47 protein-coding genes and 1 pseudogene (1 of these 48 running past the window's edge) are annotated in these 57443 nt (G+C 70.3%); 31 read left to right on the plus strand and 17 right to left on the minus strand.

The window, feature by feature from the left end; genetic code table 11:
- The coding region (locus ACEZDG_RS21070) for a DNRLRE domain-containing protein (RefSeq protein ID WP_380511894.1) at positions 1–1943 on the minus strand (1943 nt) is incomplete at its 3' end.
- Between the two features lie 682 nt (positions 1944–2625).
- On the opposite strand from ACEZDG_RS21070, the gene ACEZDG_RS21075 reads away from it, so the two are divergent.
- Both ACEZDG_RS21075 and ACEZDG_RS21080 read left to right on the plus strand, forming a co-directional pair.
- Positions 2626–9174, plus strand: coding sequence for an RHS repeat domain-containing protein (locus tag ACEZDG_RS21075; RefSeq protein ID WP_380511896.1), 6549 nt, complete (start codon positions 2626–2628; stop codon positions 9172–9174).
- Positions 9175–9183: 9 nt separating this feature from the next.
- Positions 9184–9573 carry a hypothetical protein gene (locus ACEZDG_RS21080; protein WP_380511898.1) on the plus strand — a complete coding sequence of 130 codons (390 nt, stop codon included), beginning with the start codon at positions 9184–9186 and terminating at the stop codon, positions 9571–9573.
- 23 nt (positions 9574–9596) lie between these two features.
- Here ACEZDG_RS21080 and ACEZDG_RS21085 read toward each other — a convergent pair whose 3' ends face one another.
- Positions 9597–10577 (minus strand): hypothetical protein, encoded by a 981-nt coding sequence (locus ACEZDG_RS21085; protein WP_380511900.1) that lies wholly within the window; start codon positions 10575–10577, stop codon positions 9597–9599.
- Between the two features lie 118 nt (positions 10578–10695).
- Entirely contained in the window at positions 10696–11547 is an 852-nt protein-coding gene (locus ACEZDG_RS21090; RefSeq protein WP_380511902.1) for a MerR family transcriptional regulator, read from the minus strand.
- Between the two features lie 181 nt (positions 11548–11728).
- On the opposite strand from ACEZDG_RS21090, the gene ACEZDG_RS21095 reads away from it, so the two are divergent.
- Positions 11729–12274 (plus strand): hypothetical protein, encoded by a 546-nt coding sequence (locus tag ACEZDG_RS21095; protein ID WP_380511904.1) that lies wholly within the window; start codon positions 11729–11731, stop codon positions 12272–12274.
- 12 nt (positions 12275–12286) lie between these two features.
- Here ACEZDG_RS21095 and ACEZDG_RS21100 read toward each other — a convergent pair whose 3' ends face one another.
- Positions 12287–12649 (minus strand): DoxX family protein, encoded by a 363-nt coding sequence (locus ACEZDG_RS21100; RefSeq protein WP_380511906.1) that lies wholly within the window; start codon positions 12647–12649, stop codon positions 12287–12289.
- A gap of 80 nt (positions 12650–12729) precedes the next feature.
- Between ACEZDG_RS21100 and ACEZDG_RS21105 the strand changes: the two genes are divergently transcribed.
- On the plus strand, positions 12730–13581 hold the full coding sequence (locus ACEZDG_RS21105; RefSeq protein WP_380511908.1) for a LysR family transcriptional regulator: 852 nt from the start codon (positions 12730–12732) through the stop codon (positions 13579–13581).
- On the opposite strand, the gene ACEZDG_RS21110 is transcribed toward ACEZDG_RS21105, so the two are convergent.
- On the minus strand, positions 13569–14042 hold the full coding sequence (locus ACEZDG_RS21110; RefSeq protein WP_380511910.1) for a nuclear transport factor 2 family protein: 474 nt from the start codon (positions 14040–14042) through the stop codon (positions 13569–13571). The two genes, ACEZDG_RS21105 and ACEZDG_RS21110, sit on opposite strands and share 13 nt — an antisense overlap.
- A gap of 65 nt (positions 14043–14107) precedes the next feature.
- Between ACEZDG_RS21110 and ACEZDG_RS21115 the strand changes: the two genes are divergently transcribed.
- The 5 genes from ACEZDG_RS21115 (at position 14108) to ACEZDG_RS37890 (ending at position 21290) form a co-directional block, all read left to right on the plus strand.
- Positions 14108–14995: an NAD(P)-dependent oxidoreductase gene (locus tag ACEZDG_RS21115; protein ID WP_380511912.1), complete on the plus strand. Its 888-nt coding sequence runs from the start codon at positions 14108–14110 to the stop codon at positions 14993–14995.
- Between the two features lie 34 nt (positions 14996–15029).
- Positions 15030–15662 (plus strand): AAA family ATPase, encoded by a 633-nt coding sequence (locus ACEZDG_RS21120; protein WP_380511914.1) that lies wholly within the window; start codon positions 15030–15032, stop codon positions 15660–15662.
- 166 nt (positions 15663–15828) lie between these two features.
- Positions 15829–17367 carry a hypothetical protein gene (locus ACEZDG_RS21125; RefSeq protein ID WP_380511915.1) on the plus strand — a complete coding sequence of 513 codons (1539 nt, stop codon included), beginning with the start codon at positions 15829–15831 and terminating at the stop codon, positions 17365–17367.
- A 27-nt stretch (positions 17368–17394) separates the two neighbouring features.
- On the plus strand, positions 17395–19410 hold the full coding sequence (locus tag ACEZDG_RS21130) for a phosphocholine-specific phospholipase C (RefSeq protein WP_380511917.1): 2016 nt from the start codon (positions 17395–17397) through the stop codon (positions 19408–19410).
- A 209-nt stretch (positions 19411–19619) separates the two neighbouring features.
- A complete protein-coding gene (locus tag ACEZDG_RS37890) occupies positions 19620–21290 on the plus strand; it encodes a carbohydrate binding domain-containing protein (protein ID WP_415860282.1) in 1671 nt (556 codons plus the stop codon).
- 18 nt (positions 21291–21308) lie between these two features.
- On the opposite strand, the gene ACEZDG_RS21145 is transcribed toward ACEZDG_RS37890, so the two are convergent.
- Entirely contained in the window at positions 21309–22850 is a 1542-nt protein-coding gene (locus ACEZDG_RS21145; RefSeq protein WP_380511919.1) for an FAD-dependent monooxygenase, read from the minus strand.
- Between the two features lie 101 nt (positions 22851–22951).
- Here ACEZDG_RS21145 and ACEZDG_RS21150 point away from each other — a divergent pair, with 101 nt between their 5' ends.
- The 3 genes from ACEZDG_RS21150 to ACEZDG_RS21160 all read left to right on the plus strand — a co-directional run bounded on the left by ACEZDG_RS21150 (position 22952) and on the right by ACEZDG_RS21160 (position 25800).
- Entirely contained in the window at positions 22952–23608 is a 657-nt protein-coding gene (locus tag ACEZDG_RS21150; RefSeq protein ID WP_380511921.1) for a TetR/AcrR family transcriptional regulator, read from the plus strand.
- Positions 23609–23700: 92 nt separating this feature from the next.
- Positions 23701–24267 (plus strand): hypothetical protein, encoded by a 567-nt coding sequence (locus tag ACEZDG_RS21155; RefSeq protein WP_380511923.1) that lies wholly within the window; start codon positions 23701–23703, stop codon positions 24265–24267.
- Positions 24268–24402: 135 nt separating this feature from the next.
- Positions 24403–25800, plus strand: coding sequence for a nucleobase:cation symporter-2 family protein (locus ACEZDG_RS21160; protein WP_380511924.1), 1398 nt, complete (start codon positions 24403–24405; stop codon positions 25798–25800).
- Positions 25801–25842: 42 nt separating this feature from the next.
- On the opposite strand, the gene ACEZDG_RS21165 is transcribed toward ACEZDG_RS21160, so the two are convergent.
- The gene (locus ACEZDG_RS21165; protein WP_380511926.1) at positions 25843–26229 is read right to left on the minus strand and encodes a hypothetical protein; all 387 of its coding nucleotides are present in this window, start codon (positions 26227–26229) and stop codon (positions 25843–25845) included.
- A gap of 219 nt (positions 26230–26448) precedes the next feature.
- On the opposite strand from ACEZDG_RS21165, the gene ACEZDG_RS21170 reads away from it, so the two are divergent.
- A complete protein-coding gene (locus ACEZDG_RS21170; RefSeq protein WP_380511927.1) occupies positions 26449–27711 on the plus strand; it encodes a 2-isopropylmalate synthase in 1263 nt (420 codons plus the stop codon).
- Positions 27712–27721: 10 nt separating this feature from the next.
- A complete protein-coding gene (locus ACEZDG_RS21175; protein WP_380511929.1) occupies positions 27722–28384 on the plus strand; it encodes a hypothetical protein in 663 nt (220 codons plus the stop codon).
- An 8-nt stretch (positions 28385–28392) separates the two neighbouring features.
- Here ACEZDG_RS21175 and ACEZDG_RS21180 read toward each other — a convergent pair whose 3' ends face one another.
- Together ACEZDG_RS21180 and ACEZDG_RS21185 are read right to left on the minus strand one after the other, a co-directional pair.
- Complete coding sequence (locus ACEZDG_RS21180; RefSeq protein ID WP_380511931.1) at positions 28393–29145, minus strand: SDR family NAD(P)-dependent oxidoreductase; 753 nt, start codon at positions 29143–29145, stop codon at positions 28393–28395.
- Positions 29146–29515: 370 nt separating this feature from the next.
- Positions 29516–30289, minus strand: a complete 774-nt coding sequence (locus ACEZDG_RS21185) for a class I SAM-dependent methyltransferase (RefSeq protein WP_380511933.1) — start codon at positions 30287–30289, stop codon at positions 29516–29518.
- Between the two features lie 65 nt (positions 30290–30354).
- On the opposite strand from ACEZDG_RS21185, the pseudogene ACEZDG_RS21190 reads away from it, so the two are divergent.
- Positions 30355–31345: pseudogene (locus ACEZDG_RS21190) on the plus strand (transposase family protein).
- A 611-nt stretch (positions 31346–31956) separates the two neighbouring features.
- On the opposite strand, the gene ACEZDG_RS21195 reads toward ACEZDG_RS21190, so the two are convergent.
- The gene (locus ACEZDG_RS21195; protein ID WP_380511935.1) at positions 31957–32532 is read right to left on the minus strand and encodes a hypothetical protein; all 576 of its coding nucleotides are present in this window, start codon (positions 32530–32532) and stop codon (positions 31957–31959) included.
- Positions 32533–32674: 142 nt separating this feature from the next.
- On the opposite strand from ACEZDG_RS21195, the gene ypfJ reads away from it, so the two are divergent.
- Entirely contained in the window at positions 32675–33586 is a 912-nt protein-coding gene (ypfJ, locus tag ACEZDG_RS21200) for a KPN_02809 family neutral zinc metallopeptidase (RefSeq protein WP_380511937.1), read from the plus strand.
- 16 nt (positions 33587–33602) lie between these two features.
- Here ypfJ and ACEZDG_RS21205 read toward each other — a convergent pair whose 3' ends face one another.
- Positions 33603–33977 (minus strand): hypothetical protein, encoded by a 375-nt coding sequence (locus ACEZDG_RS21205; protein WP_380511939.1) that lies wholly within the window; start codon positions 33975–33977, stop codon positions 33603–33605.
- 415 nt (positions 33978–34392) lie between these two features.
- Here ACEZDG_RS21205 and ACEZDG_RS21210 point away from each other — a divergent pair, with 415 nt between their 5' ends.
- The 3 genes from ACEZDG_RS21210 to ACEZDG_RS21220 all read left to right on the plus strand — a co-directional run bounded on the left by ACEZDG_RS21210 (position 34393) and on the right by ACEZDG_RS21220 (position 37160).
- Complete coding sequence (locus ACEZDG_RS21210) at positions 34393–35106, plus strand: hypothetical protein (protein WP_380511941.1); 714 nt, start codon at positions 34393–34395, stop codon at positions 35104–35106.
- An 81-nt stretch (positions 35107–35187) separates the two neighbouring features.
- Positions 35188–35700, plus strand: a complete 513-nt coding sequence (locus tag ACEZDG_RS21215; RefSeq protein WP_380511942.1) for a hypothetical protein — start codon at positions 35188–35190, stop codon at positions 35698–35700.
- The gene (locus ACEZDG_RS21220; protein WP_380511944.1) at positions 35691–37160 is read left to right on the plus strand and encodes a copper resistance CopC/CopD family protein; all 1470 of its coding nucleotides are present in this window, start codon (positions 35691–35693) and stop codon (positions 37158–37160) included. Before ACEZDG_RS21215 ends, ACEZDG_RS21220 begins: the two co-directional genes overlap by 10 nt.
- 32 nt (positions 37161–37192) lie before the next feature.
- Here the strand turns inward: ACEZDG_RS21220 and ACEZDG_RS21225 are convergent, their stop codons facing one another.
- Complete coding sequence (locus ACEZDG_RS21225; RefSeq protein ID WP_380511946.1) at positions 37193–37756, minus strand: winged helix-turn-helix transcriptional regulator; 564 nt, start codon at positions 37754–37756, stop codon at positions 37193–37195.
- Between the two features lie 108 nt (positions 37757–37864).
- Between ACEZDG_RS21225 and ACEZDG_RS21230 the strand changes: the two genes are divergently transcribed.
- Positions 37865–38170 carry a putative quinol monooxygenase gene (locus ACEZDG_RS21230; protein ID WP_380511948.1) on the plus strand — a complete coding sequence of 102 codons (306 nt, stop codon included), beginning with the start codon at positions 37865–37867 and terminating at the stop codon, positions 38168–38170.
- 109 nt (positions 38171–38279) lie between these two features.
- Here ACEZDG_RS21230 and ACEZDG_RS21235 read toward each other — a convergent pair whose 3' ends face one another.
- Entirely contained in the window at positions 38280–40016 is a 1737-nt protein-coding gene (locus ACEZDG_RS21235) for an MDR family MFS transporter (RefSeq protein ID WP_380511950.1), read from the minus strand.
- Entirely contained in the window at positions 40013–40570 is a 558-nt protein-coding gene (locus ACEZDG_RS21240) for a MarR family winged helix-turn-helix transcriptional regulator (RefSeq protein ID WP_380511952.1), read from the minus strand. Before ACEZDG_RS21240 ends, ACEZDG_RS21235 begins: the two co-directional genes overlap by 4 nt.
- Positions 40571–40818: 248 nt before the next feature.
- Here ACEZDG_RS21240 and upp point away from each other — a divergent pair, with 248 nt between their 5' ends.
- From upp to ACEZDG_RS21275, 7 genes are all read left to right on the plus strand, one after another.
- Positions 40819–41466: a uracil phosphoribosyltransferase gene (gene upp, locus ACEZDG_RS21245; RefSeq protein ID WP_380512355.1), complete on the plus strand. Its 648-nt coding sequence runs from the start codon at positions 40819–40821 to the stop codon at positions 41464–41466.
- On the plus strand, positions 41463–42428 hold the full coding sequence (locus tag ACEZDG_RS21250; protein WP_380511953.1) for an EamA family transporter: 966 nt from the start codon (positions 41463–41465) through the stop codon (positions 42426–42428). Before upp ends, ACEZDG_RS21250 begins: the two co-directional genes overlap by 4 nt.
- On the plus strand, positions 42425–43381 hold the full coding sequence (locus tag ACEZDG_RS21255; RefSeq protein WP_380511955.1) for a pseudouridine-5'-phosphate glycosidase: 957 nt from the start codon (positions 42425–42427) through the stop codon (positions 43379–43381). The genes ACEZDG_RS21250 and ACEZDG_RS21255 overlap by 4 nt, the downstream gene beginning before the upstream one ends.
- Positions 43378–44058 (plus strand): HAD family hydrolase, encoded by a 681-nt coding sequence (locus tag ACEZDG_RS21260; protein WP_380511957.1) that lies wholly within the window; start codon positions 43378–43380, stop codon positions 44056–44058. The genes ACEZDG_RS21255 and ACEZDG_RS21260 overlap by 4 nt, the downstream gene beginning before the upstream one ends.
- Before the next feature lie 96 nt (positions 44059–44154).
- Positions 44155–44325 (plus strand): hypothetical protein, encoded by a 171-nt coding sequence (locus tag ACEZDG_RS21265; protein ID WP_380511959.1) that lies wholly within the window; start codon positions 44155–44157, stop codon positions 44323–44325.
- Entirely contained in the window at positions 44322–46127 is a 1806-nt protein-coding gene (locus ACEZDG_RS21270; protein ID WP_380511961.1) for an HEXXH motif domain-containing protein, read from the plus strand. The genes ACEZDG_RS21265 and ACEZDG_RS21270 overlap by 4 nt, the downstream gene beginning before the upstream one ends.
- Positions 46124–47254: an FxsB family cyclophane-forming radical SAM/SPASM peptide maturase gene (locus tag ACEZDG_RS21275; RefSeq protein WP_380511963.1), complete on the plus strand. Its 1131-nt coding sequence runs from the start codon at positions 46124–46126 to the stop codon at positions 47252–47254. The genes ACEZDG_RS21270 and ACEZDG_RS21275 overlap by 4 nt, the downstream gene beginning before the upstream one ends.
- An 11-nt stretch (positions 47255–47265) precedes the next feature.
- On the opposite strand, the gene fxsT is transcribed toward ACEZDG_RS21275, so the two are convergent.
- Positions 47266–49830: an FxSxx-COOH system tetratricopeptide repeat protein gene (fxsT, locus tag ACEZDG_RS21280; RefSeq protein WP_380511965.1), complete on the minus strand. Its 2565-nt coding sequence runs from the start codon at positions 49828–49830 to the stop codon at positions 47266–47268.
- Positions 49831–50271: 441 nt separating this feature from the next.
- Between fxsT and ACEZDG_RS21285 the strand changes: the two genes are divergently transcribed.
- Together ACEZDG_RS21285 and ACEZDG_RS21290 are read left to right on the plus strand one after the other, a co-directional pair.
- Positions 50272–51246, plus strand: a complete 975-nt coding sequence (locus ACEZDG_RS21285; protein ID WP_380511967.1) for a tetratricopeptide repeat protein — start codon at positions 50272–50274, stop codon at positions 51244–51246.
- 38 nt (positions 51247–51284) lie between these two features.
- Positions 51285–55214: a hypothetical protein gene (locus tag ACEZDG_RS21290; RefSeq protein ID WP_380511969.1), complete on the plus strand. Its 3930-nt coding sequence runs from the start codon at positions 51285–51287 to the stop codon at positions 55212–55214.
- On the opposite strand, the gene ACEZDG_RS21295 is transcribed toward ACEZDG_RS21290, so the two are convergent.
- Entirely contained in the window at positions 55195–56082 is an 888-nt protein-coding gene (locus ACEZDG_RS21295) for a hypothetical protein (RefSeq protein ID WP_380511971.1), read from the minus strand. The two genes, ACEZDG_RS21290 and ACEZDG_RS21295, sit on opposite strands and share 20 nt — an antisense overlap.
- 190 nt (positions 56083–56272) lie before the next feature.
- On the opposite strand from ACEZDG_RS21295, the gene ACEZDG_RS21300 reads away from it, so the two are divergent.
- On the plus strand, positions 56273–56605 hold the full coding sequence (locus ACEZDG_RS21300; protein WP_380511972.1) for an ArsR/SmtB family transcription factor: 333 nt from the start codon (positions 56273–56275) through the stop codon (positions 56603–56605).
- Between the two features lie 59 nt (positions 56606–56664).
- On the plus strand, positions 56665–57345 hold the full coding sequence (locus ACEZDG_RS21305; RefSeq protein WP_380511974.1) for an NAD(P)H-dependent oxidoreductase: 681 nt from the start codon (positions 56665–56667) through the stop codon (positions 57343–57345).
- 20 nt (positions 57346–57365) lie between these two features.
- Here the strand turns inward: ACEZDG_RS21305 and ACEZDG_RS21310 are convergent, their stop codons facing one another.
- Positions 57366–57443: the final stretch of a hypothetical protein gene (locus tag ACEZDG_RS21310; protein ID WP_380511976.1), read on the minus strand. 201 nt of this gene lie beyond the right edge of the window; the window shows 78 of its 279 coding nt (coding positions 202–279); its start codon lies off the right edge, out of view — the gene reads right to left on this strand; the stop codon is at positions 57366–57368.

Genomic DNA, 57443 nt, shown 5'->3' on the forward strand with positions numbered 1-57443 from the left:
TGTGCGCCGGCGGTGGGTGCGGGGTCGGGGGACACGCTGGGGGCGCCGGGCTTGGTCGGGTCCCAGGTGAAGGTGCACGCGGTGGACCAGCTCTTGGAGGCCAGGGTGCCGTCGCTGCTTCTGGCGATGAAGGAGAAGGTGGTGGCCGCGCCGCCGGCCCGGGCCTTGTAGAAGGACTCGGGCACGGTCAGGACGGCCGACTGCCCGGAGCCGCCGGTCCAGGTGTTGGAGGCGATGCCGTTGGCGGGGGTGAGCAGGTTGGTCTTGGTGCTGTCCGAAGTCTTGTAGAGGCTGAAGGTGGTGGTCAGCGAGCTCTTCATGACGGTGGACTGGACGGCGTACAGGGTGACGCTGGTGTCGCCCAGCACCGTGCTGGTGCAGTTGGTGGCCGGTGAGGTCTTCAGCCCGGTGGGGGTGTTGGGGTACTGGTCGTAGGTGACGGTCAGCTGGGCGGTCTTGGGGTCGAACTGCTTGAAGGCGTAGTTGTCGCTGTGGTCGTCCGCCCGCAGGACCAGGGTCTGGGTGGATTTGGGGGTGGTGCCGTTGATGTCGTTGTTGATCTGGGTTTTGACGTTGAAGGGCGGGGTGGAGTTGGCGGGGCAGCTGGAGTTGTAGCCCAGGGCGAAGGAGTGCGAGGCAACGGAGCTGCCGAGGGCGCCGACCCAGGCGTTCCAGGTGGCATTCGAGGAGGTGAGGACCTGGCTGGGGGCGTAGAGGTCGACGGTCTGGTTGTGGCCGGAGGTCGGGCAGGCCCAGGAGTAGTCCTCCTTGATGCCGAACTCCGCGTCAGTGATCTGGGCGCCGCGCAGGGTCGTGAGGTCGATGGGGAAGTCGAAGATGCTCATTGCCTCCCCCTGCACGTCGCCGCTGTTGCCGACTTCGGTGTCGCCGGTGTAGGAGACGCTCTTCTTCCAGTAGCTGTCGCCGGCGACTCCCGCACCGGGGCTGGACCAGCCGGTGTTGCCGTACTCCGGTGACAGGGTGGGGTCCAGGTAGACCGGCCAGGTGGTGTCCGGACCGGTCAGCAGCGCGCTGGGCGCGTCCAGCACGATCGCGCCCGAACCGGTGTGGACCTTCAGCTGTGCGACGTGCGCACTGCGACCGGGGGCGTGGAAGGTGGAGGTGGGGGCCTGTGTGGCGGCGTTGGCGCGGGGGGCTGCGATGATCGGCTGATGAGTCGTCAGGCTGCCGCTGGTGGAGTTGAATTCGGCTGCGGCCGGTGGCGTGCTGGAGTCCCAGGCGCGGGGGGTGGGTGCGGTGTAGAGGGGGTGGCCGGCGGTGTCGGTGACGGCGAGGTTGCCGGTGGTGTCGGAGTGGATTTTGAGTCCGGGGGTGGTGGTGGTGCGGGTGGTGAGGAGGGTGGTGAGTTGGGGGTTGCGGGCGGCTGTGGGGGTGCGGACGGTGAAGACGTCGCTGACGGCGCCGTCGGTCTGGACGGTGACGGTCAGGTCGATGCCGGGCAGGACGTCGGTGTAGAGGGCGCTGGGTCCGGACAGGGTGGGGTGGGGGAGGGTGACGGGCAGGGTCAGGGAGATGCCCTGGCCGCCGATGTAGAGGGAGGCGAGGGGGGTGGTGCCGCCTCCGGACAGGACGACCTGGTTCAGGGAGGCGGCGGGGGACAGGGTGCCGTCGGGGTTGGTCCTGAGGGTGGCGTCCAGGTTCGTCCACTTGCCGTGCTGGCGCACGCGGGTGGGGACGGCCGACTCGGTCAGGGTCAGGGTGCCGTTCGGGTTCGCCTGGGTCAGTGAGGTCTGCGAGGTCAGTGAGGTGACCTCGACCGGCTTGCCGGTGGACTTCGCGCGCGCGGCGGCCTGCTGCGCGGACAGCAGCCCTGCGGGCGCTGCTGCGGGGGCCGTGGCCTTGTCGGCGGCTGCGGCCACAGCTGTGGGCGCGGTGGCGGTGAGCGTAGCCGCGGCGAGAGCGGCGGCGAGCAGCGCCGTCACCCCTCTACCGTGCGCGTGCAAACGTCGTTGTATCGTCATTGCCCTTTTTGTTCCTATCGGCCCGAGCCGGGGCGCAGGTCGCCCTCGTGTTCGCGAGTATCGCCGGGTGTGGACTTTCCGTGCCGCTGTTGAAGAAGTAGCAAAGGCCCAATAGTCGGATTCACGACTTTCGTCGTCGAATCTTGGGTAAATCTTTACCATTGAATGTGATGCAGCTCACGGGAGCTATTTGCCCAATGGATTCAAGTTATGGGCGAATTGCGCATGAATTCCTCCCCGGAGTTTTCGAATCGCTGCTCGGCGCGACTGCTAGCGTCCACGTGATCAACGCTGACCCGGCATCTGTATGCGGCTGTGGCCCCAGCGTTCGCTGATCGGCGACATGGTCATCGGAACGCAGGGGGCAGTGGTGAAGGCCAGGCTTTGGTGGAGTGGGCACCGGTTGGTGTGGGTGCGGGTCGCGTTGCTTGTTGCGGCGGCGTTGATTGCCCAACTCGGGATCTCCTCCACTGCGTTGGCTGCTCCTGCGGTGGCGGTGGCGGGTGTGGCGCCGAAGCCGGCGTTGGGTCATCCGGTTCCGGTGACGGAGGTCAAATCCAAGGCGGCGGTTGCGCCGAAGCGGCCCAAGAATTACACCGCGACCGCGGCTGCGACGCGTTTTCCGGCGTCTTCGGCCGGGACGGTGCCGTTGAAGCAGGCGGCGGTGAAGGGCGGGTCGGCTGGTAGCCCGGTGTGGGGGCAGGCGGTCCCGGACAAGAAGGGCGCCTACAGCGGTCCGTCCTCACTGGGCGTCAAGGTGCTGGCCCATAGCGCGGCGCAGGCTGTGGGTGTCAGCGGGGTGTTGGCGCAGGTGACGCCGTCGGGTGCGGGGCGTGGTGCGGTGCGGGTGGGGGTGGACTACTCCTCCTTCGCCCAGGCCTACGGCGGTGACTACGTCTCGCGTCTGCACCTGGTCAGCCTCCCGGCCTGTTCCCTGACGACTCCTCAGCTGGCGGCGTGCCGGGTGCAGACGCCGCTGGTGACGTCCAACGACGCGTCGGCGAAGTCCCTGTCCGCCACCGTGACCCTCGGAACTGCTGCCGGGACGGTGAAGCCGCTGTCCGCGACGGTGGCCCCCGCTGCGCAGAGTGGTGCGATGGTGATCGCGGCGACGGCGTCGGTGTCCTCGGGTGACGGTGGCGGTGCGGGTGGCCAGTACGGTGCGACGTCGCTCAAGCCGTCCGGTTCGTGGACGTCGGGGGGTTCGTCGGGTTCCTTCGACTACTCGTACCCGATCACGGTCCCGCCGGCGGTCTCGGCCCTGGCTCCCAGCCTGGGGTTGTCGTACGACTCGGGCAGTGTGGACGGGCAGACCGCTTCCACCCAGTCGCAGTCCTCGTGGATCGGGGACGGGTGGTCGATGGGTGACTCCTTCATCGAGCAGTCGTTCGTGACCTGCGGTGACGATCCGGAGGGGGTGACGCTGCCGGCGGCGGACAAGACCGGTGACATGTGCTACGACGGGCCGTTGCTGACGCTGTCGCTGAACGGGTCCAGCACCCAGCTGATCTGGGACGCGACCAAGGGCACCGGGGGTACGTGGAAGCCGGCGAGCGACAACGGCGACGTGGTCAAGCACGTGACCGGCAGCAACAACGGCTCCGGCACGTACAACACGGACTACTGGACCGTGACCGACCGCTCCGGCACCGTCTACTCCTTCGGCCGCAACGAGCTGCCGGGTTGGACGTCGGGCAAGGCGACGACGAAGTCGGTGGACTACGAGCCGGTGTACTCCGCCAACCCGGGTGACCCGTGCTACTCCGCCTCGGGGTTCACCTCCTCGGTGTGCACGATGGCCTACCGGTGGCACCTGGACTACGTCACGGATCTGCGTGGTGGTGCGATGTCGTACTACTACGGGCAGGACACCAACTACTACGCCGAGGACAACGGCGCGCACACCAACGTCCCCTACATCCGGGACTCGCACCTGGACCACATCGACTACGGCTTCACGGCCGGCAGCGCCTACGGGACGGTGCCGGAGAAGGTGGTCCTGACCGCCGGTGAGCGGTGTGTGTCGGGCACCTGCGACCCGTTGAACGCGACCAACGCCCCGAACTGGCCCGATGTGCCGTTCGACCTGGTCTGCGCGCAGGGTGCGACCTGCAGCAGTTACGGGCCTGCGTTCTTCTCGACGTTGCGGTTGACGAAGATCGAGACGGAGCAGTGGAACGGGACGAAGTACAACACGGTCGACTCGTGGGCGCTGGGTCAGTTGATTCCGACGACGGGGACGTTCAACACCTCGACGCTGTGGCTGAACACGATCACCCACACCGGTGACGACACCACCGCGGGCGGCCCGGCCGTCACGCTGCCGCAGGTCTCGTTCACTCCCACCATGCTGGCGAACCGGGTGAACTTCACCACCGGGGTGGGGGCGGGGCTGGGGCCGTTGAACCGGTACCGGATCGGGGCGGTGACCACCGAGACCGGCAGTGTGATCAGCGTCAAGTACGAGCTGAACAACCCCTGCACCGCGGCCGGTGTCGCCTCGCTGGTGCCGTCGACGAATACGCTGTCGTGTTTCCCGGTGGTGTGGGCGACCAATGGGGCGCCGTACACGGACTGGTTCAACAAGTACGTGGTGCAGTCGGTGTCGCAGTCCGATCCTTCGGGCGGGTCGGCGGGGCTGTTCACCGGGTACAAGTACGTCGGTGGGGGTGCGTGGCACTACGACGACAACGAGTTGGTGCAGGCGAAGTACCGTACCTACGGGCAGTGGCGCGGTTTCGGGGATGTGCAGACCCGGACCGGTCAGGGCACGGATCCGCTCACGGAGTCGGAGAGCTGGTACTACCGAGGCATGGACGGGGACTGGCTCTCCTCCACCTCCAACAGGTCGGTCTCCCTGACGGACTCGCAGGGCGGCAAGCACACCGACAGCGACCAACTCGCCGGGAATCCGCTGGAGTCGGCGACCTACACCTACGACGGTGGGCCGGTCGACCATTCGAGTATCAACTCGTACTGGGTCTCTCCGGCGACGTTGAGTCGCACCCGGAGCGGGCTGCCACCCTTGACGGCGAACGCGGTGGGGCAGGTGGAGACCTGGAGCCGGCAGGCGCTGACGGACACCTCGCCGACGACGTGGCGCACCACGGAGTCCGACAGCAGCTTCGACACCGACCCCAACTCGACGACGTTCGGGATGGAGTTGTACTCCTTCTCCCACGGTGACCTGGGCCTGGTCGGTACCGGGTCCTCGCAGGCGACCTGCACTCGGACGGTGTACGCCCCGGCGAACACGGCGTTGAACCTGGTCGGGCTGGTGGCTGAGACGGAGACCGACGACAAGCCCTGCGGCGGCACCTCCCCGGCCGGCGCCAGCGTGCCGACCGCGGCGCAGACCAACGCGCTGACCGCGCCGGCGGGTCTGAACAAGGCCACTGACGTGGTGTCGGACACCCGCACCTTCTACGACAACCCGACCCTGGCGGCCACCTGGCCCCAGCCCGCCTCGTTCACCTGGCCGCAGGCCGCGCCGACCCTCGGTGACGATTCGGTGGAGCAGGACGCGACCGGGTACAGCGGCGGCGCGTTCACCTACAAGACCAAGTCCGCCACCGTCTACGACGCCTACGGGCGCCCTACCGCGGCGTTCGACGCGAACGGGAACGAGACCGACACCGCCTACACCACCACCGCGTGGCTGACCACGGTCGGGATCCAGGCCACCAACGCCCTGCACCAGAGCGCCACTACCGTCCTCGACCCTGAACGCTCCCTGACCCTCTCGTCGACCGACATCAACAACATCACCACCACGGTGCACTCGGACGGCCTCGGCCGCACCCTCGCGGTGTGGAAGAGCTCGCGCGCCACCAGCCTGCCCGCCAACCAGCTCTACAGCTACTCTTACCCGGCCTCCGGGGTGATCGCCCCGGTCGTGGTGACCAGTCAGCAGATGAACGACGAGTCGGGTTACTCGACCTCCACCATCCTGTACGACGCGCTGCTGCGGGTGCGTCAGACTCAGGAGCAGGCGGTCACCGCCAGCGCTACCGGGCGCATCATCAGCGACACCTTCTACGACACCCACGGCTGGACCTATAAGACCAACGACAGCTACTGGGACCCCACCGCGAATCCGGGTTCCAGCCTGGTGACGGTGGCGGACAACAAGGCCGACCAGCAGACCCTGACCTCCTACGACGGCCAGGGCCGGCCCACCGTGGTCACCTCGCTGGACGACTCGCAGGTCAAGGAGCAGGCCTACACCCAGTACTTCGGTGACCGCACCGTCTCCGTGCCCCCGACCGGTGCCCCGGCCGGAGCCACTGTCGTGGACGCCTTGGGCCGCACTACCGAGAAGGACCAGTACGCGACCGCACCCACCGTCAGTACGGCGGTGCTGGGCGGGTTCACCACGGCGAGCATCACCGGTGGCACCACCCAGGCCACCCACTACACCTTCAACGCCCAGGGCCTGGCCTACCAGACCATCGACCCGGCCGGCGACACCTGGAGCACCGGGTACGACTTCCTCGGAAACCCGGTCACAAAGACCGACCCCGACGCAGGCTCCACCCCGGCCAACTCGCCCACGCTCTACGACCCGGTCGGCAACACCCTGCAGTCCACCGACTCGGCCGGACACACCCTGTCGTTCACCTACGACAAACTGAACCGCAAGACCGCCGAGTACGACGCCACCGTCGCGAACCAGTCCAGCAGCAACCAGATCGGCTCCTGGACCTACGACAACAGCAACAACGCCGTGCCCGGGATGACCTACCCGATCGGGCAGATCACAACCCAGACCTCCACCACCCCCGACGGTACGTTCACCACCCAGGCCCTGGGCTTCAACATCTTCGGCGAGTCCACCGGCGAGGCCTACACCGTCCCTGGCAGTACCGCTCTGGCCGGCACGTACACCTATAAGCACTCCTACACCCCGACCACCGGCCTGCCCAAGTCGACCCTGGTCCCGGCCGCAGGCGGCATGGCTCAGGAGATCCTGACCACCGGGTACTCGGCCTACCGCGGCCTGGACGAGCCCTCCGGCCTGGGCGGGGCCAACGGCTACGTCCAGAACATCTCCTACACCGCACTGGGGCAGGTCGCCCAGGAGGTCATCGGATCGGCCACCAACAAGGCCTCCGTCTCCGATACTTACGATCCGCACACCGGGCGGCTGACCGACCAGAACGTGGTCAACACGGCCGTCTCCTCGACCCCGCTGGACGACACCAGCGACACCTACGACCCCTCCGGCAACATCACCTCCCAGACCGACGTCCGCAACGGCACCACCACCGAGACCCAGTGCTACGGCTACGACGGCCTGGACCGCCTCACCTCCGCCTGGACCACCTCCAGCACCGCCACCAGCTGCAGCACCCAGCCCACCAGCGCCAACGTCACCACCACCGTCGGCGACGGGGTCACCGGCAGCGCCTACTGGACCAGCTGGACCTACGACAAGCTGGGCCAGACCAAGACCCAGGTCCAGCACTCGCTGACCGGCGCCACCGACACCACCACCACCGACACCTACGGCGGCAGCGCCACCGGCTGCCCCACCAGCACCGCCCCGCACACCCTGGCCACCTCCACCGTCACCGGCGCCACCAGTGCCAGCAACACCTACTGCTACGACGCACTCGGCAACACCACCTCCCGCACCACCCCCTCCGGCCAGCAGTCACTGACCTGGAACGACGAAGGCGAACTGAGGAGCGCCACCACCGGAACCAACACCACCACCTACGACTACGACGCCACCGGCGCCGTGATCGAGCGCAGTGATCCGGGCAGCACGACCCTGTTCCTTCCCAGCCAGCAGATCACCCTCAACACCACCACGAACATCCTGACCAACCTGCGCGCCTACGCCCTGCCCGGCGGTGGCCAGGCCGTGGCCTCGAACGTCGGCTACGGCTTCACCCTGTCCGACCAGCACGGCACCGCCACGGTCAGCCTCGACAGCACCGCGAAGAACCCGTCCTGGCAGCAGTACACCCCCTACGGCGCACCCCGCGGCCCGACCCCGGGCAGCACCTGGCTCGATCCCAACGGCTTCCTCGACAAACCCCAGGACGCCAGCGACGGGCTGACCACCGTCGGCGCCCGCCAGTACGACCCCACCCTGGGCAGGTTCATCAGCCTGGACCCGGTCTTCGAGGAGGACCCCCAGCAGGCCAACGGCTACACCTACGCCTCCAGCAACCCCGTCACCTTCAGCGACCCCACCGGGCTGGACAACTGGTGGGCCGATCCCACCATGAACAAGCCCGTCGTCAAGGGCGCACCCCCGATCTCGCAGAGCCTGGCCGACGACCAGGGCTTCGGCGCCCTGTGTACTGCCGAGAACTGCAGCCACTACGACCCGCAGAAAGCCGCAGCCGAACGCGCCAAGGCCGCCGCCGCAGCCGCCGCAGCCAGGGCCGAAGCCAAGGCGCGCGCCGCAGCCGAAGCCAAGGAGAAAGCCGCAGCCGCCGCAGCCCACCGGCACTGCTCCTGGTACAACGTCACCTGCCAGGTCGAGGTCCATGCTGCGGCAATCCTTGAAGCGGCACTGATCGTCGCGGCCGTCGCCGCAGTCATCGTGATCTGCGTCGTCGCCCCTGAAGTTGCCATCGCCGCGGCCAGTGCCTTCGGTGAAGCCGCTCTGGGTGGAGCCACGCTGGAAATGGCCGCCGTGGCCGGCGTCGCCGCAGGCGTGAGCACAGCCGCAACCGGCGCCGGCCTGACGACACTTGCCGTGGGAGCAGCAGTCGTCGCCAACCTCGCGGGAGCGGAAAGCTACGCTGTCGGAGAAGAAGGCGGGGTGACGATGGGTAAATCAGCCCACGTCACCAAGGGCAGGTATCCCATCAGGGGTGGCCAGTACAGTCCGTTTGCTAAGATCAAGACCCCAGAAGGCACGTGGGACACCGCTATCCATGGCGACAACGAAAATGGATTCATGAGGGACCCCGATCTCGATTCATCTGCGGTTTCTGTGCCTGATTTGGCCAAAGAGATGAAGGAAGCCGGCTGGAACGGTGAGCCAGTGCGCCTGCTCGCGTGCAGGGCAGCTTGCGGAACTGGCCCGCAGGATCTTGCCAATGAACTCGGTGTCACTGTCACGGCGCCGCGGGAGGACGTCAGGATCACAAACAGCGGCAAGGTGTTGCTCTGGGACGAGAACGGTAAAACCGTGGAAGGAACCTGGGACACATTTGAGCCGCAGAAGTAGGGAGTTGATTTGAACCTCAAGGCGTTGGGGTACTGGAAGTCCGATGAGATGTCGGACTTTCCAGATCCCCTTGAACTGGTCGATTCCACTTGGGATTCAGGTGAACGGGAGATCATTTCCGACTACCTCTGCCAGGGGCAGACTGCGCGTACTTTCATGGGATCTTCTCGCTGTCGGCTATGCGGAAAATCAAATGGGAGCAGTGAGCTGACCGATGGGGAGTACATTTGGCCGAGTGGCCTCGGCCACTATGTGATGGACCACTCGGTGAGACTCCCTGCTGAATTTGTTCAGCACGTCTTCCGGTCGCGTCAGGTGCTCGATGAAGCAGAGGTCGAGCTCACCTGGTGGATGGAGGAGTCTGCACGGTTCCAGGTGCGAATCAAGCATGATGGATAAGTTCATGAGTGCCCGAGGGGTGGTCAGGACGGCGTCTGCAGGGACCAGGTGCCGCCCTGGGGGAATTGCACCAGGATCCAGCCGGCGGCGGGCACCGGGAGCTCCTTGGCGCCGTCGCCGAGGCCGTGGATCCAGTCGGTGCCGCTGTCACGGGTCGGCGAGCGGTAGTCCACCCGCCAGGTGCCGGTGGTCCTTGCCTGGACGGTGACGGTGGTACGACCGCCGCTGTGCGCCAGCACCTCGTGCGGGGCGCTGCCGTGGGCCAGTCCGTCGAGCGGCAGCGCCTCGCTGATCGGCAGGAACCGCACCGACCAGCGGCAGGCGCCCTCGATGCGCTGCAGTTCCACCTTGAGGTGGGTGGTCGAGTCGTCGATCAAGTGCCGCCCGCGGTAGGCCTTCTGGTAGTTCACCAGGGTCTGCCCGGTCTCGAACCGCGCGTCGGTCCTGATCACCGGCCGGACGAAGAAGTTGCCGTTGCCCTTGAAGCTGATCTCCGCGATGGTGGGCCGCCCCGGCTCGGGCCGGTCCACCAGCACCTCGAAGGTGCCGGGGGCGGTGCCCGAGTGCAGGAAGCGGTCGGCGTCGGCCCGTACGGCCGGGGCCGGGTCGAGCGACCCCTCCAGCGCCTCGATCGGGATCGGGCGGTGCTCGACCCGGGCCGAGAGCCGCACCAGCGCGGCCCGGCCCCGGTCCAGAGTGCGGGCGATCCGCGCCTCGTCGCCGACCGGCAGCAGCTTGGCCCGGTCGTAGGCGTCCAGCGCGGCCTGGTAGTCGGCGAGCATGGCCTCGGTGACCGTGGCCGCGGCGGGGTCGAAGTCCAGGTGCTCCAACTGCTCGCCGAAGGCGGTGACGGCCTCGTCCACACGCGTGGTCCGCCGGTCCGCGCCGCGGGGCCGCCCGCCGCCGGGACCCAGCGCGGGGTGCGCGGCTCGCCGGTCCAGCAGCCGGGTCAGGGCGAACGTCACCGCGCAGCCCGCGAGGAACGCCGCCACCAAGCCGATCATGCGAGGCCTCCGAAGCCGTACGGATGTGCGAGAACGCCTGAACGGCCGAACGCTATCGCGTCCCCGGGCCGGCCGTCCCGGGGAACGGTGAGGTCGTGTCAGATGGGGTCTGGCCAGGTCACCAGAAGCGTGGTTGTGCGGGGATGGACTCCAGGTCGGCGAGGACCAGTTCGCGGTCCTCGTCCTCGGCGATGTCCTCGGCCGCGGCCAGGGCCTGCTCGGTCCAGGCGCGGGCCTGCTCCTTGTCACCGGCCACCGCGTGGGCGCGGGCCAGGGACTCGTAGGCGAAGGCCAGGTCCCAGTCGGCGATGTTGTTGGCCTGGCAGATCTCCAGGCCGCGTCGGGCGTGGTGCAGGGCGGGTTCGGCCCGTCCCAGCACGGCGTAGACCCGGGAGCACTGCCACTCGCCGCGGCTCAGGTTCACCGCGGTGCCGACCTGGCCCCAGTGGTGGCGCGAGGCGTGCGCCATGTGCAGCATCCGGTCCTCCTCCTCGACGCTGCGGGACTCCTTCTCCATCAGCCGCCACACCCCGTTGAACAGGTCCGCGGCCATCCGCCGTTCGTCGCCCGCCGCGGTGGCGGGCGTGTGCTGTGTGTCCTGGTCGGTCATCTGTGCTGTGACTCCGTCCTCGATGAGATGGTCGGTCCGGTGGAGCTCGCCCCGGACCCGGTCCAGCCGGGCCTGGAGCCGACGCCGGTGCGCCGTGAGCAGTTGTTGGACCCCGGCCCGGTCGTCCGGCATCGCCAGACAGGCGCGGACCTGCTCCAACGGCAGGTCGACCGAGCGGAGGGCCTGCACCAGCCGCGCGTGGGCGACCTGCTCGGGCCCGTAGAAGCGGTAGCCCGTATCGGGGTCGACCAGCGTCGGCACCAGCAGCCCGACCCGGTCGTAGTGCCGCAGCGCCTTCGCGGTCAGGCCGACACGGCGTGCCAGCTGACCGACCGTGAGCAGTTCGGGTCCGTCCGCCATGTCCCCAACCTAGGACCTTGCCCCGGGGCAACCTCAAACGCAGCACCAGCGGCAACGCCGAATCACCCGCCCACCGGCCCGGATCCTCCTCCGGGATGACATCCGGGCCCATTTTTGTGGGTGCCCGGGTTCCCCCTCGGGCCGGATGTCCGGGCCCGAATTGCTTGCGATCGTTGCCGGTATGAAGCCCTTACCGGAGGCGAAGCGGGCGAACCGTGCGAAGCGGGCGAACCGTGCGAGCCTGACGACCGCGCGGGCCGCGCTGGGCTGGGTCGTGGTCTTCCTCGCCTGGCATGTCGTCTGGTACGCCACCGGTCTGAGCGCTCCCACGGCCGCGGTGCACCACGGGGCGGCCCGGGTGCTCTTCTATGCGTTCTCGGTGCTGGTCTACCTGATGGTCGCGATCGGGATCGCCGTGCCGCTGGCGTTGGCGGGCCCGGCCTGGGGACGTCGGATTCCGCGCCGGCTGCTGCTGTTCCTGGCCTGGGCGGGGAGTGCGCTGCTGCTCGTGCGCGGCCTTTCGGGCGTCGCCGACGACCTGCTGCGGGCGACCGGGGTGCTCAGGGACGGGCTCACCGGGCTCACCGAGGCCCAGAGCATGGGCACCGACCACCCGTCCTGGTGGGCGGTGTTCGCCGGTGATGCCACCGACGCGCTCTTCCTGGCGGGCGGCCTGGTGTTCGGACTGGCCGCGCTCAGTTTTCAGCGTCTGCGGTCCACCGGGTGAGGTCCACCGACGTCACAGCCACGTCGTCGACAGCCAGACGGTGACGGCGGCGGTGAGCAGCAGCGTCAGGTTGAGCGCCACCTGCCGGTCTCCCCGGCGCAGGTGAACCCGGGTGGCGGCGAGCTGCAGGACCACAAACCCGATCGCGGCGGCCAGGGCCAGCCAGGGCGCGATGCCGGTCCACGGCGGCAGCACCAGCCCGATCGCGCCGAGCACCTCGACCACCCCGATGGCCCGCACGGCGGGCATCGGCGTGGTGTCCACCCAGGCCATCATCGGCAGCAGCTGCTCCTGGCTCCGGACCAGCTTCACCCCGCCGCCGTAGAGGTAGAAGAGGGCGAGCAGGCCGGCGACGATCCAGTAGGCGATGTCCATGGGTCGATTCCACCGCCGGGGCGCGCCGCCTGTCCAAGACCCGTTCGGCGATGTCGATACCCTGCGGGTATCGTGTCGCCATGGAGCTACGCACGCTGCGCTACTTCGTGGCGGTGGCCGAGGAACTCCACTTCGGCCGGGCCGCGTCCCGGCTGCACATGAGCCAGCCGCCGCTGAGCCGGGCCATCAAGCAGTTGGAGGCCGAGGTCGGCGCCGCGCTGTTCGACCGGTCTTCCGCCGGGGTCGCGCTCACGTCGGTGGGGGCGGTGCTGCTGGACGAGGCGCGGGCGCTGCTGGACCGGGCCGACCGGCTCCGGGCCCGGGTGGCCGCGGCGGCCGGCACCGCGACCCTTACCGTCGGCCTGCTGGGCGACAGCAGCGACCCGGGGGCGATCCGGCTGGCCGCCGCCTACCGCCGGCGGTACCCCGGCGTCGAGGTCCGGATCCGCGAGACCGACCTCACCGACCCCACCTGCGGGCTGCACGCGGGACTGGTCGACATCGCCCTGACCCGCGGGCCGTTCGACGAGACCGGACTGACCGTGCGGCAGCTGCGGGCCGACCCGGTGGGGGCGCTGCTGCGCGCCGACGACCCGCTGGCCGGACGCGACCGGCTGAAGCTGGCGGACCTGGCCGACCGGCACTGGTTCCAGTTCCCCGAGGGCACCGACCGGGCCTGGCAGTCGTACTGGAACGGCGGTGAGCGCCGGGAGGGCCCGGTGGTGCGCGCCGTCCAGGAATGTGTGCAGGCTGTGCTCTGGAACGGGACGGTCGGGATGACCCTGCTCGGGCACCGGCCGCCCGAGGGGCTGGTGGTGGTCCCGCTGGTCGACATGGCCCCGAGCCGGGTGGTGGCCGCCTGGAACCGGGGCGACGCCAACCCGCTGATCCACTCCTTCGTCCGTATCGCCGGCACCGCCTACCGCGACTGAGCAGGCTGGATTCGTTCGGTGTTGGTGCCGAAGGGCAGGAAGACGGTGCGGGTGGCGAGCAGCCAGCGGCCGTCGACGGCGCGGAAGGTGTCCTCGTAGTGGCCCACGTTGACCGGGAGTCGGGGCTCGATCATGCCGCCGGTGTAGCCGTCGACCCGATACGTCGTCAGATACGAGACGGCGCGTGCCTCCGTTGCGGACTCGACGGTGACCAGGAGGTTGGTCATCAGCCGACGTGAGAGCCGGTCCGACGGTCGCGAGGCGAAGTAGGTCCGCAGCGCCATACGGCCCTCGATGCGGCGGTCGCCGCCGGGCCAGTGCCAGACGCCGTCGGGTGTGAACAGGTCCGCCACCGAGCCCGGCTCGCCGAGGTCCAGGCGGTGGATGAAGTCCACAATGATGCGCTCGCAGGCGCGTTCTGCGAGCATGCGCTCGATCGGGTCGGTGATCTTGGCTTCCATGCTCCTTCCTACCAGCTCGATCGTGGTGCCGAGCAAGCGGTTTTCCGAGCGACGAGGATGAGCGAATGCCTGCGACAGGACTGATCGGGCTGGGGCGGATGGGCACCCCCATCTGTGCGAACCTCGTCGCCGCGGGCTTTTCGGTGGCGGTGTTCGACGCCGACCCCGGCCGCGAACGGGCCGCGTCGGCCTGCGGCGCGTCCTGGCGGGCCAGCGCCCGCGAGGTCGCCGCGGACGCGGAGGTGCTGCTCACGGTGCTGCCGGGCCCGGCCGAGGTGCAGCAGGTGATGGACGCCGCCGTGCTGGAGGCGCTCGCCCCGGGGTCGACCTGGATCGACATGTCCAGCAACTCGTCCGCCGCCGCGGCCCCGATCCGCGAGCGGGCCCGGGCGCGCGGCATCGGCGTCCTCGAAGCCCCGATCGGCGGGGGCCCGGCCGACGCGGCGGCGGGACGCCTGCGGCTGTTCGTCGGCGGGGACCACGACCTGCTGGACCGTCACCGGGCCCTGCTCACCGCCGTCGCCGACCCGGAGCTGATCACCCACACCGGCGGCCACGGCACGGGCTACACCCTCAAGCTGCTGGTCAACCTGCTCTGGTTCGGCCAGGCCGTGGCCACCGCCGAGGCGCTGCTGCTGGGGAGCCGGGCCGGCATCGACCTGACCGTGCTGCGGGACACCCTCGCGGGCAGCGCCGCGGGCAGCGAGTTCATCCGCCGCGACCTGCCCGCGCTGTTCGCCGGGGACTACCTGGCCTCGTTCGGCCTTGACCACATCCACGACCAGCTCGCCATGGTCACCGCGCTGGCCCGCGACCTGGGCACACCCCACGACCTCAGCGAGACCGTCCGCCTGCTGCACCAGCAGGCCCTGGAGCGCTACGGACCCGTCGACGGCGAACTGCTCGCCGTCGCCCTGCTGGAGGAACGCGCCGGAGTCCAGCTGCGCCCCTGAGTCCCTCCGGACGGGCTTCCTTTAGGATCTTGGGATGCTTCTCTGGATCAACGGACCGTTCGGTGGGGGAAAGACGCAGAGCGCGTACGAGTTGCAGCGGCGGCTTCCGGGGAGTGTGGTCTGCGACCCCGAGCACGTCGGCTTCGGCCTGCACCGGATGATGCCGCCGGGTCTCCGCGGTGACTTCCAGGATCTGCGGTCCTGGCGGCAGGGCGTCTCCGAGGTACTGGACCTGGTGCTCGGCGCGCACGACGGCGTGGTGATCGTGCCGATGACGGTGGTGGAGCCGCGGTACTTCGAGGAGATCATCGGGGGCCTGCGCGCACACGGCCACGACGTGCGGCACTTCGCCCTGCTGGCCGAGCGCGAGACCGTGCTCCGGCGCTTGCGCGAGCGCGGCTTCGGGCATGCGCTGCAGCTCGTCGCGGGGAAGGACGCGCCGCTGCGGCGGGAGTCCTTCGCGGTGTCCAGGCTCGATCTGTGCCTGACCCGCCTCAGCGGCGGCGGGTTCGCCGAGCACATCTGGACCGACCGGCTGACGATCCCGCAGGTCGCCGACCGGATAGCGGCCTCGGCCGGGCTGAGCCTGGCCGCCAACACCGACAGCGCGCTCCGCGGGCGGGCGCGTCGCCTGCTGACCGGCGTCAAGCACATCCGGTTCGACTGAGGCACGCCGGGTGACCGGAACCGGGTGGGTATCTTCGCGTGGCGACCGCCGTCCCGCTGTGCTGCGTTCATCCGCAGGCCATCCTCCTCCGACTAACTGAGCCCCGACTTGTTCAGACAAGTTCATTGGACTTGCGCTGAACTACCCACGAAGGGAACGGGCTCGAATGAGACGAATCACCGCCGTGCTGCTCGCGCTCCTGGCCGCGGTACTGGTCGGGGGCGCCGTGTCCGCCGGCGCCAGCGCGGATGTGAACGGCAGCACCATCACCCTGACCTCGACCGCTCATCCGCTGGAGGGCGACCAGCTCACCTTCCACTTCGTCACCGCCGCGCCCGGTGCGAAGAACTGGGTCGGGATCTACGACGGCTCGCGCCAGCCGGGCAACGGCGCCTCGCTGGTGTGGAAGTACACACCGGGCAGCTCCGGCGACGTCACCCTGGACACCAGCGGGCTGACCGGCGGCCCGTACTCGGCGTACCTGCTCGCCAACGACGGGTACAGCATTCTGGCCACCAGCGCGCCGTTCAGCTTCGCGCCCCGGCCCGCGCCGGTCCTGCCGCACTTCGCCGTCGCCGACTTCAGCGCGCGTGCCCTGACGCCCGGCGCGCCCGCGCGGATCGCGCTCGGCGGGCTGTGGATCCGCCCGTCCGGGAGCACCGGCGGTGCTCCCTCCTTCAGCAGGGTCTCCGGCGACAGTTGGCTGGACGTGGCCGCCGACGGAACCGTGACCGGCACCGCCCCCGCCGACGTCCCGGCGCACCCCGCGCTGCTCACCGTCCAGGCGACCGACAGCGCCGGCCACAGCGCACAGCTCACCGTCGAGGTCCCGGTCCTCGCGGCCACCGAGCACCCGACGCTGAAGACCGCGAGCCTCAACCTCTGGGACGCCGGCACCCATGTCGACGACCCGTTGGAGAAGCAGATCGCGGTCGTCCTCGGCGACGACCTCGACGTGGTGGCGCTCCAGGAGACCGGCGGCAGCGCCGCCCAGAAGCTGGCCGACGCGCTCGGCTGGTACGCCTACCAGAGCCCCGGCGACCTCGGGGTGGTCAGCCGGCTCCCGCTGACGGACGCTCAGCCGCCCACCGCCGCGCTGCCCGCCGCGGCCGTCACCGTCCACCTGGACGCCACCCGCACCGTGCGGGTCTGGACGGCGCACCTGGACGAGGCGGGCTACCCGCCCTACGCGGTCTGCGTCGACGGCGCGTCCGGCGCGCAGGCGCTGGCCGCCGAGCAGAGCAGCACCCGCGCCGCCCAGGCCACGGCGCTTGCCGCCGCGATGCGGGCCGATCTGGCGCGGGCCGGGCAGGTGCCGGTGGTCCTCGCCGCCGACCTGGCCTCCCCGTCGGACCTGGACTGGACCGCGAAGACCAGCGCGGCCCACTGCGGCGCCGGTGCGGTGAAGTGGCCGGTGACCTCGACCCTCGCCAAGGCCGGGCTGCAGGACGCCTACCGGGTGGTCGACCACGACCCGGCGAAGTCCCCGGGCGCCACCTGGTCCCCGGTGCTGACGCTGCACCCGGGCAGCACCACCACCGCCGAGCCGCAGGACCGGATCGACTATGTGGACTTCGCCGGCGGGCTCACCCCGGTGCAGGTGCAGTCGCTGGTCACCGGCTGGCCCAAGACCGAGCCGGACACCGCCGGCAACGGCTGGCCCTCCGACCACGCCGCCGCCGTGGCCCTCTTCTCCGTCAACTAGGATCCGTCGACTAGGAGCCGTACCGTCATGACCCCTGTCTCCCGCCGTGCCTTCGTCGGCACCGCAGCCGGTGCCGCCGCCGCCCTCGGCACCGGCCTCCCGGGCGCAGCCGCCGCCGCGCCCCGCAGCGCCCCGGCCTCCGACGCCGCTTCCGTCCAGGCCGCTTCCGCGAAGGGCCCGGCCGACACCAAGACCGTCAAGGACGTCAAGCACGTAGTCGTGCTGATGCAGGAGAACCGCAGCTTCGACCACTACCTCGGCACCCTCTCCGGGGTGCGCGGTTTCGACGACAAGCGGGTGCTGATGCTGCCCGGCGAGCAGAGCGTGCTGCGCCAGCCCGCCGCGTCCCGCAGCGACGGCGGCTACCTGCTGCCGTACCGGATGGACACCACCAAGTACAACGCCCAGAACGCCGGCGACCTGCCGCACGACTGGGCCAGCACGCACCAGGCCTGGAACGGCGGCGCCTGGAACAAGTGGACCGCCGCCAAGGGCGGGGCCTCGATGGGCTACTTCACCCGCCAGGACATCAGCTACCAGTACGCCCTCTCCGACGCCTTCACCGTCGCCGACCACTACTTCTGCTCGATGTCAGGACCCACCGACCCCAACCGGCTGTACCTCTGGACCGGTACGGCGGGCCCCGGCACGGACGGCACCACCGGCCCGTTCACCGACAACTCGATCGTCACCGAGAACCCGATCGCCGACTGGACCACCTACGCCGAGCGGTTGGAGCAGGCGGGCGTCAGCTGGCGGGTCTACCACAACCCCAGCCTGGACGACCGCTACGGCGACTACGACGACAACGCCTTGTCCTACTTCAAGCAGTTCCACGCCTTCCCGGCGGACGACCCGCGCTACATCAACGCGATGACCAAGTTCGACCTCACCGCGTTCGACGCCGACTGCAGGGCGGGCACCCTGCCGACCGTCTCCTGGCTGGTCGCGCCGTACCTCTTCTGCGAGCACCCCAGCGCCAGCCCCGACTACGGCGCGGACTACGTCAACACCGCGCTGCAGTCGCTGATGTCCAACCCGGACGTCTGGCGCGACACCGTCTTCCTGGTGATGTACGACGAGAACGACGGCTACTTCGACCACGTGGTGCCGCCGTTCCCCCCGGCCGGGACCGAGGACGAGTTCGTCGACGGGCAGCCGATCGGCCTCGGCCCCCGGGTCCCGCTCTGGGCGGTCTCGCCCTGGTCGCGCGGTGGCTACGTGAACTCGCAGGTGTTCGACCACACCTCGGTGCTGCGCTTCCTGGAGCAGGTCACCGGGGTCGAGGAGCCCAATATCTCGGCCTGGCGGCGCGCCGTCTGCGGTGACCTCACCAGCTGCTTCGACTTCACCGAGCGGGACATGACGATCCCTCGACTGCCGGACACCAAGGCGCTGGTGCTGGCCGCCGACGCCGGGGCCAAGCTGCCGCCGGTGCCGCAGCCGGCGCTCGGCGCCCAGGCCACCCCGTCCCAGGAGCCGGGCACCCGGCCGCGCCGGCCGCTGCCGTACCAGCCGGGCGCGGACGTGGTGGTGGACCGGGGGACCGGTCGGGTCACCTGCACCATGACCAGCACCGGGCAGGAGGCCTTCCACTACAACGTCTACCCGCACCTGGCGCTGCCCTTCGCCGCCACCCCGTTCACGGTGCTGCCGCAGACCAGCCAGGACTACCTCTGGGAGGCCGCGCAGACCGACGGCGGCTACGACTTCTCGGTCCACGGGGCGGACGGTTTCCTGCGCCGGTTCCAGGGCACGGTGGTCCGGGACGGGCAGGACGACCAGGGCGTCCCGTCCGTGCGGCTGCGGATCCAGGAGGGCGGCAAGTCCAAGCTGCGGCTGACCCTCGGCAACGACGGCGGCACCGAGGTCCGCTTCACGGTCACCCCGAACGACTTCGGCGGCACGCCCGTGACCAGCTATGTCGCCGCCGGCGACAAGGCCGACGTGGTCTGGCCGACCAACGACGGCCGCTACGACATCACCGTCTCGGCCAATACCTCGGCCCGCTTCGCCTACCGCTACGCGGGCACGGTGCAGTAGCCACCACCCGGTGCCCGCAGTCCTGTTCAGGGCTGCGGGCACCGTCATTGGTCCAGACCTCATTGGTCCAGACCTATTGACGCGCCCGGTCGGCGCTTCTACGATCCGGTCCGGCACAGCCCCCACATGTCCCCACCTCACCCAGGCCCGGGCGCCGCACCCCCACGTACCAGTCATGTCCATGGCGCTCGGCGGGAAGGGAGCACAGCATGTTCCGTCGGAGGTCGCGTACTCCGCGCGTATCGCAGGTGAACCGGACCGGTCGCTCCACGCACGGATCAACCGTCCTGAGGCGCACCCTGGCCGGGGTGAGCGCCGCCGCCGTCATCGGCACCGGCATCGTCGTGGTCGGGACCGGCGCGGCCGGGGCCGCCACCACCAACCTGGTGGCCAACCCCGGCTTCGAGAGCGGACTCTCCGGCTGGAGCTGCACCGGCGGCTCGGGCTCGGCCGTCAGCAGCCCGGTCCACTCCGGCTCGTCGGCGCTCAAGGCCACACCCGCCGGCCAGGACGACGCCCAGTGCACCCAGACCATCAGCGTGCAGCCCAACTCCCAGTACACGCTGAGCGCCTACGTCCAGGGCAGCTACGTCTACCTGGGCGCCACCGGCACCGGCGGCAGCAGCGACCCGTCCACCTGGACGCCGGGCAATACGTCGTACGGCCAGCTCAGCGTGGCCTTCACCACCGGGGCGAGCACCACCTCGGTGACCGTCTACCTGCACGGCTGGTACGGCCAGCCCACCTACTACGCGGACGACGTGTCGCTCACCGGCCCCGGCGGCAGCAGCCCCCCGCCGACGACCGCCCCGCCGACCACCGCACCCCCGACGACGGCCCCGCCCACCACCGCGCCGCCGACCACGGCCCCGCCCACCACGGCTCCGCCCACGACCGCGCCGCCGACCACCACGCCTCCGGGCAGCACCTGTGCCACCAAGCCCAGGCCGGCGGGCAAGGTGCTGCAGGGCTACTGGGAGAACTGGGACGGCGCCCTGAACGGCGTGCACCCCGGCCTGGGCTGGATCCCGATCACGGACAGCCGGATCGCCGCGCACGGCTACAACGTCATCAACGCCGCCTTCCCGGTGATCCTCTCCGACGGCACGGTGGAGTGGCAGGACGGCATGGACACCAACGTCAAGGTCGCCACGCCCGCCGAGATGTGCCAGGCCAAGGCGGCCGGGGCGACGATCCTGATGTCCATCGGCGGCGCCGCCGCGGGCATCGACCTGAGCTCGAGCACCGTCGCCGACAAGTTCGTGGCGACCGTCGTCCCGATCCTGAAGAAGTACAACTTCGACGGCATCGACATCGACATCGAGACCGGCCTGACCGGGAGCGGCAACATCAACACGCTCTCCACCTCCCAGGCCAACCTGGAACGCATCATCGACGGCGTGCTGGCCCAGATGCCCGCGGGCTTCGGCCTGACCATGGCCCCCGAGACCGCCTACGTCACCGGCGGAAGCATCACCTACGGGTCGATCTGGGGCTCCTACCTGCCGATCATCAAGAAGTACGCCGACAACGGCCGGCTGTGGTGGCTGAACATGCAGTACTACAACGGCAGCATGTACGGCTGCTCCGGCGACTCCTACTCGGCCGGCACGGTGCAGGGCTTCACCGCCCAGACCACCTGCCTGAACAACGGCCTGACCATCCAGGGCACCACCGTCAAGGTGCCCTACGACAAGCAGGTGCCCGGCCTGCCGGCCCAGTCCGGCGCGGGCGGCGGCTACATGGCGCCGAGCCTGGTCAGCCAGTCCTGGAACGCCTTCGGCGGTGCGCTGAAGGGGCTGATGACCTGGTCGGTCAACTGGGACGGCTCCTTGGGCTGGACCTTCGGCAACAACGTCAAGTCCCTCCAGGGCCGCTGAGGATCCGCTGAGCCTGCCTCAGTTCCCGAGGCCGTCCAGGTAGTTGAGGACGGCCTCGGGACGGCCGGCCGGTGCGACGAGCGCCACGTGGTTGTCCGGCCGGACCAGCACCAGCGCGTCCCCGGCGGTGTCGTAGGCCGACCTGGCGTGCCCCTGGTGGTCCAGCAGCCCCACCGGGCCGCCGTCCACCGGGCCGCCGTCCACTGCGTACGCCCGCAGCAGGTCGCCGTGCTTCGCGACGGCCTCCCGCAGGGCCGCGGCTGCGCCCCGGCCGAAGCCGAGCAGGGTGAAGTGCGGTCCGGCGAACAGCTCGAACAGGCGGGTCGGAGCACCGGTCGCGGCTTCGCGGCAGGGGGCGTCCGGGGCGCGGTCGCCGGCCCGCAGCCGACCGCCGGTCCCGTCCTGCCCGCGGGAGAGCGAACTCCACCGGTACCCGAGGCCCAGCGTGGTCGTCTCCGGCGAGGCCGCGGCGTCCAGGCCGCCGCCCGGCTCCCTGATGGCTTCGAGCACCGCCCGCAGGCGTTCGGAGGTGACCTCCAGCGTCCAGGCGGCCACCGGCAGCCGCTCCTCCTGGTAGCTGTCGAGCAGGCCGGGACCGGCCCGGCCGGTGAGGACCAGCCCGAGCTTCCAGCCCAGGTTGAAGGCGTCCTGGATACCGGTGTTCATACCCAGCCCGCCGGCAATGGCGTGGACGTGCGCGGCGTCCCCGGCGAGGAAGGCCCGGCCCACCCGGTAGCGGTCGACCACACGCACATTGACCCGGTAGGTCGACAGCAGCGTGGCCCCGGCCAGCCGGAGGTCGGGACGTCGGGCGTGCCGGTCGAAGAGCCGCTGGAAGCCCTCCGGGGACGGTGCGACCGGGCGGCCCGCGTCGTCCCGTTCGGGTCCGGCCTGGAACCACCACCCGGAGCGGGTGCCGGGGATCGGGCAGAGCATCACCGCGCCGTCCGGGTCGAACCACTGGTGCCAGACGCCGCGGTCGAGGCCGTCCAGCTCGACGTCGCCGCAGACCATCACCTGCTCCTCGTGGGTCTCGCCGGCGAAGGGGACGCCCAGCAGCTTGCGCACCGCGCTGTGGCCGCCGTCGCAGCCCACCAGGTAGGACGCCTGGATCCGGCGTCCGTCGGCGATCGTGGCCAGGACCCCAGTGTCGTCCTGGGTGAGGCCGACCAGCTCGGTGCCGAGCTCGACGCCCACGCCGTAGCCGGCCAGGCGGTCCCGGAGGATCTGCTCCAGCCGCCACTGGGGGAGCAGGCAGCCCCGGTCGTAGGGGGCGTCGGGGGTCGGGGCGGAGCCCTGGTACGGGTCGGTGTCGGCGATCGGCCGGCCGTCCCGGTACTTCCGCATGACCAGGCGGTCGGTGCCGGCCGCGCGGACCTCGGCCAGGACGCCCAGGTCCGCCAGGACCTCGAGGCTGCGCGGGTTCGGCCCCTTGGCCCGTGAACTGCGGGGGTGCTCCGGGGACTTCTCGATGATCCGCACCGCGACGCCGCGGCGGGCGAGGTCGCAGGCCAGGGTCAGTCCGGTCGGCCCGGCGCCCACGATCAGCACGCTGGTCATCTGAACTCCGTTCGTTGGGCCTCCATGGAAACACAACCGGGTTAAAAAAGCAACCGAGTAACAATAAAGACCGGGTTGTGGTGCCTGCTAGGGTGATCGGCATGAACGAGGAGCAGGGGGGTCTGCGGGCGGGTCTGCGGGCGCGCAAGAAGGAGCGGACGCACCAGGCCATCTCGGAGGCGGCGATCGCGCTGTTCCTGGCCCGCGGCTACGACCGGGTCTCGGTGGCGGAGGTCGCCGCCGCCGCCGAGGTGTCCAAGCCGACGCTGTTCCGGTACTTCCCCGCCAAGGAGGACCTGGTGCTGCACCGGTTCGCCGACCACCAGGGCGAGTGGGCCCGGGTGGTGCGCGACCGCGCCCCCGGCGAGTCGCCGCTGACCGCCCTGCACGCGCACTTCGGCCGCGGGCTGCGCGAGCACGACCCGGTGACCGGCCTCAACGACCATCCCGCGGTGCTGGCCTTCCTCGGCCTGGTGTACTCCACCCCGGCGCTGCAGGGTCGGCTGGCCCGGTTCCGGGCGGAGGACCAGGACGCCCTGGCCGGAGCCCTGCGCGAGGCCGCCGCCGCAGAGCCGGACGACCTGGCCCCGCGGCTGGCCGCCGCGCAGCTCGTCGCGGTGCACCAGGTCCTCGCGGACGAGAACTGGCGGAAGATCAGCGCTGGCCGCAGCGCGGACGAGGTCCAACCCGAGGCCGTCGAGGACGCCGACCGCGCCTTCGGCCTGCTGGCGGCGGGGCTGGCCGGCCGCTTCGGCTGACGCGGGGTCAGGCCCGTGCGTCGTGGTCAGGCCAGTGCGTCGCGGAGTGCGTCGGCGACCGCCTGGAGGCAGCAGGTGAAGTCCTTGCCGCCGTGCGCGTCGATCCACTGGTCGAAGGCGTTCTGGAAGACGACCGTGCCGAGCTGGGCCACCAACTGTGCCCGGCCGGGTTCGACCCCGCGCTGTTCGAGGGCCTCGCGGACGGCCGGACCGCGAAGTCCGCCGGCGCCCCGTCCGGTGAACTCCTCGCCGCCCAGCGGGCCAGCGGGGCACCGGAGGTCACCGTCACCACCGGCCTGGCCCCGACCTCTCCCGTGGTGCGGGCCGTGCTGCCGCTGCTCGCCGTGCTGCTGGGTGTACCTGGCCTGCGGAGGCTGGCGGTGCGTCAACTGGCCAAGGCCCCGCTCAGGGCGGCGCCCCGGCCGCGCGCCCACTCCTGGGGGCACGCCGTCGTCAGCTGGCCCGACGGCACCGTCCGCGAGGGGTGGCTGCGCGCGGACGACGGCATGGACTACACCGCCGACGTCGCCGCCGAGACCGCCGTGCAACTCGCCCGGGGCGAGGGTCGGCCCGGTGCCCATACGCCGTCGGCCGCCCTCGGCCCCGAACTCGCCACCGCCGCAGGCGGCGCCTTCCTGTTCGACCTCGACGGACGCTGAGTCAGACATGTTGTAGGAAGCCACAAAGTGCTCAACAATCTGTTGACGGTGCGCTGGTGCGGATCTACGTTTCCTGCAAGCGAAAAGAAGTTTTCGCATAGTGGAAATAATCGCGACCATCCTGGAGGCACCAGCGTGGATTCCGCACGCCCGGACGCACCTGACGCCCTATCGGTCCACCCCGTCGACGAACTGCTGCCCGCCCCGCAGCTGGTCGCCTACGGGCTCCAGCACATCGCCGCGATGTACGCGGGGGTGGTCGCGCCCCCGCTCATCGTCGGCGCGGCGGTGGGCCTCTCGCCCGCGGAGATGACGATCCTGATCGGCGCGGCCCTGCTCACCTCGGGCCTGGCCACCCTGCTGCAGACGCTCGGCGTCTGGAAGACCGGTTCGCGGATGCCGTTCGTCAACGGCATGACCTTCGCCGCCGTGGCCCCGATGCTGTCGATCGCCAAGACGACCCAGCACGGGCACGCCCTGCCGGTGATCTACGGGTCGATTCTGATCGCCGGGGCCACCACCTTCCTGGTGGCCCCGTTCTTCGGCAAACTGGCACGCTACTTCCCACCGGTGGTCAGTGGCACGGTGATCAGCCTGATCGGCCTGTCGCTGTTCCCGGTCGCCTTCGGCTGGATCACCGGCAGCGACCCGGCCGCCAAGGACTTCGCCTCGGTCGACCGGATCGTCCTGGCGGGCGTCACCCTGGCGATCGTGCTGGTGCTGAACCGGTTCCTCGCCGGATTCCTGCAGAGCATCGCCATCCTGCTCGGCCTCGCCCTCGGCACCCTGCTGGCGATCCCCTTCGGCCTGTTCGACGCCTCGGCCCTGGACGGCACCCCTGTGTTCGCGGTGCCCTCGCCGTTCCACTTCGGCGGGCCCGAGTTCCAGGCCGGGGCTGTCATCTCGATGCTGATCGTGATGCTGGTGTCGATGACCGAGAGCACCGCGGACATGCTGGCGCTGGGCGAGGTGGTCGACATGCCGGTCACCGAGGACACCATCGCGGCCGGTCTGCGCGCCGACGGCGCGGCCACCTTCGTGGCGGCGCTGCTGAACGGCTTCGCGGTGACCGCCTTCGCGCAGAACATCGGCCTGATCGCGCTGACCCGGGTGCGCAGCCGCTTCGTGGTCGCGGTCGGCGGCGGGATCCTGATCCTGCTGGGCCTGTTCCCGATCGCGGGCGCGATCATCGCCATCGTCCCGCAGCCGGTCCTCGGCGGCGCCGGGATCGCGCTCTTCGGCACCGTCGCGGCCAGCGGCATCCGCACCCTGTCGCGGGCCCAACTCGGCGACAGCAACAACCTGCTGATCGTCGCGGTGGCGCTGGGCTTCGGACTGCTGCCGATCGCCGCCCCCGGCTTCTGGTCCCACTTCCCGCAGGTGGTGCAGACGGTGATGGGCTCCGGCATCAGCGCGGGCTGCCTGGTGGCCATCGCCCTCAACCTCTTCTTCCACCACCTCCCGCTAGGCCGCCGGCCGCTCCCGCCGGCCCCGGTCCGCCTGGCGCAGGAACTGGCGGAGCCGGTGCACTGACCATCCCACGCCGCCCCGCACGGCACGCAGCAGCCGCAGTCGTCAGAGCCGCTGTGTGCCGTGCAGGCGGAGCACCTCCGGTTGCGGAAGGCCGCGCTGCAGCCGGGCCAGGGCCGTCGACTGGCGCAGCCGCACCCGCCGCAGAGTCGCGATGAAGTCACCCTGGATCTCGGCGAGCAGCCGGTCCCAGCGCTGCTCCGCGCAGTTCAGGGCCTCGGCATGGGAGGCCCGCTGACGGGCGCTCAGCTCCTCGTAGCGGCGGCGTTCGGCCTCGCGCTCCGCCTCGCACTGCGCCACGATCCTCCGGTTCGCCGCCAGCAACCGGAGGATCTCCTCGCGCCGGGCCCGCAGTCGGCGCCGGTGCGAGAGACCCATCAGCTGTGTCAGCGCGAGGAGCAACAGGCATGTGACGCTGAGGAATGCAACCATGGCGGCCTCCCTGGGCTCAGGAGGACCATCCTGCTCCGGGCCGCCGCCGATCGCGGCGGATCTTCGCCGACTTCGTCAGCTCCGGCCGCGGTCCGAGCGGGCGGTCCGAGCAGAACGATCAAACGTGATCACTTCCGGTGCTGTCTGCATGGTCGACTTCAAAGGTGGATACGCTCCGAGCAAGCGGATCTTCACAGGGGGTTGTGAACGTTGTCGGTCGTGGACGTGGTGCGTGAGTCTGCCCGGGCGGGCCGGATCGTCTTATTCGAGGAGTCGGCGCGGGACGGGGCTCAGGCCAAGACCCTGATGAGCGCCGACTTCCGGGTGCGACTGGCCCGGGCGCAGGGTGCGGTGTTCGGGGCGGACGGTCCGCGGCACGTGGTGTTCGCGGCCGGGTTCCCGTCGGTGTGCGGGCAGGAGTTCGAGGCGACCCGTCAGGTCGCGCTGGAGGCACAGGATTCGGTGAGCCCAGCGGCGATCTGCCGGGGCACGGCGCAGGACGTTCGTCTGGCGCTGAGCGCCGTCCGCGGCGCGGCGCACGCACGGATCATGGTGATCGTCGCCGCGTCCGAAGCGACGGCTCGGGCCCTGGTGCACCGCAGCGCCGTCGAGGCGCTGGGCCAGGGCTTGGACGTGGTGAAGGAGGCCGTCAGCCTGGCGGACGGTGTCGCGGTGGACGTGTGCCTGGTGGACGCTCCCCGCGCGGACCACGGCCTGGTCGCCGAGTACGCGGGGGCCATGACGGCGCAGGGCGCGGGCACGATCGTCCTGGCGGACACGGTCGGCGACCTGCTTCCGGGGCAGACCCGGGAGCTGTTCCGCCGGGTCGCCGCAGGGGCCGGCCCGGACGCGGTCCTGGTCTCGCACCTGCACAACGACCTGGGCCTCGGTCTGGCCAACACCCTCGCCGCGTTGGAGAGCGGGGTCCGGGTCGCCGCCTGTTCCTGGCTGGGCATGGCCGAGCGCAGCGGCATGGCGGCCACCGAGCAACTGCTGTTCCTGCTCGCCCACGACCCGGACAAGGCCGCGCAGGTCCTGGGGCCCGACTGCGAGCCCTGGTGGACGGCACCGGACCTGACCCGCCTGCCGGGGATCGCCCGGATGGTCTCCGCCGAGACCGGGGTGCCGCTCACGGTGACCACCCCCATCGTGGGCACCAGAGTCGCCACCATCTCGACCGGGACCCCGTTCACCCACCCGCAGACCTTCCAACCGTACGATCCCGAACGGCAGCTGGGCCTGACCCCGACGGTGGTGCTGACCCACCTCGCCAGCCAGCGGGTGCTGCGGGCCGTCGCCGAGCGCCTGGGCCACCGACTGGACCCGGCGCAGACCCGCACGGCCCTGGGCTGGGTCAAGGACCGCGCCTACCGGCTGGGCCAGGCCGTGGTCGCCGACGCCGACTTCGCCGCCTATCTGGACGGCCTCACCGCGCCCGTCCCCGTGCCCGTCCCTGCCCCCGTCCCCGCGCCCTCGTCCTGAACGGAGCACCATGCCGGTCGGCCCTGTCCTGCTCGACACCGGCGCCGCCGCCCTGGCCCTGGCGGCCGGCCGGGCGGCGATCCTGCCGAATCCCAGCCCGCTGACCTATGTGGTCGCCGCCACCGCTGCACAGGCCGTCAATACCGCCAAGGGCAGGCCCGCCGACCAGGAGGTTGCCTTGTGGGTGCACGACGACAGCGTCTGGACCGGGCTGACACCGTCGTTCGGCCTCGCACCGAGAGCAGTGCGGACCGCCTTCGCGCTGCTGCGGGCGGAACTGGTCACGCTGCTGGTGCCGGTGCGCGGCGACGCCCGGCTGCCGGCCTGGGCCGGGCCTGCGCTGCGGGACGGTCAACTCCTGCTCTTCGGCGCCCGTTGGCTGCCCCTGCTGCCCCTGCTGGCGGACTTTCCGCAGCTCTACGTCAGCAGCGCCAACCGCACCGGACACGCCCCGGCAGCCACCGCCGCCGAGGCGCTGACCATGTTCGGATCCGAGGTCCCGGTCACCGCGGCCGAGGGGCTGCGCCGTCCCGACGCCGTCCACGCCGCCACCACCATGCTGCGCATCGCCCATGACGGGGAGTTGGCCCACATCCGCGGCGGCGCCCAGGACCGGGCCCACGGCGCCGACCCGGCCGACTACCTGGCCCACCTCCGCGCCACCTACCCCTGACGCAGACCTCAGGGCAGCAGACCGCCGTCGACGGCCAGGACGTGGCCGGTGATGAATGACGCCTCGTCACCGACCAGGAAGGCCACGGCTCCCGCGACGTCCTCGGGTGTCCCCAGCCGGCCCAGCGGCGTGCGGGCGGCGGTCTCGTCGAGGATCGCGCGCGGATACGGCGCCAGCATCTCGGTCTCGATGGTGCCGGGGGCGACCGCGTTCACCCGGATGCCCTGAGGGCTCAGCTCCTCGGCGGCGCTGAGGGTCAGCGCCGCGATCGCGCCCTTGGCGGCGGCGTACGACGCCATGCCCGGGACCCCGTGCGCGGCGACCAGGGAGGTGAGCAGGACGATGGCGCCCCGGCGACGGGGAATCATGATCCTGGCCGCGCCCTGGAGTACGGCGAAGGTCCCCAGGACGTTGACCTCGACGACCGAGCGCACGTCCTGGGCCGGGATCGAGCCCAGCAGGCCGACCCCCATGATGCCGGCGTTGGCGACCAGGATGTCCAGGTCGGGATGCTCCTCGGCAACCCGCTCCATCAGCGCGTCCGCCGAACCGGTGTCCGTCATGTCCAGGCCCAGGCCTGAGGCCGGAGTGCCGTACCGCGCCTCCAGGTCGCGGGCGGCCTGCTGGGCCTGCTGTTCGTCCCGTCCGGTCAGCAGTACGGTCGCGCCCGCACGGGCCAGGCGGTGGGCGGTGGCCCGGCCGATCCCCCGGGTACCGCCGGTGACCAGGGCCGTGCGTCCCTCCAACTCCCGCGACGTCATCCTGGGCCTGCCTTTCCTGGGTCCGGGGCGCTGTTGCGGTCGACCCAGGAAAGCACGAAGCCCGAGAGCGGCCAAGAGGGCCTCGCGACCGAACTCCTGTGCGCTGCTGAGTCCTTCGGGCCGTACCAGTCGAGACAGAGCACAAGCGAGTCGTCCTCGGCCTCAGCCTCGACCCCGTGGTGCCTCGCGAGGTGCTGATCGCCCGTGCCGGCGCGCGTTCTGAACAAGGGTCTGGGGGCCCTCGTCGATGCCGTCGATTCCGGCGCCCGGTCATGCAGCGGGCAGGGCAGCACGGGTACGGCTTACGATCGGGGAGCGATAGTTCAGCGGCTTGCGGCCCTGACATGAGGGGGAATTTGTTGGGTGCGGGTCAGGCCACAGGTCGCGCGGTCAATACCGGCTGGAAAAAGTGTGCCTCCTCGACACCGTGCCATGTGACGTTGCCGAACCCGCACTCTCGCACAAGCTCCGTCAGCTCCTCCAGCGCCCAGGCCCGCGATGTCGCCCGCCGGACCCGGACCTGCCAGGTATCGCCATCCGGCAGCAGTTGCACGTGATCGAAGTCGTAGACGCCGTCGTCGTGCCAGTGCCAGAGCTGAAACGTGACCACCTGCCCGGCGTCGCTATTTGTCACCTGCGGAACCGTAGACTGCCGCTGACTTTGTCGGGCGTCGCCGTAGTCCCTCGCCGAGAGCACCAGCAGCCCGCTGTCTCGCACGACGCGCCGCATATCGCCCACCGCGCGGCGGACATCGTCCGCGGTCAGCAGGTGCGCCAGTGAGTTGTCCGCACTCAGCACGACGTCGAACGAGGCGTCGGCGAACGGCAGCGAGCGCATGTCCGCCGCCAAGGTCGCTGCTGCCAAACCACGCTGCTGCGCTTCGGCTGCCGCTCGAACCGCGGCAGCCGGACTCAGATCGCTGCCCACGATGCGGTGACCGTGCTCGGCCAGGCCGATCGCCTGCGTCCCGATCCCGCATGAGCAGTCCAGGACCTCCAGCGGCGCGGCACCGTCCAGATACCGACTGACCAACGCGTGCAGGGCATTCCCCTGCCGCGATACCGACAGCGACCAGTCCGCGTAGGTCAGGTGGTAGTCCTCGGCAAGCTGATCGTAGAAATCCTGGGCAGAGTGGGGGGCCATGGCGGAACGCTACAACTGACAGTCTGCCGCCGTAACGTGAATATGGCTGCGCGGGTTGGATCTGTGTGACGAAATCGTGGGCCCGCGCGGCCTTCGCCCATCCTGCCCTGTCCGGTATCAGCCGGGAGCATCTTGGCGAGCTTGTGGCTGAACTGGCCCCGAAGTGGGAGGCGCAGCAGGAGTCGGCTCTGACCCAGCGACGTGGTGGCGATCGGCGGCGCGCCGAAGGAGCTGGCCCGAAACACCAGTTGGTGTTCCTGGATCGGGTGCTTGTGACGCTGGGGAAGCTACGGCCATGACCTGCCGAACGCCGCGCTGGCCGAGCTGTTCGGGGTGGACCGCTCCACGATCTCCGGGGCAGTCCGGCAGATCAGGTCGCTGCTGGCCGCACGTGGATTCGCGGTGCCCGACCGGCCCGGGATCAGACTGTGCACACTGGAAGACGTGTTCGCCTACGCCGCAGCCGAGGGTGTGAAGCTGAGGATCGACGGCACCGATGTGCAGGTCCGCCGCCCTGCGGCTGGGCGGCTGGGCCGCAAGGCGTTCGTGTCCGGCAAGCGGAGGCAGAACACCATCAAAACCACGACGTTCACCGACGGCCAGGGCCGCACCCTGTTCTCCGGTGTGGCTCGGCCGGGCAGGATGCACGATCAGACCGCGGTGCGTGCCGAGGGCATCGCTGAGTGCTTCCGGCAATTCCCAGACGTCCAGGCCGAGGTAGACGAGGGCTACAGGGGACTGGCGAACGAATTTCCCGGCCAGGTCAGCGCACCGCCCAAGGCGATGACCAAGCAGGTGCGGGAGACTGCGCCGCTGGGCGAGCAGTACGCCTGGCGGGAAGCCCGGCGCCGGCAGTCCTCGGTGCGGATCTGCGTGGAACACGCCAATGCCGAGTACAAGCAGTGGCGTCCGATGCAGCGCTATACCGGCAGCCGCGAGGGCTTTGCCGGGACCCAGGCCGCGATCGCCGGTCTGGTCTCCGACCGCTCGGCGCGCCGGGCCACCCACCGAGAAACCAGCGCCGAACTGGTGCTGGCCCGCCCAACGGCCTGCTGATCATGTCAGAGCCGAAACGCTGGACCGCTATGCCCCGATCTCAATCGCTCCCCGAGACGTTAGGCAGTCCGGTCGCACGTCCTCCGCCTTTCCCTGCTCCGAAGCCCTGGTGGGCACGTGTGTCAGCGCGCACGTTCCTGCACGCTCGGGAATGTTGTCAAACGACACATGTTTCCTCTGGGGTTACGGCGTGCGCCACCCCTTCGAACCCGGTATTCCTGCGGTTTGCCGCTTCCGGCCCGCCCGTCTCCGGGGCAGCTGTGAACGAGTTCGACATCGGCTCCATCGCTGACCTGCTGTCCCGCCGCCGGTGGATCCCTGACCTGCAGGAAGTATTCCTCGGCAGGGCCCTGCTCCACCGCTGCGAGCGGATCGAGGGCCAATCCCCTCCGCCCGCTGGGCCGAGCAGTCTCACACCACTGCGGCTGAAGCAGCACTGCAGCTCACCCGTAGGGCGGTCCAGCGCTGGGAGGACCGCCAGCTCGGCGCTGCCGAACTGCGGAGCGTGAACCGGGCGCAGGAGCGGGCCGAGCAGGTCGGCCTGGTCCTCAGCGCAGCCGTGTCGGGCCGTCCTTGACCGCCCGAGTCCGCCGGGGATCGGTCGTGGGCCGTCAGCTCGGCTTGTCCGAGGCCGTTCCTGACGCGGTGGCGGCTTCCTCGTGGTTCAGGGCGTCGAGGAGCCGTGGAGACCGTGCGCCGACGAGTTCCCAGGCCCGGCTGATGCCCATGACGCACAGGATGACGACCAGGACCGCCTGCGTCTTCACATGCCCGAAGTCGGCCGATGTCCCGTGCATCCGCAGGGCGCTGACGAGTTGGACGCAGTAGATGACCAGGAGCCCGCCGAGGAGCGCGGCCCAGCGCAGCAGGGCCGTGGGGCGCTCCTTCGCCATGCCCTCGCGCAGCCCGCTCACGACCAGGGCCGAGGTCGAGAGGATTCCGACGACGGCCATGATGACGGCCCCTGTGCCCAGACTGTCACCGGGGATCAGCGCCACCATCGACACGACCAGGGCGTTCAGGAAGGCCGTCATCGCGGCGGCGGCCCGGAAGCCCAGCTTCTGGCTTCCCGCACGACCCGGGATCGCCGAGGGCGACAGCGAGATCGCGACGAACAGCAGACCGATCAGCGCTCCGACCGCACCGGTCACAGCCAGGAAGAAGTCGTGGAACTGATCACTCACCATGTGCGGAGCCTAGCCGACTCCTCCGGACGGCCTGCCCAGGGCCATGGCCTGATTCGACCGGCGTACGGACTCCTCGGACGGGTAGGCGAGGCCCGCGTCGCGGGGCGGCGCCGGCGCGCTGCTTCTGAGGGAGAGTCAGCGGATGAGGTTCGACGACGATGCTGCCCTGGACAGCTCCGAGGTGCAGGACAACCGGGGCGGGGCGCTGGGTGGGATTCCCGGTGGTGGCAAAACAGTGGGTGGCGGAGCGGTCGGCGTACTGGTACTGATCGCCTCGGTGCTGTTCGGGTTCGACCCGGGCCTGCTCGGTACGGGTGGCACCGGCACCGGGGCGAGCACCGGCACGGGTTCCGGTGGGTCCAGTGCCAGTGCCAGTGACCTGGCCGCGGAATGCCGGATCGGCGCGGATGCCAACAGCAAGGAGGACTGCCGGATCGTGGCCGTGGTCGACAGCGTCCAGGCGTTCTGGAAGCAGACCGAGACGGCGGCCGGGAAGTCCTACACCCAGGCACCGACCTGGCTGTTCACCGGCAGCGTGAGTACCGGCTGCGGAGACGCGACCTCGGAGGTCGGGCCCTTCTACTGCTCCGCCGACGACAAGGTCTACCTGGACCTCGGCTTCTTCGACGAGCTCAGCAGCAAGTTCGGCGCCAAGGGCGGCCCCTTCGCCGAGGCGTACGTCGTCGCGCACGAGTACGGGCACCACATCCAGGATCTCAGCGGCACCATCTCGCGGGGCACCGGCCAGGGGGAGAACAGCGGCTCGGTGAAGCTGGAGCTCCAGGCCGACTGCTACGCCGGGGTGTGGGCCCACCATGCCACCACCACGCCGGATCCCGGCAGCGGGAAGCCGCTGATCACCGAACTGACGCAGGCCGACATCAACCTGGGCCTGGACGCGGCCGCCGCCGTCGGCGACGACCGTATCCAGCAGAAGTACCAGGGCAAGGTCACCCCGGACACCTGGACCCACGGTTCGGCGGCAGAGCGCCGGCAGTGGTTCTCCACCGGTTACAAGTCCGGTGCCGTCGCCGACTGCGACACCTTCGCCTGAGGCTCGTCAGGACCGGTCAGGGCTCGACGGGGCCGCAGTTGTCGGTGAAGAAGATGTTCGCCTGACCCGCGTCGTTGGCGAGTTGGAACTGGTTGTGGGCCGTTCCCTGGCAGGTGTAGACGTAGGTCCCGGCCGTGGTCAGGGTGGCCGGGATCGCGGTGGACCAGCTGCCGGGGAAGGTCCAGCCGTCGCTGATCGGCACGTGCACCCACAGCAGCACATAGCTGTCCTTGCCGGGGCACAGCGGCTGCTGGGTGATGGTGATGTTGGTGCTGCTGACGGAGGTGGCGGCGACCGTTCCGCAGCCGGGCGTACCGGCGCTGGCGGTGCCGGGGGCGATGAGGCAGGCGCCTGCCGCCACTGCCGCCGCAGTGAGAATTCTGAGTTTCATGTGCGTGGTTCCCCTCGTGGTGCGTTCGGTTGCCGGAGGGACGAGAGCAGGGCAGACAGTATCGATGCCAGCAATTCAGAGCAATACATGTATCAGAACCCGAAAATAGTGGTTCATATGGCGCAAGAAATCATGCACACTTCAAATAAATGGGTCTAGACCTAATGGACTAGACCTGAATGGTCCAGACCCTTGACGCGTGCAGTTCATGCTGCAAACGTACAACTGAGCCCTCAGCGGGGTGTCCTGAGAAGCGCTGTCTCGTCGCGTTCCCCCACCGCACCGAGCCCGCGCGTCAGCAAGGTACGACGTCGAAGCGGCGTTCACCGCTGCTCTCGTGGTCCCCTTCCCTGGCACCCTCCGGGCGTCCGCCGGGGATCGTTCGCCCATCCGCGATCGAAGGGATCGATCCACCATGCAGACCAAGTCCACCAGGCGCGGGTTAGGCGCGGGCCTCGCCACCGTCCTGCTGCTCGCCGGAGTCGCGGCGTTCGCCGGCGGGAACTCCGCCGTCGCCGACGCGAACACGACCACCGCGGTCAGCGCCGGGCCCGCCACCTTCACCCAGGCCGTCCCCGCCGGGCAGCCCTCGCAGTACAACCTCCCGCTGGAGCGGTGCGCCAACGGCGTCAACTACCCCATCAGCGGTGCGAATCCGGTTCTCAGTGAGCCGGTCACCACCCAGTTCGCCAGCAACGTGGGGCTGTCGGAGCACGTGACCTTCAGCGGCAACCAGTACTACGGCACCTGGCAGATCGTCTTCACCAACACCTCGAGCGAGGTGCTCTCCACGGACTGCGCACTGCTGGTGTTCCGTGCCCCGTCCGGCTCGGACAACCACGGCTACACCAGCACGCAGCAGTACGGCCACCCCCAGGAGGACTACCTGGAGGTGCCGCGCGGGGACGGGACGTCCTTCTACATCGTCAGGCTCGACTTCCACGACGTACCGCTGAACCAGCGTCAGGTCGCGTCGGGGCAGTCCTTCACCTACTTCCTCGCGGGTGCTCCGAACTCCGCGATCACGCTCGCGCAGATCCGTGACTCGCTGAAGTTCACCGCCGACCTCGACCTGAAGTCGAACCAGTCGCTGGTGCAGCACTACGGCACCAACCGGCTCAGCAACTAGCCGGTCACGCGCCGGGGCGGGTGTCGACCTGACGCCCGCCCCTTCGACCATCACCGGAACCATCCAAGCCATGGAGTGGACGTGCGCCGCGAACCGTACCGGCGGGCCTGCGCCAGGATGACCGCGCCGGCGCTCGGCGCCGTGGTCACAGCGGTCGCTGTGGTCGCTGCGGTCGGCGGGTGCTCGAGCTCCCCCCGGCACAGCGGCCCCACCGCACCGCCCCTGCCCCAGACGATGCAGGCCGACTCGGTCGCCTCGGAGGAGTTCGGGCTGCTGGCCGGCGGCGGTTGGGCCCAGGCCTGGGACCTGTGGACCGCCGGCGCCCGCCAGGTCATCACCCAGGCCGACTTCGTCCGCCTCAACACCGAGTGCCGGCCGTTGCTCGGCGTCCCCTATGTGATCGACACGAGCACCAAGGTCGACCCGACCACGGTACGGGTCGACTGGCACCGCGCCGCCGCCACCGGCAGCAACACCCTGGTCTACCAGGACGGAACCTGGCAGTTCGTGCCCGATCCCGGCTCGTTGACGGACTACCGGCTCGGCGTCGACAAGCTGGTCGGACAACGGCGGGCGGCCGGCTCATGCCACTGACCGCGACGACCGCACCGCTGCGGCGGCTCGCCGCCGTCATCGTCCTGGCGTTCGCCCTCGCGCTCGGTGGGCAACTCGCCCTGGCCGGTCCGGCGGCGGCGCACGCGGACCTGGTCTCCTCCTCGCCCTCGGACGGGGCCGTCCTGGCCAGTGAGCCCGCGCGGGTGACGCTGCTCTTCTCGGAGGAGGTGACCCTGAGGCTCAGCTCCGTCAAGGTGGTCGGCCCCGACGGGCGCCGGGTCGACAGCGGGACTCCCCAGGCTGCGGGATCCGGCGAGGACGGCCTCACCGTCGGCCTCACCGCCGACCAGCAGCAGGGCACCTTCGTCCTCGACTGGCTGGCCACCGCGGCCGACGACGGACACGCCACCTCCGGCACGCTCACCTTCTCGGTGGGTGCGCCCAGCCGGGCCGCGGCGGCCACTGGGTTCGCCGCCCCCGACCGGGTCACCGACGCGGTCCTCGACCTGGCGATCTGGGCGGGCCTCGCCGGGCTGGCCCTGCTGGTCGGCTGCGCGGCGATCCGCCTGCACTGCCTGCCGGCGGTCACCGACGCGGGTACTGACGCGGGTACTGACGCGGGTGCTGACGCACCGTTTGCGGCCGACCTCCGCTGGCCGGCCACCCTCGGCTGGGCAGCGCTGCTCGCCGGGACCCTGGTGCAGCTCTTCAGCTACGGGCCGTCCACCCAACGGGAGTCGCTCGCCCACATCATGGACAGATCACTGCTGTCCGCGACGCTCTCCACCCACGAGGGGCACACGCTGGTGGCCCGGATCATCCTGCTGGCCCTGATCGCGGCGGTGGGCGAGATCGTGCTGCGACGTGCCGCGGGGGTGGTGAGCGTGGTCGCGGCAGCGGTCCTGACGCTGGCTCTGGCCGCGACCTGGAGCGAGATCAGCCACGCGTCGAGCGGCAGCCTGGTGCCGCTGGCCCTCGCGGTGACGACCCTTCACGTCACGGCGATGGCGGTGTGGGCCGGCGGCCTGTTCACCATCGCGGTCCTGCTCACCCGCGCCACCCGGGCCGAACGCGCCGCACCCGCCACCCGCGGCACAGGCGCGGACGTGGGCCCGGACCTCGGGAGCACCACCGCGCGGTTCTCCCGTCTCGCGCTGGGCTCGGTCGCGGTCCTCGCCGCCACCGGCCTCTACCAGGCATTCCGGGAGGTCGGCAGCTTCGCCGCCCTGACCGGCACGCCCTACGGCCGACTGCTGCTGGTCAAGGCAGCGGTATTCCTGCTGGTGATCGTGGTCGCGGCCTGGTCGCGCACCCTGGTGTCCCGAGCGCGGGAGCGGAGCAGCGTGGCACTTCGGCGCTCCATCCTGTTCGAACTCGCCGGGGTCACCGCCGTGCTGGTCGTCACCGTCCTGCTGATCGGCAACGCCCCCGCCCGCGACGCCCGGAAAGCCCAGGTGACGGGGACGGGCACCGGCACGGTGGCGGCCCAGGGCCGGTGACCCGGCGCCGGTGACCCGGGGCGGCCTCCGGATCACACCGTGCTGGGTTCCCCCTCGTCAACGGGGCGCGTACGCGAGGCCACGATCGGTTCGAGCAGGCGTCGTGGGGTGTTGATCGCCCGGGACAGGGGATCGTCGTCGGAGGCGGCCGGATCGAAGCCGGGGCCGGTCTCGATCCGGATCTGCGGGACCGGGACCACCGAGCCGCAGTCCTGGCACCGGCCCTCGCGGTCGAGCAGGCCCCCGTCCTGGTCGTGGCGCAGGGCGCGCTTGACCCCGGCGGGCGAGTAGAACGCATCGCCCCAGTTCATCAGAGCGTGCACGACCGGCCACAGCGCGAGGCCCTTGTCGGTCAGGCGGTATTCGACGCCGGTGGCCGCGTCCTCTTCGCGGATGAGCACGCCTTCCCGCACGAGGGATTTCAACCGGTTGGCCAGGACGGCGCGCGGGATCTTGAGCTGGGCGGCGAAGTCGCCGAAGCGGCGCACGCCGTAGAACGCGTCACGGATGATCATGAGCGTCCATCGCTCTCCGATGATCTCCAGGGTGCGCGCCAGCGAGCAGTTGTCGTCCGCGTAGGTGCTGGGGAGTGTCATGCCTCCGATTCTACTCGCCCAGTTCACTCACTGAACCTGCACGTGCTACGGTCTTCACCTGGGTAGTTCGGTGACTGAACTACCGCTCATGTCAGATGGAGGCCCCTCGTGTACCAGTTCCTTGTTTCTTTCACCGTTCAGCCGGAGCACCGCGACGACTTTGTGCGGGCCGCGCAGAAGACCGCGCGGGACTCCCTCGCGAACGAGCCCGGATCCCAGCGGTTCGAGGTCCTCGCTGACGAGGAGAACCCGGACCTCTTCTACCTGAACGAGGTCTACGCGGACGTCGACGCGTTCACCGCCCACGCCGGCGGACCGTACTTCGCTGCGTTCTTCGCCGAAGCCAGTGCCTACGCCCAGGGCCCCACGTGGCTGATGAAGGGGAACCTGGTCGGCGACCAGGAAGCTGCCTGAGCCGCGTCCGTGCACGAGGCTACAACGCCGGATGCCCCGCCGCCCGGTGTCGGGTGGCGGGGCATCCGTGCAGGGCGGCGGGGGCTGCCGAGCTGTGTGGCGCTGAAGGCTAGCGTTCGCCCGCGGAACTGGTCCGGGCGTCGTCCGCCTGCGGCGTGGCGCCGGCCACGTCTGTGTCCATCTCCACGACGGCGTCCGTCGCCAGGGCGGCCGTGGCTGCTTCGGTCTGGGCGCGGGCCTGGTTGCCCGAGAGCGTGCGCAGCGGGACCTCCTTGAGGAAGGCCGAGAGTACGACCGCGGCCAGCAGCAGCACGGCGACGATCGCGAACACCACGTCCCCGGCGGAGGAGAAGCCGACGAAGAACGGGTGGCTGAGCGGCTTGGCCAGCCCGTTCAGGAACGAGGTGTCGTCCAGTCCGCCGCTCAGATGCTGGTGCAGCGAGGCGAGTTGGTCCGGGTGGGCCTTGGCCGCCGCGAGGAAGGACGGGTCACTGGCCGCCTTGCTGTACTCGCTGCTGATCTTGGTTCCGGCCGAGGAGAACAGGACGGACAGGAAGATCGCGGTGCCCAGGGTGCCGCCGATGGAGCGGAAGAACGTCGACGAGGCGGAGGCCACCCCCATGTCCTTCGCTGGCACGGCGTTCTGCATGGCGAGCACCAGGCTCTGCATGTTCAGCCCGAGGCCGATGCCGAAGACCGCCATGTAGATGTCGGTCTGCCAGAGGGCGGTGTCGGCCCCGATCGTGATCATCAGGCCCATGCCGATGACCATGAGGACCGACCCGATCACCGGGAAGATCTTGTAGCGGCCGGCGCGGGCGATCAGCTGACCCGAGCCGAGCGAGGACAGCATCAGCCCGGCGACCAGCGGAAGCAGCAGCAGCCCCGACTTCGTCGGCGAGGCGCCCTTGACGATCTGCAGGTACAGCGGGAGCACCGACATACCGCCGAACATGGCCATGCCGATGATGGTGACCTGCGCCGACGCGACCGAGAAGGTGCTGCTGCGGAACAGCCGCAGCGGCAGCAGCGCGTCGTCCCCCATCCGCTGCTGGACCCAGACGAACAGGACCAGGCCGGCCGCGCCGATCAGGTAGCAGGCGAAGGAGGCGACCGAGGCCCAGCCCCAGCCCTGGCCCTGCTCGGCGACGACCAGCAGCGGCACCAGGCCGACGGCGAGCAGCACCGAGCCCCACCAGTCGATGCGCCGCTCGCGGCGGACGTGGTCGAGGTGCAGCACCTTGGCGATGACGATCAGGGCGAAGGCGGCGATCGGGACGTTGATGTAGAAGATCCAGCGCCAGCCGGCGGCGCCCAGGAAGCTGTCGGTGCCGGAGAGCAGGCCGCCCAGCACCGGTCCGAGGACGGAGGCGCTGGCGAAGACGGCCATCATGTAGCCCTGGTAGCGAGCACGTTCGCGGGGCGGGATGATGTCGCCGATCACGGCCAGGGCGAGTGGCATGATGCCGCCGGCGCCTATGCCCTGGAAGGCGCGGAACCCGGCCAGTTCGTACATCGACTGGGCCAGGCCGCACAGGGCCGACCCGATCACGAAGATCACGATGGCGAGCATGAACAGCCGCTTGCGGCCGTAGATGTCCGACAGCTTGCCGAACAGCGGTGCGGCGATCGTCGAGGTGATCAGGAACGCGGTGGTCACCCACGCCTGCGCGGACAGGTCGTTGAGGTCGTTGCCGATCGTCTTGATCGCCGTCGAGACGATCGTCTGGTCCAGCGCCGCCAGGAACATGCCCAGGACGAGTCCGGACAGGATCGTCAGGATCTGGCGGTGGGTCAGCGCGCCGTCCGACGGTGAATCCGCCGGATGGGTTGCAGTGGAACTCATGTGGTGCTGCCTTCTTCCGGGTCGCCGGTGCGGGCGGAGTGCCGCGTCGCGTCGGTCATCCAATGGGTGTGGGTCGTGTCGTAGGCCGCGGTGAACCGCTCCAACAGGTGGGCGAACTGGCCCAGTTCGTCGGGCGTCCAGCCGCTGAGCACCTCCTCGAAGAAAGCTGCCCTGGCGTGCTCGTGCGCGGCGATCATGGCCTGGCCGGCATCCGTGACCACCAGCAGGCTGGCCCGGCCGTCCACCGGGTCGGCCCGGCGCTCCACCAGCCCGCGGGTCACCAGCGCGGCCACCTGGCGGCTGACCGTCGACAGGTCGGACTGCAGGCTGCCGGCCAGCGCGCTCGCCCGCATCGGGCCCTCGGCCGCCATGGTGCGCAGCAGCATCTGGGTCGCCGAGTCGACGTCGTCGCTCGCCGCGGCCAGCAGCCGGGCCTTGGACCGCCGCACCGTCCGCAGCAGGTCGAGTACCGAGTCCGCGACCTCGGCCACCGAGGCCGCCGGGGCGACTGTGACCGCCGGGGCCGCCGGGGCCACTGGGGTCCGGCTCGCCATGTGCCCACCTCCGCTCCTATGAGTACTTGTATACCGCAAGTACTTGGGAGGTACAAGTATCTCCCTGGGGGCAGGGGGTCTCTCGGACCTGACACTGTCGTGGGGGAGCAGTGGCTGCGGCGGGCGGCGCTTGGCTACCTTCGCACACGGATCGGGACCGATCCCGGCCTCCACCAGCCCAGTCCCGCAGGGCTTTGAACATTCTCTCCAACGCGTAGGAGGTCTCCGCCGTGACACCCTTCGGCAACGTGGTGCTGCTGCCGCAAACCGATCAGCTACGCGCCCTGCACACCGTCGTCCGCGACCGGAACGCGTCCCCGAGGGAGTTCACGTTCTACTCCCGCCGGATCATTCGGCTGCTGCTCGAGACCGGGATGGACCTGCTGCCCTTCGAGGAGCGTGAGGTGACCACGCCGGTCGGCCAGACCTACCGCGGACTCGGCTTCGCCCGGAACCTGTGCGGAGTGTCGGTGGTCCGCGCGGGCGAGGCGATGGAGGGGGAGCTGCGCGACATGGTGCCAGGGATCGGCATCGGCAAGATCCTCATCCAGCGGGACAAGCAGACCAAGCTCCCGGACGTGCTCTTCCAGAGCCTCCCGGTCGACATCGCCGACGGCCAGGTCCTGCTGCTGGAACCCATGCTCGCCACCGGCGGGTCGACGCTCGCCGCGGTGGAGGTTCTCGGCAAGGCCGGGGTGACGGAGGAGAACATCGTGCTGGTCAACTTCCTCGCCTCCCCGCAGGGATTGGAGCGCCTGGGACGTGAGGCACCGGGCCTGCGGATCGTCACCTCCGCCGTGGAGGAAGGACTCAATGAGCAGGCCTTCATGGTCCCCGGGATCGGGGACTTCGGAGACCGGTTCTTCGGCACGACACCGAGGGCAGTCGCATCATGAAGGACCGCAGCGCGTTCGACTCGGCCATCACCGCCCTGGCGCCGGTGGTGTGGGGCAGCACCTACCTGGTGACCACCCAACTGCTGCCGGTGGACCGGCCGTTGCTCGCCGCCGCGATCAGGGCCCTGCCGGGCGGCCTGATCCTCACCGCGATGGGGCGGACGCTGCCGCACGGACGGTGGCTGTGGCGGGCACTGGTCCTCGGCGCCCTGAACATCGGGGTCTTCTTCTACCTGCTCTTCCTCGCCGCCTACCACCTGCCCGGGGGAGTGGCCTCGCTGGTCGGCTCCATCCAGCCGGTCTTCGTCCTGCTGCTGTCCGCGCTGCTGCTCAAGGACACGATCCGCAGCAGGCAGGTCGCCGCCTGCCTGCTCGGCCTGGCCGGTGTGGCGCTGCTGGTGCTGGGACCGAAGGCCGGTCTGGACACCGTGGGCGTGTTCGCCGGGATGGGCGGAGCCGCGTGCATGGCGACCGGCATCGTGCTGACCAAGCGCTGGGGCCGGCCGCCGGGGGTGGGCCTGCTCACCTTCACCGGTTGGCAGTTGGCCATCGGCGGACTGCTCATCACTCCGGTCGCGCTGCTCGGCGAACCCCTGCCGACCCACCTCACCTGGAACAACGTCATCGGGTTCGCCTATCTGAGCCTCATCGGCGCGTTCCTCGCCTACGCCGTCTGGTTCCGCGGCATCGAGCGGCTACCCGCACTCACCGTCTCGCTACTCGGCTTCGCCAGCCCGCTCACCGCGACCCTGCTCGGCTACATCTTCCTCAGGCAGCAACTGACCCTCCTTCAGGGAGTGGGCGCGGTGGGCGTGGTGGCCGCAGTGCTGTTGGCCCAGCGGCTGCCCGGGCGGGGGAGCCGACGGGCCGAACCGGAACCGGTCCTCGCTGAACCGGTCCTCGCTGAGCCTGTCGTCGCCGCAGCGCAGAACCTCGCCAAGGAGAAGGAGGGGGTCCGGTGACGCGCCGACCGAGCCCGAGCCCGGTGCCGTTGCACTTCACCGAGGAGGTCGCCGAGGCGCTCGACGCCGGCCGTCCCGTGGTGGCACTGGAATCCAACGTGATCACGCACGGCCTGCCCTACCCTGACAACGCCGCCACCGCCCGCAAGGTCGAACAGTCCGTGCGGGGCGGCGGGGCGGTGCCGGCGACGATCTGCATCGAGAACGGCGCGATCCAGGTCGGGATGAGCGACGAGGACATCGAGCGCTTCGCCTCCACGCCGGGCATCCCCAAGGTGTCCAACCGCGACATGCCGGTCGTGCTCGCCGGCGGTGGCCTCGGGGCGACCACCGTGGCCTCGTCCCTGGTGGCCGCAGACCTCGCCGGGATCGCCTTCTTCGCCTCCGCGGGCATCGGCGGCGTCCACCGCGGCGCACAGGCCAGCATGGACATCTCCGCCGACCTCATCCAGTTCACCCGGTCGAAGGTCGCCGTCGTCTGCGCGGGCGCCAAGATGATCCTGGACCTCGGGCTGACCCTGGAGTACCTGGAGACCCACGGCGTGCCGATCGTGTCCTACCGCTCCGACGACTTTCCCGCTTTCTACTGCCTGACCTCCGGCCACCGGAGCCCGCACCGCCTCGACGACGACGCCGTGATCGCCCGTGCGATCGAGGCGCACTGGGGCCTCGGCAACCACAGTTCCTTCCTGATCACCGCGCCCACCAGGCCCGAGGAGGCCATTGACGCGGGCGAGGTCACCACGGCCATCGAGCAGGCGATCGCGGCGGCCGAGCGCGACGGCGTGACCGGACAGGCCGTCACCAAGTACCTGATGCGCGCCGTGGACGCCGCCACTTCCGGGCGGTCGGCAGCCGCCAACATGGCCGTGCTCATCTCCTGTGCCGAGGCGGCCGGACGCCTGGCGACCGCACACGCCCGGTACCGGGCACGAGAGAAGGCGCAGTCATGAAGAGCCTCGTCCTGTTCGACCTCGACGGCACCCTGATGGACACGCCCAACGCCATCGTCGACACCTTCACCGCCGTGCTCGCCTCCCTCGGCGTCCATGACGTCGCCGCCGAGGCGATCCGGGCGACCATCGGGCGCCCCCTCGGCGAGGCCTTCGCGCAGCTGCTCGGCGCGGAGGGCGGCGAGGCCGCGGCAGTTGACGCCGGGGCGGTCGCGGCTGCGGTGGAGCGCTACCAGGCGCTGTACCGGGAGCGGATCGTGCCCCAGGCCCGGGCGCTGCTCTACCCCGGCGTCGCCGAGGGCCTGGCGTCCCTGCAGGCCAGGGGGGCCATCCTCGCGGTGGTGACCAGCAAGTTCACCGCGAGCGCCGAAGTCCTGCTGAGCGCGGGCGGGGTACGCGAGCACTTCACCATGGTCGTCGGCGCCGACGCCGTCTCCCAGCCCAAACCGCATCCGGAGGCGGGGCTGCTGGTCGCCGAGAAGCTCGGCTTCGAACCCGGCCGGACGGTCATGGTGGGCGACACCACCCATGACATCCTGATGGCCCACAACGCCGGCATGCAGTCCGTCGCCGTCACCTACGGCATCCACTCGGAGACCGTCCTCAGCGCCGCCGAGCCGACCTGGACGGCAGAGTCGTTCCCCAGGGCTGTCGACCACATCCTTGATGCTGCGTAGTCTTGTCAAGGAACCTCCACCTTGGGGAGAGGCGGAGGCGGGCTCGGCATCTACCGCGGCGGTGTTTCGCGCAGCGCCATTCTGGGGGAGCGACGGATGGAGCAATCCGAGGAAGTTCCGCTGTGGATTCTTCCTGACCTGGCCGACTTGTCACTGTCGCAGATTGACGATCTGCCGTCGGCGGGACTTCGAGCGTCGGTGCGTCTGCTGTTACGCAGACTGGAAGACGAACAGGAACCCCTCTACTCCTTTAACTCGAACATATGATCCAGATGGCGATCGCCATGCATGGGCTGCCGAAGGCGGACCTGCTCCGGCTCGCCGGGGGTGCCGGTACCTCCGCGACGGTTGGTCGCCTGTGTGCGGCGGAGCGCAGCAAGCACATCCTGCTGCTGCACACCGTGATCGCGGAAGCGGAGTCGCGCTTCCCCGAGGCGCACGCCGCACTGGAGTTGGCCGATGCGTGGGAGTTCCTGAGCCGGGTCCAACGGTGTGCGCCGGCCACGGTGGCCGACGTGCTCCAGATGCCGCAACTGGGAGCCTGGGCCGTCGGCTGCCTGTTTCGGATGGAGCACACGGACGCGGACAGCACCGCGTTGCGGGCGGATCTGGCACAGGTCGGCGCCTTTGCCGCGGTCGCCGGCCTGCGGGCGGGGGTGGCATTCGACCTGCCCGTGGCACCGGTGGACGGCCGACTGGTCCTGCCCGGCCTGGGCCCGCTCTCCACGTCGGTGCGGGGCCCGTGCCGGCTGCTGTATTCAGGCGGGAAGCTGGAACTGGTCACCGGTGGGACTACCGTCCCGGTCACCCCGCCCCGCCCGATCACGGTGGCCGTCCAGCACGCCGGATTGACCTGGGAGGTCGATATCGACTTCTCGACTCCGTCCTTGGACTGCTTTCGGCACCGCCGCCTCGAGACCGTGGACCGGGCGGAGGCGCGGGAGTGGTCCGAGCGGATTGCCGGGGCCTGGCGCATTCTGGCGGTTCACCACCGCTCCGATGCCGAGTCGATGTCCGTCTCGGTACGTACCCTGGTGCCTCTGGAGGCCGACGGACGGGGGTCGACCGTGGCCGCCACCTCCGCCTCGGCATTCGGTGCCATCGCCACGACACTGCCGTCCGACGACCTCGTCCTGGCCGAGACGTTGGTCCACGAATTCCAGCACCTGAAACTGTGCTCCGTTCTCGACCTCCTGCCGCTGGTCGATTCCGTCCCGGGCGGCCTGTTCTACGCACCCTGGCGGGACGACCCGCGTCCACCGGGGGCGCTCCTGCACGGTGTGTACGCCTACCTGGGGGTCACCGGGTTCTGGCGCACCCAGCGCTGGCACCTGTCGCCCGGTCAGGCGTTGCGCGGCCACGCGGAGTTCGTGCGCCGCCGTGCCGAGACCCTGGCGGCAGCCGAGGACCTTCTGGCCTCGGGACGGCTCACCGCCGAGGGCCGGCGCTTCGTGGGGGAGGCCTCCCGGCGGCTACGGGCCTGGGAGCGCGATCCGGTGCCCGAGGAAGCCCGCCGCTTGGGGCTGAACGCCTCGTTAGAGCACCGCGCGGTGTGGGAGGTCCGCCACGTGGCGGTGTCGCCGGACACGGTGCGCAGGCTCGTCGGGCACTGGACCGCCCGCCGGCGCCCCCGTCCCTCGGACTGGTCCGGCGCGCCGCACCGGGTCCGGCCCGCCGCGCGGAGCGGCCCCCGGATCCGCGAGAGGCTGTTGACCCTGCGCTACGTCGACCCCCGACGCTTCCGGGAGCTGTTGGAGACCGAGGGGCCGGTCGGCGGCGGGGGACTGGGCCTCGGCGCGGCCGATGCCGCGCTGCTGCGCGGTGACCTGGACGCCGCGGCAGCGGGCTATCGCGAGGAGATACGACGACACCCGGCCGCACCCGAGGCGTGGGCCGGACTGGTGCTGGCCATGGACGGCCGGTCGGATCCGGCGGCGGCCCTGCTGCGTCGCCGGGTCCCGCTGGTCTCCGCCCTGTATGCCGCGATCCGGGCGAGCGGCGGGGCCGCCGACCCCCTGGAGCTGGCGGGGTGGCTGGCCGGCCGCGCATCCGACGGGAGGACCCCATGACACCGGTGCCCTTCCGGCAGTTCGTCCTCAAGGTGCACAGCCGCTGCAACCTGGCTTGCGACTACTGCTATGTCTACGAGATGGCCGACCAGTCGTGGCGCGACCAGCCGCTGCGGATGAGCGAGGCCACGGCGGACCGGACCGTCCAGCGGATCGCCGAACACGTCGAGGCGCACCGGCTGCCCTCGGTCGCTGTGATCCTGCACGGCGGCGAACCGCTGCTGGCCGGGACGGCGTTCCTGGCCGGCCTCGTGCGGAGGATGCGCGACACGGTTCCGGGGCGCGTGGACGTGAGCATGCAGACCAATGGCGTCCTGCTCACCGAAGCGGGACTGGAGGCGCTGGTCGGGCTGGGCGTGCGGATCGGGGTCAGCCTGGACGGGGATGCCGGGGCGACCGACCGGCACCGGTCCTTCGCCGACGGGCGCAGCAGCCATCCGCACGTCGAGCGCGCGCTGCGGCTCCTGGCCCGGGAGGAGTTCAAGGACGCCTTCGACGGCCTGCTCTGCACGGTCGACGTCGAGCAACCCCCGCTGCGGACCTACCGGGCGCTGCTGGCCTACGCGCCACCTGCGATCGACTTCCTCCTCCCGCACGGGACCTGGTCGCACCCGCCGCCGAGGCGCGGCATCGGATCGAAGGGCACCCCTTACGCCGACTGGCTGCTGGCCGTGTTCGAGCAGTGGTACGACCGGCCGGAGACCTGGGTCCGGCTGTTCGGTGAGCTCGTCCAGTCCGCCCTGGGCGGGACGCCGGCGGTCGAGGGCCTGGGCCTGCGGCCTTCGACCGTGGCGGTCGTGGACACGGACGGGGCGATCAAGCAACTGGACTCCCTGTCGGCCGCCTACCCGGGGGCGGCCGATCTCGGCCTGAACGTGGTGGACGACGCCTTCGACGTGGCGCTCACCCACCCCCTCACCCGGCTGCGCCAGGGCGGGCTGGAGTCCCTGTCGGCGACCTGCCGGAGCTGTGCGGTGGTGCGGACCTGCGGCGGTGGACTGTTCACCCACCGGTACGACTCGGCCACGGGCTTCGCCAACCCTTCCGTCTACTGCGCGGACCTGCTGCGGCTGGTGACGGCGGTTCAGGCGCGGGTGTCGGCGGACCTGGCCCGGCCGGGACGATAGGCCGGCCGGGGTCAGAAGGGCTCGATGTCGACGTCGACCCGGCCGTGCTGCTGCACGATCCGGACGACGGGATGCTGCGGGGACAGTGCCTCCTGGTAGCGGAGCATGACGTCGGCCCGCAGTTCGGCCGCGGCTGCCGGCCGGCCCGAGGCACGCCGGTCGAGGCTGAGGTTGGCGCCCACGGCCAGGGTGTCCGGATGGTTCTCGCCGAGGGAGCGGCGGCTCCGCTCGTACAGCGCCTCGCCCAGCTCGAGAGCGGCCCCGAGATCCCCGACCGCGGCGAGATCGCTCACCAGGTTGGCGGTCGCCTGCAGGGTCAGGGGGTGCTCGGCGCCGAAGATGTCGGCCAGGCCCTGTACCGCCTCCTGGTCCTTGGCGCGGGCGTCCTCGGGTCTGTTGCGTCTGCGGAGGACCACGGCGAGGTTGACCGTGGTGGCCCAGGTGATGTCGCCCTTCGGGTTGTCGACCGTCTTGCACAGCTCCAGCGCCCGGACGCCCAGTTCCTCGGCCTCCCGCAGCCGGTCGGTGACCCTGAGGTCGTTGATCCGGTTGATCGATGCCCGCAGGGTGTAGCGGTGGTCCGGGCCGAAGAACTCGGAGTACCGCCGGACCACCTGCTCGCTCGCCGACAGGGCCTCGTCGTAGTGGCCTGTCTTGCGCAGGGCCACGGCGTAGCTCTTGTAGGCGTTGAGCGAGTCGGAACTCTCCGCTTCGGGACGCTCCTTGAGGACGTCTATGACGTGCTGCGCCACGATCAGGGAGCGGCGGTAGTCGCCGCAGCCCCGCATGTCCACCGAGATCGAGTCCCTCGACCGGATGGTGCGCAGATCGGTGCGACCGAGGGCGTTCATCCGCAGCTCGTAGGTGTGCTCGTCTTCCTTGAGGGCGTCGCGGAACCGGCCCAGTCGGCGGTAGTCGGCACCGATGTTGTTGCGCACATTGAGGGTGCGCGGGTGGTTCGGCGAGAAGACCCGCTCGAACAGCGGGAGCAGTTTCAGGTCCAGTTCCAGGGCCTCGGTGAACTTGCCGAGGGACCGCAGGTCCCCGCCGTAGCTGTTGGCACAGAGAAGGGTGGTGCCGTGTTCGTGGCCGAGCGTGCGCCTCAGCCGCTCGAGGGTCTCCTGGTTCAGCTCAAGGGTTTCCCGGTAGCGTCCCAGCTGCCGGGTGGCGTTTCCCACTTCGACCGCGAGCTGGAGCACCAGTTCGTCATCGGGCCCCGATCTCGCGCGCCACAACTCCAGTGCCTCCTTGCCGAGTTGGTACGCCTCCTCGGGGCCGCCCCGCAAGTGCAGGCGACGGACCTGGCCGATGATGAGCCGGCGCAGTTCGGGGTTGTCGGTGTCCAGGGCCTCTGTGGCCCTGAGGTGCTGGAGCGAGCGGTCGTACTGGGCGTCGTTGAGCTCCTGGTCGGGATTGCCCGGATCCGTGGCGGCCAGCAGCGCGTGCACCGTGGCCCGGTAGGCCCCGCAGTCGTCCGACTGTTCGATCTGCACCTGCCCCCGGGTGACACTCTGCACCACACGGTGCACCGAGACCGCATTGCGCCTGCCGTCCCACTTGACCAGTGAGTAGCGGTTCAGTTCCTCGACGGCCGCCTGGAAGCGGTCGGCGTTGCCGAGTACGCCGGCCAGTTCGGCCCGCACCGCCGGGCCGCCGTCGTGGGTCAGGAACAGCTCCTGGGCCATCGGATCCGGTGAGAAGAACGCGAAGAGCTTGAACAACTCCACGGAATCGTCACCGAGTTGGTCGGTGGAGATGCTCCAGGTGGTAGCGACGGCATGGGGGTAGTCCATGTCGACCTGTCGACTCAGCAGGGTATGGGCGTTCTTTTTGAACATCTCCAGGTAGCTGCTGACCGGTGCCTCGGTCTCGATCAGGTAGGCCGCCGCGTGCTCCGCGGCGATCGGCAGATTGCCCAGTTCCACGGCCAGGCACACGGCGTCGTCGTTGCGCTCGCGATCGGTCTGCCGGGCCTGCGCGTCGCCCGCTTCGGCGCACGGTTCCAACTGGGGGACGCGCTTGCGCAGGAAGCCCACCGTCTCCTCCTGGGCGAGCGTGCTGACCTCGATCATTCCGGCCTTGGTGTTTCGCTGCCACTGCCGCTTGCGCGAGGTGATGATCGCGTGGCAGTGCGGTAGCCCCACGGGCAGGTAGCGCTTGACGACCTCGGAGTCCACGGCGTTGTCGAAGATGAGCAGCCATTGGCCGCAACTGCCGGTCTTCAGCGCATCGATCACGTCCGAGACGGACTTGTCGCGCTGGGCCTCCGCATGGGCGATGCCGAGTTTTCTCCCCAACTTGACGAAGGCGTCGCGCACGAGGTTCTCGCGCTCCGCGCGTACCCACCATACGAGGTCGTAGTCGGCGGTGTGCCGGTAGGCGTACTCGGCGGCGATATCGGTCTTGCCGACTCCGCCCATGCCGACGAGTGCCTGGGTCGGCTGGACCGTGGCGTTCGGGGATTCCGGTTCCAGCCTTTCCCGCAGTGTGCGCAGCTCCTTCTCGCGGCCGGTGAAGTGCGCATTCCTCGCCGGCACCTCCTCGCTGAAGATCGAACTGCGCGTGACGTCGTTCACGAGGGCACTCCAAGGTCGCGTATTGCGGTGCGCGTGTCGAACGGGCGGGCGGCAGAAAAGGAGAATGCGCACGCCGTCATGCTGTCTTTGCATGGTACGGCGTGGCACGCCGCAGAGAGCGGTGTGAGGGGACTTCGTTCTGACGTTCCTGTCACGGACAAACCAGCGAAGCGCATCTGTTCGGGCGATACCACGGAGCTGCGACCGGCTTTTTGTGAACCATGTGCCTGACGGGGCGTCAACCGGTAGGTTGGGCACCGCAGGTGTGCTGGCTCCTCCGAGGCGGCTGGGGGCGGAAAAACGAATGGCTGATACCGGATCGGCGGGGTTCGGAGGCCCTCATGGCGATTGACAAGTCGAGCGACCGCCCGGAACAATGCTGGTCGAATGCCTGGTCGGGGGCCAATAAAGATTCGTACCTCTATCTGCTGGGAGGCGTCCATGAGTGAGGCGCCCGTGCAGTCCGTCACGGAAAATCCCGGCACCACAGGCCTGCCGGGGATCCACATTGCACCGTGGTACGAATTGTCCGCACCCTATCGGGAGCCGGCCCCGGTCCCGCCGAGTCGACGTGGAGATCTGCCGTACACGCCGGATGAACTGCGGGTCTCGGCGGAAGGCGCCTACAACGCAGGTGATTTCGATACGGCCACCCGGTACATTCTGGCCGCCGTCGAGGGCTATCGGAGCAGACACGACGCCTGGGGGGTGGCCGACGCCCTCGCCGTGCAGGGTTCCATCGCCCGTTTCGTCGGGGACGCCGGCGCTGCGGTCGCGCTCTACCGGGAGTCGTTATCGATCTTCAATGTCCTCGGGGACCTGACCTCCACCGGTCGTCTCTACCAGGCACTCGCCGAGGTGTGTTTCGCCACCGGTGCCTACCGCGAATCCGCTGACGTGCAGTTCGAGGGCCTGGCCCTGCTGCCGGACGAGCCGGTGCTGCTGGTCGGACTCGGCTACACGCTGTGGTACCAGGGGCACGAGGCGAATGCCCTCACCTACCTCACCAGGGCCCTGGTCGGCCGACGGGGCAACAAACCCGCAATGCTCGCACGAGGGCAGATTCAGGCCGATCTCGGCAGACCGATCGCCGCCCTCGCCGATCTGGACCCCCTGGTCGGGCCGGCGGGGGAGCAGCCCGACCAGCAGGCCGACCTCAAGTCCGCCCGCGGGGTGTGCTTCAGCGCCATGGGCCGAACGGCCGACGGCGAGGCCGAGTTGAGGGACGCCCTGCTACTCGCTCCGCACCGGGCGCGCACCCATCGAAGAATCGCGGACGTCCGGCTGCGCGCCGGGGACATCGAGCGGGCCGAGGCCGCGTTACGGGCCTCGGTCACCGCGGCCGACGCGCTGCCACCGGTGCACCGTGAGCGGGCCAGGCGTTTGCTCGACCGGCTCGTCGCGACCCACGCATGACGGCTGCGCCAGGAAAGCGACGGGCCCTGCTCGTCGGCGTGTCAGGCTTCCGCGAATCTCCCCAGCAGCCGCTGGCCGACCTCGATTTCGCAGCCGACGCGGTCCGCGGTCTGGCGACGGTGCTCCGGGACGGATTCGGGTTCTCGGTCGACCTCCGTGTCGAGCCGGGACTCACCACGGCCCGCCTCGGTCGGCTGGTGCGAAAGACCTTGAAGAAGGCGGGCCCCGACACCGTCCTGCTGGTCCATCTGCTCACTCACGGGGAGGTCCGGGACGACTCCCTCTACGCCCTGGGCGCCGACGCGCTGCTCGATGAGAGCACCGACATCGGGGGATGGCTGACCGGACTGCAGCACGTCGAGGGCCGGCCCCTCGTCCTGTTCACGCTCGACCTGTGCAATTCCGGGACAGTGACGCAGATTGCCTGGCAGGCACAGTACGACCGGACCGGTCGCCGGGGCTGGGTCGTCGCCGCCTGCGAGCCGGAACGGGACGCCTTCAACGGCCACTTCACCTTGGCGCTCACCGAAGTGCTGGGTGACATGGCGGTGCGGACCGACCTGTCACCCCTCTTGCCCTACATCCCCCTCGGCACCCTGGTCGGCGCGGTCCGCCGGGCCACCGTGCGGCTGGCCGACACCAGCCGGACCTACCGTCAGTACGTCACCGCGAGCAGGGTCGAGGTCGGCGACGAGCAGGTGGTGCTGCCCCTGTTCCCCAACCCGGCCCATCTCGGCGCCGATGCCCGGGCCCTCGTCGGCTCCCAACGGATGCCCGGCACCGACCGCAGCCTCGACGCCCTGCTCGACCGGGCGGAGAACGGCGCGGACCTGCGGCACTTCGTGGATTCCGTGACCGGACTCAACGGCTTCCACGATTCCCGGCAGGGCTTCGGGGCGGCGTTCACCGGCCGCGCCCATGCGTTGCACCTGCTGTCGCGCTGGCTCGGCGGCGAGGACACCGCACCGCTGGCCGTGGTCACCGGCAGCCCCGGGGCGGGGAAGTCCGCGCTCCTCGGCCTCGTGGTGTGCGCCGCGCACCCGAAGCTGCGCGCATCCACCCGGGCAGCGTGGACCAGCGTGGCCACCGCTCCACCACAGCTGGACCGGCTCGTCGTCGCCCATGCCCGGGGCTGCGGCATCGAAGCGCTGGCCGGGAAGGTGGCCCGCCAACTCGGCCTGGAGACCGACACACCCGAGCAACTCCTCGCTGCCCTGGGCACCCAGGACCTGCCGCCGACCCTGGTGGTCGACGCGCTCGACGAGGCCGACGACGCTGCCGCCGTCTGCCACTGGCTGGCCCGCGCGGCGGCACTGACCCGCACCGACGGCTCTGCCGCGATCCGCGTCCTCGTCGCCACCAGGACATCCGAGGAGAGCGCCGAACTGCGCGGTGCTGCCGAGGCTTCCGACCACTGTGTCGACCTCGACCGGGTGGCCCCGTCCGAGCTCGACACCGATCTCCACGCCTATGTCAGCAAACTGCTGCGCGGCACACCGGAGTACCACGACCTCCACCAGACGGTCGGCGCGTTCGCAGGCGCCCTGGCGGGGGCGCTGGTCGCCCACCGCGGCAGCGGCTGGGGCGAGTTCCTGGTGGCCGGTCTCTACACCCGCCACTTTCTGACGACGTTCGACCCCGAGGCGGGAAGCGACCGGGCCCAGCAACTGGGCGCCGAGGTCCCCAGCAGCCTGCCCGAGGTACTCGACCTGGACCTTGCCCACCGGAGCGACGACCCCTGGCTCCGGCCGGTGCTCACCGTCCTCGCCCATGCCCGCGGGGAGGGCATGCCGGTCTCCGTCGTACAACGTGCGGTGGCGCGCCTGTACCCCGGCGGCCCCGCACCGTCCCTGACCGACATCCAGGACGCCCTGACGGCGGGACACACCTACCTGCGCCGCTCGTTCGGTGGCGACGCGGTCGTCGTGCACCGGCTCTTCCACAGCGAACTCGCCCAGCACCTGCGCCGGGACCAGGCCGCAGAGCCGGTCTTCCACTCCCTGCTCGACGGGCTCGGCCCCGCGGAACGCCGTCAATGGTCGGCGGCCGAACCCTACGTACTCCGTCATGCGATCAGTCATGCGGCCCATGGCGCATCGCCGAAGGAGAAGGTCGAGGAGATCGTCGGCGACCCCGGATACCTCCTTCGCGCCGATCCGGAGGTCTACCTTCCGGCGTTGCCGGATGCGGTCCGCCGGGTGGTCAGCCGCTGGCTCGGTGCGGCCCGGGGCGCCGACAGGCGGACCGCGCTGGCCCTCGCGGCGGTCGAGGAGGGGCAGCCCGGCCTGGCCCGGCGGATCGCGGACGAGCCGGGCGAGCCGCCCCTGCTCTGGCTCCCGTTGTGGGCGGCGGGACGGGACGGGGGCGAGTCCGGCTCGGCGGAGCCCGACGTCGCCGTGCTCACCAGCCGCGGCACCCTGCGGTTCTGGCACTGGCGGCAACCGGGTTCCGCTGCTGAGGACCCCGGCTCCGGGGCTCCACGAGCGCTGGCCTTCGGGCGGGTCGAGGGGCAGACCGTGCTCGTGGTCGGCACCTCGCAGGGAAAGCTCCTGGTCACCACCCGCGAGGGAGGGACCACCAGCTGGCCCCGGCACAACGTGGCCGTCACCGCCTTGGCCGTTGCCGACCGTGCCGGGACCGCGGTGGTCGTCAGCGGGAGCAGTGACGGTGAGGTGGCCGTGCACGCGCTGGCGGACGGCGGGCAGGTGGGCCCGACCGTGAGGGTCCCGGACGGCGCCGTGCCCGGCGCGATCGCGGCCGTCGGACACGGCAGTTCGGTGGTCGTGGCGTGTGTCACCGGCTCGGGCCTCATACACAGCTGGTTCTGCAACGAGACCGAGACACCCGTGCCGCACACCTGGAGCACCGCGGCACCGGTCTGCTCGGCGGCGGTCGGCTCCGTGGGGGAGCGCCTGGTCCTCGTGACAGGTTGCGTCGACGGCGCGATCGAGGTGTGGGACATGCAGACCCATGCCCGGGAGCGCCGGATTCCGGGGCAGCACGGGCCTGCGCATGCCGTCGCCGTCGGACTGCTGGACACCCGCTGGGTCGCCGTCGTCGGCAGCGGGGGCGGTTGGCTGACGATGTGGGACCTGGCGACCTTCCAGCAGGTGGGGATGCCGATTCCGGTCGACCGCGAGCCGATCAGGAGTCTCACCCTGACGCCGGGGCCGGACGGTGAACTGTGCTGCTTGATCAGCGGGGACGGCTCCACCGCCCTGTGGAGCCTGGACCGGCGGGCGCCTCTTCGGAACTTCGGCCAGAACGGTGTCGCGCACGCCGACCTGGCTGCTCCCCGGTCCGCGCGAGCTCCGCGACCGAGCTCCGCGACCGCTCCGGTGACCGCCGTCGGATCCATCGCGGCGCCCGCCGGGGCGACGGGCACCACGGTGGTGGCCGTGTACGGGGACGAGGACGGGACCTGTCACGCGGTGGATGCCACGACGGGTCTGCCGGCGGGGGAGCCGCTGGCCGGCGACGGACACGCGGTGGACGGGGTCGAGGAGATCATGCTCGGTGGCACGGCGGCTGTGCTGGTGCGGTCGGCACGGACCCGGCGGGTCTGGGACATCGGCTCAGGGGCCCACAGCGAACGCCTGCCCTGGCAGGAAGGGGACCGGCCGCCGACGGACCCTTGTGCGAGCACCGCCTTCGTGGGCGGAGACCTGGTGACCGTGTCCGTCGGCCCGGACGGGGAGGTCCGGGCCGGGACGCAGGTGATGGGCCGTCATGAGGGCGGGGTCACGGCCCTCCGGGCAGCCCGCCTGGGCGGGCGTCCGGTGGCTGTCTCGGGCGGTGCCGACGGCACGGTGCGGATCTGGGGCCTGGAAGAGTGCCGTCCCCTTGACCTGATCGACTTCGGCCGGCCGGTCCTGTCGCTCGCGACTGCTGCTGACGGACTCCTGCTCGTGGTCGCCGGCGGGCACGTCTACGCGCTCGAGCACCTGTCTAGGCGCGGTCCGTGCTGACGTACGGCACGATCTCGGTGACCAGTTCGGCGCAGCGCAGGTAGTTCTTCGCCCTGTGCGGGTCAATGAGATGGATGCTGGTCTCGACGTCCCGGGAGACATCCAGGAAGCGTTGCGAGATGCCACGTCTCGGAACAGCGACCGGGTCGCCCCGGTCCGCGACGTTCACCCACGTCGCGACCCCGGTCGGCCTGGCCCCGCGCCCTGCGGGCGGGGGAGTGAGCCGGTCGAAGACGACGCTCCGCATCGCCAGGGGGCTGCCCAGGGTGACGAAGAGCTCGACCTCGAGCTCCGGGTGTGCGCAGAGGGCCTCGTAGGCCACGACGCTGCCCAGGGAGTGGGCCAACAGCACGCGGGGCCGGTGGTCGCGCAGCATCTCGGCGACCCGGTCCTGCGACCGTGTCCGCGCGTCCGCCGACTCCGGGTCGAAATAGGTGGCCAGCTCGCTCACTGTCGCGGTGACGACCCTGAGGGCCTGTGAACCGAACCGCTCAGTGAACCACTGGGTCATGGAGCGCAAGGCGAATGTCAACCGACCCTGCGGCACGAGCGCCGCCGCCGTCGCCCCGGCCTCCGCCAGGCGTACTTCCTCGATCCAGGCCGCGAGCAGTTCCTGTCCGAACGGGGTGAGCCGGGTCGGATCGTCCGCTCCCATGCGGTCGCCGCGGTAGAGACAGTCCGCGTAGTAGGCAACCGGCAGCACCCCCGGGCCGGGCAGTTCGACCCCTGCCTTCCGCAGGCCCCGGCCGACCCAGCGCGACCAGTCGGCCCCGATCGCCCCCACGGCCTGCGGCAGTTCACCTGCGGCAGCCTTGACGTAGGAGTAGTTCCAGATTCCGTGGACCCCGGACAACGCACTTGCGGACATGCCGCCCCCCAGCATCGAACGATCGCCATCGACGCTAGCAGCGGCAACCGCCGTTGCGCAGAGGTTCGCCCGTTCGAGGCTGCCCGGTGCGACCGCGGCCGTGCACCGGAATCTCGCGACCGACATGGAGCACCCGGCTCCATATCGAGATATCGTGGTGTGTCGGATTGTCTGGTGAGAGAGGTGGCTTGTGGTCACGACCGCGGGATCGGTTTCGGGCGGGCTGGTCGAGGTGTTCAAGGCCCTCGGCAACCCTGCCCGTTTGCAGATCATGGCGTGGCTGAAGGATCCCGACCAGTACTTCGGCGCGTATGCGCCGCTCGCGGACCGCCACTTGGTGGGCGTGTGCGTGACGCACATTCAGGCGAAGTCGGGCCTCGCCCAGTCGACCGTCTCCAGCTACATGAGCACGCTGGAACGGGCGGGGCTGGTGCGCTCCACCCGCGTGGGCAAGTGGACCCACTACCGGCGGGACGAGGAGCGGCTGGCGGAGCTGGCGTGGGCGATCGGCCACATCATCTGACGACCACATCACCCGAATGGTCTGATTGACGAATCGCAATATGTCGATATGATGCTCTCATGTCGAAGCCTGATGCTGCGCGCACTGCGCTGATCGTTCACGCTCACCCCGAGCCCCAGTCATTCAGCACCGCCCAGATGCTCACGGCGGCCGGGGCCCTGCGCGACGCCGGCTACACCGTCGATGTCCTCGACCTCTACGCCGAGAACTGGCCTCCCGCGCTGGACCGTGACGACTTCACCTCAACGGACGGCTACTTCAAACCACAGGCCGAGCAGCAGCGCGCGGCCGAGGAGGGGACGCTCGCCCCTCGCGTGCAGGAGCACCTCGATCGCCTGCTCACCGCCGACCTGCTGGTGTTCTCCTTCCCGATGTGGTGGTTCTCGATCCCCGCGATCCTCAAGGGGTGGGTGGACCAGGTCTTCGTCATGGGCGCGGTCTTCGGCGGCGACTACGGCCTGTTCGACAAGGCCGCGCTGGCCGGGAAGCAGGCGATGCTGCTGCTGACCACGGGCGGTCCGCGCGAGGCGTTCCAGTCCGGCGGGACCCTCGGGCCGCTGAACGACTTCCTCTTCCACATCCACCGCGGCATGTTCGAGTTCGTCGGCTACCAGGTCCTCGACCCGGTGGTCACCTACGGCCCGGCCCGGATGACCGACGAGCAGCGGACGGAAGCCCTGGAGGCGGTCCGGGAGTCGGTCGCACTCGTCGCGGGGGACTCGCAGCTCACCGTCCACTGACGACGGGCCGTGGCCATGGGTCAGAGGTGGGCCGTGGCCTCATGGTGGCCCAGCAGTTCATTGCAGAGAATGCACTGCATCGCGTTCTGCGGACTGCG

The organism is Streptacidiphilus alkalitolerans (genome assembly GCF_042511045.1).
GTDB classification, from domain to species: domain Bacteria; phylum Actinomycetota; class Actinomycetes; order Streptomycetales; family Streptomycetaceae; genus Streptacidiphilus; species Streptacidiphilus alkalitolerans.

Coding starts and splice junctions, on each gene's coding strand:
- ACEZDG_RS21085 (WP_380511900.1), bottom strand. CDS start 10,577: ATGATCGGCTTGGTGGCGGCGTTCCTCGCGGGCTGCGCGGTGACGTTC.
- ACEZDG_RS21090 (WP_380511902.1), bottom strand. CDS start 11,547: ATGGCGGACGGACCCGAACTGCTCACGGTCGGTCAGCTGGCACGCCGT.
- ACEZDG_RS21095 (WP_380511904.1), top strand. CDS start 11,729: ATGAAGCCCTTACCGGAGGCGAAGCGGGCGAACCGTGCGAAGCGGGCG.
- ACEZDG_RS21100 (WP_380511906.1), bottom strand. CDS start 12,649: ATGGACATCGCCTACTGGATCGTCGCCGGCCTGCTCGCCCTCTTCTAC.
- ACEZDG_RS21105 (WP_380511908.1), top strand. CDS start 12,730: ATGGAGCTACGCACGCTGCGCTACTTCGTGGCGGTGGCCGAGGAACTC.
- ACEZDG_RS21110 (WP_380511910.1), bottom strand. CDS start 14,042: ATGGAAGCCAAGATCACCGACCCGATCGAGCGCATGCTCGCAGAACGC.
- ACEZDG_RS21115 (WP_380511912.1), top strand. CDS start 14,108: ATGCCTGCGACAGGACTGATCGGGCTGGGGCGGATGGGCACCCCCATC.
- ACEZDG_RS21120 (WP_380511914.1), top strand. CDS start 15,030: ATGCTTCTCTGGATCAACGGACCGTTCGGTGGGGGAAAGACGCAGAGC.
- ACEZDG_RS21125 (WP_380511915.1), top strand. CDS start 15,829: ATGAGACGAATCACCGCCGTGCTGCTCGCGCTCCTGGCCGCGGTACTG.
- ACEZDG_RS21130 (WP_380511917.1), top strand. CDS start 17,395: ATGACCCCTGTCTCCCGCCGTGCCTTCGTCGGCACCGCAGCCGGTGCC.
- ACEZDG_RS37890 (WP_415860282.1), top strand. CDS start 19,620: ATGTTCCGTCGGAGGTCGCGTACTCCGCGCGTATCGCAGGTGAACCGG.
- ACEZDG_RS21145 (WP_380511919.1), bottom strand. CDS start 22,850: ATGACCAGCGTGCTGATCGTGGGCGCCGGGCCGACCGGACTGACCCTG.
- ACEZDG_RS21150 (WP_380511921.1), top strand. CDS start 22,952: ATGAACGAGGAGCAGGGGGGTCTGCGGGCGGGTCTGCGGGCGCGCAAG.
- ACEZDG_RS21165 (WP_380511926.1), bottom strand. CDS start 26,229: ATGGTTGCATTCCTCAGCGTCACATGCCTGTTGCTCCTCGCGCTGACA.
- ACEZDG_RS21175 (WP_380511929.1), top strand. CDS start 27,722: ATGCCGGTCGGCCCTGTCCTGCTCGACACCGGCGCCGCCGCCCTGGCC.
- ACEZDG_RS21180 (WP_380511931.1), bottom strand. CDS start 29,145: ATGACGTCGCGGGAGTTGGAGGGACGCACGGCCCTGGTCACCGGCGGT.
- ACEZDG_RS21185 (WP_380511933.1), bottom strand. CDS start 30,289: ATGGCCCCCCACTCTGCCCAGGATTTCTACGATCAGCTTGCCGAGGAC.
- ACEZDG_RS21195 (WP_380511935.1), bottom strand. CDS start 32,532: ATGGTGAGTGATCAGTTCCACGACTTCTTCCTGGCTGTGACCGGTGCG.
- ypfJ (WP_380511937.1), top strand. CDS start 32,675: ATGAGGTTCGACGACGATGCTGCCCTGGACAGCTCCGAGGTGCAGGAC.
- ACEZDG_RS21205 (WP_380511939.1), bottom strand. CDS start 33,977: ATGAAACTCAGAATTCTCACTGCGGCGGCAGTGGCGGCAGGCGCCTGC.
- ACEZDG_RS21210 (WP_380511941.1), top strand. CDS start 34,393: ATGCAGACCAAGTCCACCAGGCGCGGGTTAGGCGCGGGCCTCGCCACC.
- ACEZDG_RS21220 (WP_380511944.1), top strand. CDS start 35,691: ATGCCACTGACCGCGACGACCGCACCGCTGCGGCGGCTCGCCGCCGTC.
- ACEZDG_RS21225 (WP_380511946.1), bottom strand. CDS start 37,756: ATGACACTCCCCAGCACCTACGCGGACGACAACTGCTCGCTGGCGCGC.
- ACEZDG_RS21235 (WP_380511950.1), bottom strand. CDS start 40,016: ATGAGTTCCACTGCAACCCATCCGGCGGATTCACCGTCGGACGGCGCG.
- ACEZDG_RS21240 (WP_380511952.1), bottom strand. CDS start 40,570: ATGGCGAGCCGGACCCCAGTGGCCCCGGCGGCCCCGGCGGTCACAGTC.
- ACEZDG_RS21250 (WP_380511953.1), top strand. CDS start 41,463: ATGAAGGACCGCAGCGCGTTCGACTCGGCCATCACCGCCCTGGCGCCG.
- ACEZDG_RS21260 (WP_380511957.1), top strand. CDS start 43,378: ATGAAGAGCCTCGTCCTGTTCGACCTCGACGGCACCCTGATGGACACG.
- ACEZDG_RS21265 (WP_380511959.1), top strand. CDS start 44,155: ATGGAGCAATCCGAGGAAGTTCCGCTGTGGATTCTTCCTGACCTGGCC.
- ACEZDG_RS21270 (WP_380511961.1), top strand. CDS start 44,322: ATGATCCAGATGGCGATCGCCATGCATGGGCTGCCGAAGGCGGACCTG.
- ACEZDG_RS21275 (WP_380511963.1), top strand. CDS start 46,124: ATGACACCGGTGCCCTTCCGGCAGTTCGTCCTCAAGGTGCACAGCCGC.
- ACEZDG_RS21285 (WP_380511967.1), top strand. CDS start 50,272: ATGAGTGAGGCGCCCGTGCAGTCCGTCACGGAAAATCCCGGCACCACA.
- ACEZDG_RS21295 (WP_380511971.1), bottom strand. CDS start 56,082: ATGTCCGCAAGTGCGTTGTCCGGGGTCCACGGAATCTGGAACTACTCC.
- ACEZDG_RS21305 (WP_380511974.1), top strand. CDS start 56,665: ATGTCGAAGCCTGATGCTGCGCGCACTGCGCTGATCGTTCACGCTCAC.